The sequence below is a fragment of the Nocardia sp. NPDC050697 genome (assembly GCF_040654395.1).
GTDB lineage: Bacteria > Actinomycetota > Actinomycetes > Mycobacteriales > Mycobacteriaceae > Nocardia.
The window spans coordinates 56435-112245 of record NZ_JBFAHY010000008.1; the positions used below are offsets into that span (position 1 = coordinate 56435).

At 70.1% G+C, this 55811-nt stretch carries 55 protein-coding genes, 1 tRNA gene, 1 other RNA gene, 1 pseudogene and 1 CRISPR repeat array (1 of these 59 cut by a window edge); of the genes and pseudogenes, 26 read left to right on the forward strand and 32 right to left on the reverse strand.

Going from position 1 to position 55811, the window contains the following annotated elements; all coding sequences use genetic code 11:
* Together AB0H71_RS25470 and AB0H71_RS25475 are read right to left on the reverse strand one after the other, a co-directional pair.
* Positions 1 to 329 carry the 5' portion of a hypothetical protein gene (locus AB0H71_RS25470; RefSeq protein WP_357025735.1) on the reverse strand. The gene continues 22 nt to the left of window position 1, outside the view, so the window shows 329 of its 351 coding nt (coding positions 1-329); it begins with the start codon at positions 327 to 329; its stop codon lies beyond the left edge, outside the window.
* The gene (locus AB0H71_RS25475) at positions 326 to 1195 is read right to left on the reverse strand and encodes a hypothetical protein (protein ID WP_357025738.1); all 870 of its coding nucleotides are present in this window, start codon (positions 1193 to 1195) and stop codon (positions 326 to 328) included. The genes AB0H71_RS25470 and AB0H71_RS25475 overlap by 4 nt, the downstream gene beginning before the upstream one ends.
* Here AB0H71_RS25475 and AB0H71_RS25480 point away from each other — a divergent pair.
* The 7 genes from AB0H71_RS25480 to cas6 are packed head-to-tail and all read left to right on the forward strand — an operon-like array spanning position 1136 to position 9106.
* Entirely contained in the window at positions 1136 to 3460 is a 2325-nt protein-coding gene (locus AB0H71_RS25480) for a TIGR03986 family CRISPR-associated RAMP protein (protein WP_357025739.1), read from the forward strand. The two genes, AB0H71_RS25475 and AB0H71_RS25480, sit on opposite strands and share 60 nt — an antisense overlap.
* Positions 3457 to 4776, forward strand: a complete 1320-nt coding sequence (locus AB0H71_RS25485) for a hypothetical protein (RefSeq protein ID WP_357025742.1) — start codon at positions 3457 to 3459, stop codon at positions 4774 to 4776. Before AB0H71_RS25480 ends, AB0H71_RS25485 begins: the two co-directional genes overlap by 4 nt.
* On the forward strand, positions 4773 to 5312 hold the full coding sequence (locus AB0H71_RS25490; protein WP_357025745.1) for an RAMP superfamily CRISPR-associated protein: 540 nt from the start codon (positions 4773 to 4775) through the stop codon (positions 5310 to 5312). The genes AB0H71_RS25485 and AB0H71_RS25490 overlap by 4 nt, the downstream gene beginning before the upstream one ends.
* Positions 5309 to 6676, forward strand: a complete 1368-nt coding sequence (locus AB0H71_RS25495) for a type III-B CRISPR module-associated Cmr3 family protein (protein WP_357025748.1) — start codon at positions 5309 to 5311, stop codon at positions 6674 to 6676. Before AB0H71_RS25490 ends, AB0H71_RS25495 begins: the two co-directional genes overlap by 4 nt.
* A complete protein-coding gene (locus AB0H71_RS25500) occupies positions 6673 to 7956 on the forward strand; it encodes an RAMP superfamily CRISPR-associated protein (protein WP_357025751.1) in 1284 nt (427 codons plus the stop codon). The genes AB0H71_RS25495 and AB0H71_RS25500 overlap by 4 nt, the downstream gene beginning before the upstream one ends.
* On the forward strand, positions 7953 to 8396 hold the full coding sequence (locus AB0H71_RS25505) for a hypothetical protein (RefSeq protein ID WP_357025754.1): 444 nt from the start codon (positions 7953 to 7955) through the stop codon (positions 8394 to 8396). The genes AB0H71_RS25500 and AB0H71_RS25505 overlap by 4 nt, the downstream gene beginning before the upstream one ends.
* Entirely contained in the window at positions 8396 to 9106 is a 711-nt protein-coding gene (gene cas6, locus AB0H71_RS25510) for a CRISPR system precrRNA processing endoribonuclease RAMP protein Cas6 (RefSeq protein WP_357025757.1), read from the forward strand. Before AB0H71_RS25505 ends, cas6 begins: the two co-directional genes overlap by 1 nt.
* Positions 9107 to 9444: 338 nt before the next feature.
* A CRISPR array of direct repeats spans positions 9445 to 9695; the repeat unit is 37 nt; unit sequence CTCGCTACCGGCAGCCCGACCGACAGGGCATAGAGAC.
* A 508-nt stretch (positions 9696 to 10203) separates the two neighbouring features.
* On the opposite strand, the pseudogene AB0H71_RS25515 reads toward cas6, so the two are convergent.
* Positions 10204 to 11368 (reverse strand): annotated as a pseudogene (locus AB0H71_RS25515) (IS3 family transposase).
* A gap of 1132 nt (positions 11369 to 12500) precedes the next feature.
* On the opposite strand from AB0H71_RS25515, the gene AB0H71_RS25520 reads away from it, so the two are divergent.
* The 6 genes from AB0H71_RS25520 (at position 12501) to AB0H71_RS25545 (ending at position 23228) form a co-directional block, all read left to right on the forward strand.
* On the forward strand, positions 12501 to 12974 hold the full coding sequence (locus AB0H71_RS25520; protein WP_357025759.1) for a DUF6283 family protein: 474 nt from the start codon (positions 12501 to 12503) through the stop codon (positions 12972 to 12974).
* An 83-nt stretch (positions 12975 to 13057) separates the two neighbouring features.
* A complete protein-coding gene (locus tag AB0H71_RS25525) occupies positions 13058 to 13450 on the forward strand; it encodes a hypothetical protein (RefSeq protein ID WP_357025762.1) in 393 nt (130 codons plus the stop codon).
* A gap of 66 nt (positions 13451 to 13516) precedes the next feature.
* Complete coding sequence (locus tag AB0H71_RS25530) at positions 13517 to 14521, forward strand: hypothetical protein (protein WP_357025764.1); 1005 nt, start codon at positions 13517 to 13519, stop codon at positions 14519 to 14521.
* A gap of 574 nt (positions 14522 to 15095) precedes the next feature.
* A complete protein-coding gene (locus tag AB0H71_RS25535; RefSeq protein WP_357026322.1) occupies positions 15096 to 20009 on the forward strand; it encodes a tetratricopeptide repeat protein in 4914 nt (1637 codons plus the stop codon).
* Positions 19996 to 21360 carry a hypothetical protein gene (locus AB0H71_RS25540; protein WP_357025767.1) on the forward strand — a complete coding sequence of 455 codons (1365 nt, stop codon included), beginning with the start codon at positions 19996 to 19998 and terminating at the stop codon, positions 21358 to 21360. The genes AB0H71_RS25535 and AB0H71_RS25540 overlap by 14 nt, the downstream gene beginning before the upstream one ends.
* An 860-nt stretch (positions 21361 to 22220) precedes the next feature.
* Entirely contained in the window at positions 22221 to 23228 is a 1008-nt protein-coding gene (locus tag AB0H71_RS25545; RefSeq protein ID WP_357025770.1) for a hypothetical protein, read from the forward strand.
* Between the two features lie 155 nt (positions 23229 to 23383).
* Here the strand turns inward: AB0H71_RS25545 and AB0H71_RS25550 are convergent, their stop codons facing one another.
* Positions 23384 to 23797, reverse strand: a complete 414-nt coding sequence (locus tag AB0H71_RS25550; RefSeq protein WP_357025773.1) for a VOC family protein — start codon at positions 23795 to 23797, stop codon at positions 23384 to 23386.
* A gap of 264 nt (positions 23798 to 24061) precedes the next feature.
* On the opposite strand from AB0H71_RS25550, the gene AB0H71_RS25555 reads away from it, so the two are divergent.
* A complete protein-coding gene (locus AB0H71_RS25555) occupies positions 24062 to 24391 on the forward strand; it encodes a hypothetical protein (RefSeq protein ID WP_357025776.1) in 330 nt (109 codons plus the stop codon).
* Positions 24392 to 25074: 683 nt separating this feature from the next.
* On the opposite strand, the gene AB0H71_RS25560 is transcribed toward AB0H71_RS25555, so the two are convergent.
* From AB0H71_RS25560 to pgm, 4 genes are all read right to left on the reverse strand, one after another.
* Positions 25075 to 25147 (reverse strand) — tRNA-Ala (locus AB0H71_RS25560).
* 88 nt (positions 25148 to 25235) lie between these two features.
* Positions 25236 to 25976, reverse strand: a complete 741-nt coding sequence (locus AB0H71_RS25565) for a thioredoxin domain-containing protein (protein ID WP_357025779.1) — start codon at positions 25974 to 25976, stop codon at positions 25236 to 25238.
* Positions 25977 to 25991: 15 nt separating this feature from the next.
* Complete coding sequence (locus AB0H71_RS25570) at positions 25992 to 27299, reverse strand: MFS transporter (RefSeq protein WP_357025782.1); 1308 nt, start codon at positions 27297 to 27299, stop codon at positions 25992 to 25994.
* Positions 27292 to 28929 (reverse strand): phosphoglucomutase (alpha-D-glucose-1,6-bisphosphate-dependent), encoded by a 1638-nt coding sequence (gene pgm, locus AB0H71_RS25575; protein ID WP_357025785.1) that lies wholly within the window; start codon positions 28927 to 28929, stop codon positions 27292 to 27294. The genes AB0H71_RS25570 and pgm overlap by 8 nt, the downstream gene beginning before the upstream one ends.
* Before the next feature lie 448 nt (positions 28930 to 29377).
* On the opposite strand from pgm, the gene AB0H71_RS25580 reads away from it, so the two are divergent.
* On the forward strand, positions 29378 to 30646 hold the full coding sequence (locus tag AB0H71_RS25580; protein WP_357025787.1) for a lipase family protein: 1269 nt from the start codon (positions 29378 to 29380) through the stop codon (positions 30644 to 30646).
* Positions 30647 to 30695: 49 nt separating this feature from the next.
* Here AB0H71_RS25580 and AB0H71_RS25585 read toward each other — a convergent pair whose 3' ends face one another.
* Positions 30696 to 32189 (reverse strand): MFS transporter, encoded by a 1494-nt coding sequence (locus AB0H71_RS25585; protein ID WP_357025790.1) that lies wholly within the window; start codon positions 32187 to 32189, stop codon positions 30696 to 30698.
* A 124-nt stretch (positions 32190 to 32313) separates the two neighbouring features.
* On the opposite strand from AB0H71_RS25585, the gene AB0H71_RS25590 reads away from it, so the two are divergent.
* Both AB0H71_RS25590 and AB0H71_RS25595 read left to right on the forward strand, forming a co-directional pair.
* The gene (locus tag AB0H71_RS25590; RefSeq protein WP_357025792.1) at positions 32314 to 32997 is read left to right on the forward strand and encodes a TetR/AcrR family transcriptional regulator; all 684 of its coding nucleotides are present in this window, start codon (positions 32314 to 32316) and stop codon (positions 32995 to 32997) included.
* 60 nt (positions 32998 to 33057) lie between these two features.
* Positions 33058 to 34359 (forward strand): D-arabinono-1,4-lactone oxidase, encoded by a 1302-nt coding sequence (locus AB0H71_RS25595; protein WP_357025795.1) that lies wholly within the window; start codon positions 33058 to 33060, stop codon positions 34357 to 34359.
* On the opposite strand, the gene AB0H71_RS25600 is transcribed toward AB0H71_RS25595, so the two are convergent.
* Genes AB0H71_RS25600 through AB0H71_RS25645 form a run of 10 tightly spaced genes read right to left on the reverse strand, consistent with a single transcriptional unit; the run spans position 34352 to position 39166 of the window.
* A complete protein-coding gene (locus AB0H71_RS25600) occupies positions 34352 to 35080 on the reverse strand; it encodes a Sir2 family NAD-dependent protein deacetylase (RefSeq protein ID WP_357025798.1) in 729 nt (242 codons plus the stop codon). The genes AB0H71_RS25595 and AB0H71_RS25600 overlap by 8 nt on opposite strands.
* Before the next feature lie 10 nt (positions 35081 to 35090).
* Positions 35091 to 35660, reverse strand: a complete 570-nt coding sequence (locus tag AB0H71_RS25605; RefSeq protein ID WP_357025801.1) for an alkaline shock response membrane anchor protein AmaP — start codon at positions 35658 to 35660, stop codon at positions 35091 to 35093.
* Positions 35657 to 36196, reverse strand: coding sequence for a DUF6286 domain-containing protein (locus tag AB0H71_RS25610; protein WP_357025804.1), 540 nt, complete (start codon positions 36194 to 36196; stop codon positions 35657 to 35659). Before AB0H71_RS25610 ends, AB0H71_RS25605 begins: the two co-directional genes overlap by 4 nt.
* The gene (locus AB0H71_RS25615; RefSeq protein WP_357025807.1) at positions 36193 to 36552 is read right to left on the reverse strand and encodes an Asp23/Gls24 family envelope stress response protein; all 360 of its coding nucleotides are present in this window, start codon (positions 36550 to 36552) and stop codon (positions 36193 to 36195) included. The genes AB0H71_RS25610 and AB0H71_RS25615 overlap by 4 nt, the downstream gene beginning before the upstream one ends.
* Positions 36549 to 36737: a hypothetical protein gene (locus AB0H71_RS25620; RefSeq protein ID WP_357025810.1), complete on the reverse strand. Its 189-nt coding sequence runs from the start codon at positions 36735 to 36737 to the stop codon at positions 36549 to 36551. Before AB0H71_RS25620 ends, AB0H71_RS25615 begins: the two co-directional genes overlap by 4 nt.
* Positions 36738 to 36739: 2 nt before the next feature.
* Entirely contained in the window at positions 36740 to 37234 is a 495-nt protein-coding gene (locus AB0H71_RS25625) for an Asp23/Gls24 family envelope stress response protein (RefSeq protein ID WP_357025813.1), read from the reverse strand.
* Between the two features lie 54 nt (positions 37235 to 37288).
* On the reverse strand, positions 37289 to 37609 hold the full coding sequence (locus tag AB0H71_RS25630; RefSeq protein ID WP_357025816.1) for a hypothetical protein: 321 nt from the start codon (positions 37607 to 37609) through the stop codon (positions 37289 to 37291).
* The gene (locus AB0H71_RS25635; protein WP_357025820.1) at positions 37606 to 37974 is read right to left on the reverse strand and encodes an Asp23/Gls24 family envelope stress response protein; all 369 of its coding nucleotides are present in this window, start codon (positions 37972 to 37974) and stop codon (positions 37606 to 37608) included. Before AB0H71_RS25635 ends, AB0H71_RS25630 begins: the two co-directional genes overlap by 4 nt.
* A complete protein-coding gene (locus AB0H71_RS25640; protein ID WP_357025823.1) occupies positions 37971 to 38618 on the reverse strand; it encodes an Asp23/Gls24 family envelope stress response protein in 648 nt (215 codons plus the stop codon). Before AB0H71_RS25640 ends, AB0H71_RS25635 begins: the two co-directional genes overlap by 4 nt.
* Positions 38609 to 39166, reverse strand: a complete 558-nt coding sequence (locus AB0H71_RS25645) for a sigma-70 family RNA polymerase sigma factor (protein ID WP_357025826.1) — start codon at positions 39164 to 39166, stop codon at positions 38609 to 38611. The genes AB0H71_RS25640 and AB0H71_RS25645 overlap by 10 nt, the downstream gene beginning before the upstream one ends.
* Before the next feature lie 212 nt (positions 39167 to 39378).
* On the opposite strand from AB0H71_RS25645, the gene AB0H71_RS25650 reads away from it, so the two are divergent.
* From AB0H71_RS25650 to AB0H71_RS25660, 3 genes are all read left to right on the forward strand, one after another.
* Positions 39379 to 40290 (forward strand): oxygenase MpaB family protein, encoded by a 912-nt coding sequence (locus AB0H71_RS25650; RefSeq protein WP_357025829.1) that lies wholly within the window; start codon positions 39379 to 39381, stop codon positions 40288 to 40290.
* A 174-nt stretch (positions 40291 to 40464) separates the two neighbouring features.
* A complete protein-coding gene (locus tag AB0H71_RS25655; protein ID WP_357025832.1) occupies positions 40465 to 40878 on the forward strand; it encodes an arsenate reductase ArsC in 414 nt (137 codons plus the stop codon).
* Positions 40879 to 40928: 50 nt separating this feature from the next.
* On the forward strand, positions 40929 to 41324 hold the full coding sequence (locus AB0H71_RS25660) for a VOC family protein (RefSeq protein ID WP_357025834.1): 396 nt from the start codon (positions 40929 to 40931) through the stop codon (positions 41322 to 41324).
* A gap of 3 nt (positions 41325 to 41327) precedes the next feature.
* Here the strand turns inward: AB0H71_RS25660 and AB0H71_RS25665 are convergent, their stop codons facing one another.
* Positions 41328 to 42023 carry a helix-turn-helix transcriptional regulator gene (locus AB0H71_RS25665; RefSeq protein ID WP_357025837.1) on the reverse strand — a complete coding sequence of 232 codons (696 nt, stop codon included), beginning with the start codon at positions 42021 to 42023 and terminating at the stop codon, positions 41328 to 41330.
* Between the two features lie 19 nt (positions 42024 to 42042).
* Positions 42043 to 42549, reverse strand: a complete 507-nt coding sequence (locus AB0H71_RS25670; RefSeq protein ID WP_357025840.1) for a hypothetical protein — start codon at positions 42547 to 42549, stop codon at positions 42043 to 42045.
* 281 nt (positions 42550 to 42830) lie between these two features.
* Here AB0H71_RS25670 and AB0H71_RS25675 point away from each other — a divergent pair, with 281 nt between their 5' ends.
* Positions 42831 to 43244: a PRC-barrel domain-containing protein gene (locus AB0H71_RS25675; RefSeq protein ID WP_357025843.1), complete on the forward strand. Its 414-nt coding sequence runs from the start codon at positions 42831 to 42833 to the stop codon at positions 43242 to 43244.
* 3 nt (positions 43245 to 43247) lie between these two features.
* On the opposite strand, the gene AB0H71_RS25680 is transcribed toward AB0H71_RS25675, so the two are convergent.
* Positions 43248 to 43577, reverse strand: a complete 330-nt coding sequence (locus AB0H71_RS25680; protein ID WP_357025846.1) for a plasmid stabilization protein — start codon at positions 43575 to 43577, stop codon at positions 43248 to 43250.
* A gap of 104 nt (positions 43578 to 43681) precedes the next feature.
* Between AB0H71_RS25680 and AB0H71_RS25685 the strand changes: the two genes are divergently transcribed.
* The gene (locus AB0H71_RS25685; protein ID WP_357025849.1) at positions 43682 to 43882 is read left to right on the forward strand and encodes a hypothetical protein; all 201 of its coding nucleotides are present in this window, start codon (positions 43682 to 43684) and stop codon (positions 43880 to 43882) included.
* On the opposite strand, the gene AB0H71_RS25690 is transcribed toward AB0H71_RS25685, so the two are convergent.
* On the reverse strand, positions 43879 to 44274 hold the full coding sequence (locus tag AB0H71_RS25690; protein WP_357025852.1) for a DUF4254 domain-containing protein: 396 nt from the start codon (positions 44272 to 44274) through the stop codon (positions 43879 to 43881). The two genes, AB0H71_RS25685 and AB0H71_RS25690, sit on opposite strands and share 4 nt — an antisense overlap.
* Positions 44275 to 44472: 198 nt before the next feature.
* Positions 44473 to 45783: a glycosyltransferase 87 family protein gene (locus AB0H71_RS25695; protein WP_357025855.1), complete on the reverse strand. Its 1311-nt coding sequence runs from the start codon at positions 45781 to 45783 to the stop codon at positions 44473 to 44475.
* A 176-nt stretch (positions 45784 to 45959) separates the two neighbouring features.
* Here AB0H71_RS25695 and AB0H71_RS25700 point away from each other — a divergent pair, with 176 nt between their 5' ends.
* Entirely contained in the window at positions 45960 to 46511 is a 552-nt protein-coding gene (locus tag AB0H71_RS25700) for a TerD family protein (protein WP_357025858.1), read from the forward strand.
* Between the two features lie 4 nt (positions 46512 to 46515).
* Here AB0H71_RS25700 and AB0H71_RS25705 read toward each other — a convergent pair whose 3' ends face one another.
* A complete protein-coding gene (locus tag AB0H71_RS25705) occupies positions 46516 to 46782 on the reverse strand; it encodes a hypothetical protein (RefSeq protein ID WP_357025861.1) in 267 nt (88 codons plus the stop codon).
* Positions 46783 to 46928: 146 nt separating this feature from the next.
* Here AB0H71_RS25705 and AB0H71_RS25710 point away from each other — a divergent pair, with 146 nt between their 5' ends.
* Complete coding sequence (locus AB0H71_RS25710) at positions 46929 to 48560, forward strand: TerD family protein (protein WP_357025864.1); 1632 nt, start codon at positions 46929 to 46931, stop codon at positions 48558 to 48560.
* Positions 48561 to 48564: 4 nt separating this feature from the next.
* On the opposite strand, the gene AB0H71_RS25715 is transcribed toward AB0H71_RS25710, so the two are convergent.
* Positions 48565 to 49605: an alpha/beta fold hydrolase gene (locus tag AB0H71_RS25715; RefSeq protein ID WP_357025867.1), complete on the reverse strand. Its 1041-nt coding sequence runs from the start codon at positions 49603 to 49605 to the stop codon at positions 48565 to 48567.
* Positions 49606 to 49798: 193 nt separating this feature from the next.
* Between AB0H71_RS25715 and AB0H71_RS25720 the strand changes: the two genes are divergently transcribed.
* The gene (locus AB0H71_RS25720) at positions 49799 to 50749 is read left to right on the forward strand and encodes a hypothetical protein (RefSeq protein WP_357025870.1); all 951 of its coding nucleotides are present in this window, start codon (positions 49799 to 49801) and stop codon (positions 50747 to 50749) included.
* On the opposite strand, the gene AB0H71_RS25725 is transcribed toward AB0H71_RS25720, so the two are convergent.
* Positions 50746 to 51537: an SAM-dependent methyltransferase gene (locus AB0H71_RS25725; protein ID WP_357025872.1), complete on the reverse strand. Its 792-nt coding sequence runs from the start codon at positions 51535 to 51537 to the stop codon at positions 50746 to 50748. The two genes, AB0H71_RS25720 and AB0H71_RS25725, sit on opposite strands and share 4 nt — an antisense overlap.
* A gap of 206 nt (positions 51538 to 51743) precedes the next feature.
* Here AB0H71_RS25725 and AB0H71_RS25730 point away from each other — a divergent pair, with 206 nt between their 5' ends.
* Entirely contained in the window at positions 51744 to 52424 is a 681-nt protein-coding gene (locus AB0H71_RS25730) for a DUF899 family protein (RefSeq protein WP_357025875.1), read from the forward strand.
* Between the two features lie 2 nt (positions 52425 to 52426).
* Here the strand turns inward: AB0H71_RS25730 and AB0H71_RS25735 are convergent, their stop codons facing one another.
* From AB0H71_RS25735 to AB0H71_RS25755, 5 genes are all read right to left on the reverse strand, one after another.
* A complete protein-coding gene (locus AB0H71_RS25735) occupies positions 52427 to 53278 on the reverse strand; it encodes a hypothetical protein (protein WP_357025877.1) in 852 nt (283 codons plus the stop codon).
* Positions 53279 to 53356: 78 nt separating this feature from the next.
* Positions 53357 to 54436 (reverse strand): hypothetical protein, encoded by a 1080-nt coding sequence (locus tag AB0H71_RS25740; protein ID WP_357025880.1) that lies wholly within the window; start codon positions 54434 to 54436, stop codon positions 53357 to 53359.
* A 193-nt stretch (positions 54437 to 54629) separates the two neighbouring features.
* Positions 54630 to 54998, reverse strand: a transfer-messenger RNA (tmRNA) gene (ssrA, locus tag AB0H71_RS25745).
* A gap of 47 nt (positions 54999 to 55045) precedes the next feature.
* Complete coding sequence (smpB, locus tag AB0H71_RS25750; RefSeq protein ID WP_357025883.1) at positions 55046 to 55519, reverse strand: SsrA-binding protein SmpB; 474 nt, start codon at positions 55517 to 55519, stop codon at positions 55046 to 55048.
* A 48-nt stretch (positions 55520 to 55567) separates the two neighbouring features.
* On the reverse strand, positions 55568 to 55780 hold the full coding sequence (locus tag AB0H71_RS25755; RefSeq protein WP_357025886.1) for a hypothetical protein: 213 nt from the start codon (positions 55778 to 55780) through the stop codon (positions 55568 to 55570).
* Positions 55781 to 55811 lie beyond the last annotated feature (31 nt).

The window sequence follows — 55811 nt, forward strand, 5'->3', positions numbered from 1 at the left end:
AGGCCGCGGCAGCCGATGATGGTGCCGTGGGGGTCGCGGATTTCGTCGAGCGGGAAGACGAGGTCGTGGCGTTCGGGGTGGGCGGTGGCGAGGACGCGGGAGACGATGAGGGTGGTGTGGGGTTGGGGGGTGGGCAGGTTGGTGGTGGTGGCGCGGTAGGAGATCAGGGTGCGGGGTAGGTTTCGACCCTGGTGGGTGATGGGGGCGGCCGGTGTGCGGATTTCGTCGAGGCGGGCGGGGTGGGTGTGGGGTGGAAAGCGGGCGAGGATTCGGCCGTCGGGGGTGTAGAGGGTGACGGGGTGGGGGGTGTGGTTGGCGATGCGGGTCATGGGGCGGGGGGCAGTGTGGGCTGGGCGGGGTGCACGCGCATGGGGGTGAAGTCGCCGGTTGCGAAGTTGTAGTGCATGAGGTGGGTGCCGGTGAAGAAGCGGAGTTGTTTGCGGGCGAGTTCCCAGCCGAGGGCGAGGGCGACGGTCTTGGGCAGGTAGGCGATGATGGCGCGTTCGCCAGTGGCGCCGAGGGCGGCGAGGTGGGCGGCGATGGCGTGGGGCAGGGCGGCGAGCTGGGTGGCGGTCAGGGGTGGGGTGGTGTCAGTGGGCGGGCCGTCGGGGCCGGAGAGGATGTGCAGTTCGCCGACGCCGAGGCGGGCCATGTCGGTGTCGGTGAAGTGTGCGGCGTTGGGGGCGAAGGCGAGCACGATGCCGGTGCGGGTGGCGGTGGGATCGAGGCGGCGGGTGGTGTGGGTGAGGGTGATGGGGGTTTCGGTGCCCAGGCGCAGGGTGGTGGTGGGGGTGGGGCCGGTGTTGAGTTCGAGCAGGCGGGTGTGCAGGACGGGGGGCAGGTAGGTGCCCACGCGCACGGCGATGGGCCAGAACATGTTGGGGGCCAGGGTGTAGCCGGTGTCGGGGTTGTCGTTGTTGATCAGCGCTTCCAGGCTCGCGCCGATTTCGGTGCAGACGTGGTCGATGTCGATGACGCCGTGGTCGGTGGTGTGGTGGTCGAGGTCGATCCAGCGGCCCAGGGTGCGCAGGGACATGTGCTGGGCGGCGGCGGCGGTGAGGGCGCCGCGGCGCAGGTCGGTCATGCCTTCGGCGAGGGCTTGGACGTAGTAGAGGGTGCCGCCGCTGCGGTAGGAGTGGCCACGGAACCACAGGGCGAGCGCGAGCAGGATCAGCAGGACCGCGAACAGGGTCACTCGGCTTGGAACCACCAGAAACGAATCCCCCGGTTTGGGGAGTGCGTCTTCGATCAGCAGCCCACCGGCGCCGGTGGCGCCGGTGGCGGCGAAGATGACCAGGAAGTTGGCTGTTGCCAGACGTTTCCGGTCGGGTCGCCACCACCATTCACGCACGCGGACAGCGGCTCGGGTCGCGATTTCGGGCACGAAGTGTTCCCCTTTTGTGTCGGTCGTAACCCCGTCGGTCGGCGGTCAGGGTACGCTCGCGCCCGGTTGCTCGTCATCACCGTTCGGGAGGTCGTGATCGTCGCGCAGTTCGTAAATCCGTATACGTTCGTGCCGTTTTCGGGTGCGCCGCAGCGGTCGGCGCCGGGCGGGCACGAGGGGCGGTGTGGTAGCGAGTTGTTGTCGGGGCGGTTGCGGGTGCGGATCAGCGCGCGGACGCCGGTGCTGGTGCGCGGGTTCGGTGCGGTGTCGCGGAGTGACTCGCGGGAGGCGGCGCCGAGCCGGCCGGATCGAGACGGCGGCCGGGAGTTCATGGTGCCGGGCTCGGCGGTGCACGGGGCGGTGCGCTCGCTGCACGAGGCGATGACGAACAGTTGCCTGCGGGTCTTCGACGCCGATCTGGTGCCGCAGTACCGCCAGCAGGCCGATCCGTATCGGATCGGGCAGCTGCGGCTCGCGGTGGTCGAGACACCGGGTGAGGTCACCGAGGGCAAGCAGGGGCCGCCGGTGTTGCGGTTGTGCGAGGAAGGTGATCCGGTGCGGCACCGGCTGGATCAATGGAAGCTGGCGCAGCTGCACGCCGCGTCCCGGTTGCGGTCGGGGGATCGGTTGTTCATCGACTGCGACGGCGATGATCGCCCGGTCTCGGCGACACCGGCTCCGGATGGGGATTGGGTGGTGTTCCTCAGCGACGGGTCGGCCCGGGTGAAGAAGCGCCCCTACTATGCGCACGTGCGGCGGTTGACCGGACACCGGGTGCCGGTGGCCGAGGAGGCGTGGCGAGCCTATCTGGAGCTGGTCGAGGGCTCGGATGACCTGCGCACGGCGCGGGTGCGGAAGGTGCCCGAGACCGAGCGGTTCGCGCGGGTCACCTACCATTACAGACCGGCGAACGCAGCGGGTGAGAGCCTGGTTGTCGGGCAGCGGCATCTGGTGCGGCGCACCGTGATCGCGGGCCAGCCGCTGTGGGTGCGCGTGGCCGCGGATGGGCGCAGTGCCGATGTGGTGCAGCCCGCGCTGATCTGGCGGGGGTTCGGCGAAGGCAGTGCGGGCGAGCGGATTCCGGAGGGTTTCGAGCCGTGTTCGGATCCCGGGGATCTGTGCCCGTCGTGCCGGTTGTTCGGTTCGGCGGATGTGCGCGGGCGCGGTGAGCGTGAGCGCGCGTGGCAGCGCTCGTATCGGGGGCATGTGCGGTTCGGGGACGCGGTCGCGGTGGAACCGGAGTTGCTCGAGGTGAGCTTGCCGCCGCTGGGCGCGCCGCGTCCGGGCTCCGGGCAGCACTACCTCGAGACCGCGCAGTGGGCGGGTGACGGCGGGATTCCGCCGCTGCGCGAATGGGGTTCCGCGGCCGATGTTCCGCGGCGGCGGCTGTTGCGGGGCCGCAAGTTCTACTGGCACACCGGGGTCGCGAACGGGCGGCTGCCGAGCCGGGGCCAGGCCAGGGCCGGGCAGGACGGTGAGATGGTGAGCCACGCCCAGGTGTTCAAGATCAAGACGGTGTTCGAGGCGACGATCACCTTCACCGATCTCGACGAAACCGCCCTGGGTTCGCTGCTGGCGGCGCTGCAACCGCACCGGGTGCTCGGGGATTCGGCGCTGCTGCACATCGGGGGCGGCAAACCGCTCGGTTACGGGTCGTGCCGGATCGAGATCGATCACAGCCAGAGCTGGACGGCCACCGCCCGCGAGCGCTACACCGCCGTCGCGCCGCACCCGCTGAGCCAGGCCAGGGTCGAGGAGCTGGTGCGGGTATTCGCCAGCGACCAGCATGCCGCGCCGGTGCGCGAGCAGGTGTGGCCGTTGCTCGGCAAGGCGGTGGCGATGGGACAGGTGCCCGCGGGCAAGGTCTGGTATCCACCCGGAGCCGAGAACGTCGGCGACCGGAATTTCGCGCGCGGGTTCCCGTATTGGAAGCAGACCTCGGGCTGGGAGAGCGATCGCCGCGACAGGTTGCAGGGCTATCCGCTACAGCCGCTGCCCGATATCAGCGCTGCCAGCCAGGAGATCGACATCGTCACCGGCGAACAGCAGCAACGGCTGCGACGGCGGTCGCGGTGACCCGCTACCTCGACATCAGCGTGGTGCAGATCCAGCAGTGGCTGGCCCAGGCCCCCACTCTCAAGGGGCGGCGCGGGGCGTCGACGATGATCCGCGAGGCCACCGACCCGGACCGGATCGCGGAGTTGCTCACCGGGCATCCGGGCATCGAACCCAACCGCGAGCAGGGCCCGATCGATGGGGTGGTGTCGCTGGTCGCCGCCGAGGACGCCGACACCACGAGCGTGGGCAGCGCGGTGGTGACGCGGTTGCGGACCCGGCTGCCCACCGCGACCCTGCGGGTGGTGCATGCCAGCGGCCCCACCTACGGGCAGCGAGTGATCGACTCCAGCGTGGACTGGCCCGCCCCGGTCCCGGAGTGGCCGCTGGCCCGCCCGTGCGCGTGGTGCCGGTTGCTCCCGGCCACCGACGACAGCGGCCCCGAAGCCCTGTGCGCGGACTGCCGGGTGCGGCGCCCGCAGGCGGGCAGCGCGCTGTCGCCGCGCACGCCCCCGGGACCGGAACGCGACCTGCTGCACCGGCTCGGCACCCAGACCCGTCTTCTGCCCAATGATTTCGAGGACCTGGCCCGCCTCGGCCTCGGACCCGACCGCGACGACACCCACGTCGCGCTCGTCTACGCCGACGGCAACGCACTGGGCCGGTTCATCAAGACCATCGCCGAGGCCAACCCCGCGGTGCTCGCCCAGCTACCCGACACCATCCACAACGCGACCTGGGCGGCGGTGCTCGCCGGGCTGGCCGCCATCGACACCGGAGGACAGACGTTGCCGGTGATCGCGCACCTGGTCGGCGGCGACGACATCCTGCTCAGCGTGCCCGCGCACGGAGTGTGGGATTTCGTCGCCGCGATGAGCGCCGCCTTCGTCGCCACCATCACCGCCGAGCATCCGCAAACCCCCGATCCGCCCACGCTGTCGGCGGGCGTGGTGATCCATCACCGGTCGTTCCCGTTCAGCACAGTGGTCGAGCTCGCCAGCGAGCTGCTGCGGGCGGCCAAGGCCGCCGGGCCGGGACAAGCCATGCTCAGCTGGCAGAGCATCACCCACGACGGCGACCAGCAGACCGAGCGGCCCGCGCTCGCGACCGACGCACTCGGCGAGCGGGCCGCCGAGTTCACGAAGTTGGCCGCGGTGGCGCACTCGCAGCGCCAGCGCCTGGCCTGGCTGCTGCGCCCGGGCAACGCCACCGAGGCCGACCTGCACGCGCACGTGGATCGCCTCGACCTGGGCGCCACCGTCGGCCCATTCCTGGCCCCTGGCTGCGGGGTCGGACTGGCCGACGCGCTCGACATGGTGCGATGGTGGCGGCGATGACCGAGCTGCGTTTCCGGATCACCTTCACCGCGCCGGTCCGAGTCTCGAGCGGCCGCGCCCGCCCGGGCGTCGACGCCGCCATCGACATGACCGACCCGCTGCCCGCCACCAGCCTCAAAGGCGTCATGCGAGCGACCACGACCCGCCTGCTCGGTCCCGGCGACCCCCGCATCGACGCGGTCTTCGGCTCCCCGCGGCAACCGTGCCGGTGGGAGTGGAGCAACGCCACCCCCGACACCGAATGGGCTCCGGCCCAGCGCACGACCCGCATCCACGTGCGCGACCACGTCGCGACCGAGGACATGCTCGCCTTCACCGAACAAACCCACACCCCAGCCGCGAAATTCACTGTCCACACCGAGCACACCCTGCCCGAGGAGACCGCCCACATCGCCGTGCTCACCGTCGCCGCGGGCGCGACCCGCGCGCTGGGAGCGGGGCGGCGCCGCGGCCTCGGCTGGGTGCACATCACCTGCGAAAGCCATCCCCCCGGCCCGGAGCTGATCCGGACCTTCCTCACCGGAGGCCCTCCGTGACCCACCCCCGCGTTCTGGTGCGGGCCACCCTCACCCAAGCCACCTCCCCCGGGGCCGGATCGCGCGGCAGCTACCGCAACGACATCCACGACCACATCCCCGGCGCCGTGCTGCGCGGAGCGTGCGCGGCGGCCTGGATCCGCCGCCACGGCCCGCCCGCCGCCGACGACACGCGCTTCCTCGACATCTTCGAAGGCACCGGCACATTCGGACCCCTGGAAGCCGAAACCACGGTCCGGGTGCCGCTGTCGGTACGCCTCCACAAATACGCGCCGGGACCACACTGCCAGCGGTGGTGGGATCAGGCCCGCGGACAAACCGCGACCAGCTGCCCCGAGTGCGGACAGGACCTCACCGACAGCAAAGGCCAACGCACCCTCGCCGTGCCCCGGGTCGCCCGGATCCATGCCGCGCTCGACCCCGACGGGGTCGCGCTCGACGAAAAACTGTTCGAGACAACCGGATTGGCACCAGGACTCACGCTGTCGGGGTGGGTGAGCGGGCCCGCCGTCGCCGCCCTCTACCACCAAGGGGCCCCGCTGTCACGGCTCAAGCTCGGCGGCGGACGCAGCACCGGCGGCACCGCCACCCTCACCCTCGACCCCGACGCGCGCCCCGACCCGCTCGAAACCCACGACGACACCGTGATCCTGCGCCTGGCCGCCCCGGGGGTGTTCTTCGACGACTTCGGCTTCCCCGCCGAGCAACCCTCCTCTACCCAGTTGCGCGAGGCGTTCGGCTGTGCGGCCGAGATCACCGGCGCCTGGACCCGCTGGAGCAGAATCGGCGGCTGGCACGCCGCCAGCGGGCTGCCCAAACCCACCGAGCGCGCCGTCGCCGCGGGCTCCACCTACACCGTGCGATTACTCGGCACACCCGATCCCGGCGCGCTCGAGCGGCTACGCACCACCGGCATCGGCGCCCGCCGACGCGAAGGATTCGGCGCCCTCTACACCACCCCCACCCCCACCGTTCCCGCCTCCGACACCACCCCCACCGCCACCGTTCCTCCCTCCGACACCACCGCCGCCACCCGCGGTGACTCCGCGCCCGCCCCGGAGCGCGGCCCGGCCTCGCTCGATCCGGCCGGTCCGGTCCCGGCCGAGCCGCAGGCGCCGGGTTCGCTGGTCGATGACACCGCGCGAGCCCGCCCCATCACCGGATTCCCGGGCTGGCCCAAGATCGCCGGGCATCTGCACGCCAGGGCCGACCGGTGGCCGCCCGACACCGCCGCCGACGCCCGGCTGCTCACCGCGATCAGCAAAGCCGCCAGCACCGCACAGACCCAGGCGCTGGCCGCGCTGCTCGCACACCGCGATCGCGACCACTACCTGACGGTGCTCGACCGAATCGAGGCGCGATGAGATCGACACTGTTCACCGTCCGGTTGCGGCTGGCCACGGCGGGCGGGGTCAGCGCACCGGAGGATCTGCGCACCGAAACCCTCACCTCCCCCGACGGTGAGGTGCGGGTGCGTAACACCCGCCCGCTGCGCCGCGACCCCACCGGCGCCCCGCACCTGCCCGGAACCACCATCGCGGGCAGCCTGCGCGCCCACTGCACCACCATCCCCGCCCTGCGCGACGCGTTCGGCCCCGCCCCGGGCGCCGAAACCCGCACCGCCTCACCGATCCAGGTACTCGGCAGCATCACCCGCACCACCACCCCGCCGCAGCATCGCGGACGCACCGCCATCGACCGCCACCGCGCCGCAGCCCGCACCCACACCCTGCACTGGAACGAAACCCTGGTGGCCGGAACAGAATTCGACATCTTTCTGCGCTGGGACGACGCCACCGAGGAGCAGCTCACCGCCCTCGACGCCGCACTGGGCCACTGGAACCCCCGCCTCGGCGCGGGCGCTTCGCTCGGCGCGGGCCGCGCCCAGGTGATCGCACTCGGGCACCGCAGCTACGACCTGCGCTCCGAAGCCGGGCTCACCGACTGGCTCGCCATCACCGGGCCCGCCGACTACCCGGCACCGCACCCCCTCACCCCCGAGCCCCCACCGGCGCCGCTGCTGCAACGCACACTGCGCATCGTCGAGGCCCTGCACATCGGCACCGGCACCACCCGCCCCGCCGACGGCGGCGGGGACGGTGAGATCGCCGACATCGTCACCCGCAACGGCACGCCCATCGTGCCGGGCAGCACCCTCAAAGGCGTCCTGCGCTCCCGGGTCGAATACATCTGCCGGGTCCTGGGCGCCCCCGCCTGCGAGCACGCCGACTGCGGGCACTGCCGCCCCTGCCTGCTGTTCGGGCACGGCGCACCCGACGAAAACGGCACACCCGGGCGGGCCAGGATCGCCATCGGTGACGCCGAGATCCGCCACGCCCGCCGTGAGCAACGCCGCCACGTCGCCATCGACCGCTTCACCGGCGGCGCCCGCAACCAGCTCCTCTACACCCACGACGTCATCACCACAGGCGAGTTCGACCTCGTCATCGACCACCTCGGCGAGCACGAACCCGACCCCACCGACCTCGCGCTGCTCACCGCCGCCCTCGACGACCTGCACGACGGGCTCATCGGCCTCGGCGCCCGCACCACCGCCGGGTACGGCACCGTCGAACTCACCCACCCCGGCCCCTCGCCCGCCCGCACCGACCTGTCCGCCCTGCTGCCACCGGGAACCCCATGACCACCTGGACCCTGCACGCCACCGGCCGCCGCGACACCACCGACTGGCCCGACCTCGCCCGCCTCCCCCTGCACGCCGCCTGGGCCGACAACGACGGCTTCCACATCAGCGACCACCTGCCCGCCACCACACCCCGCACCACCCACCTGTGGGCCTGGACCCGCCAGCAGTGGCTCCGCATCCGCATCGACCACCCCCACTGGTGGGGCGCCGCCCTCACCACCGACACCACGGCACCCAGCCAACTGTTCACCACGGCAACCGAACCCGTCGAACACCTCACCATCGAAGCGATCCTGCACTGGCCCCCCAGCGCGGGCGAGATCGCCCAGCGCACCGTTCACCCCGGTGACGCGCTCACCGGCTACCGCATGATCTCCCTGTCGCCCACCCGCGCCCGCACCGCCACCTTCTACGGCACCCAGGACACCACCCGCTGATGCCCGCCCTCATCCGCCTGCGCCTGCAACACCCACCCCGCCTGCAGGTCTACCCCGCCCGCCTGCACGGCGCCGCCTGCACTCTGCTCGAACGCCCCGACGCCGACCACACCGCCCAACTCAAACCCTTCGCCACCACCCCCCTGCACACCGACACCCCCGGCACCGCCATCTGGCAACTCGGCTGGCTCCCCGACCACACCCCACCCACCCCACCAACCGCAGTCCACTTCGGCGACACCACCTGCCCCGTCCTCGACCACCACCACACCCACCACACCTACCTCCAACTCGCCACCACCGCACCCGTGCGCACCGTCGAACTCACCATCACCAGCCCGATGTACTTCTCCCGCAACGGCCGCGACCACCCCCTGCCCGACCCCGTCCTCATCACCCGCAACCTCATCACCCGCTGGAACTACCACGCACCCCCACCCGCCCACATCACCGACCAACACACCCGCGACCTCATCGGCCACATCTACCTCACTCATCTCGACGGCCACACCGTCCGCGCCCGCACCACCTACGCCAGCTACCAAACCGGCTACCTCGGCACCGTCACCCTCGCCCTCCCCACCACTGCCCCACCCCACACCCACCACACCCTCGCCGCACTCGCCCACTACGCACCCATCGCCGGAATCGGAGCCCAAACCACCCACGGCTACGGAAGCTGCCACCTCACCCACACCACCCCAGCTTGACCACTGCACCCCCACCCCCGACAGCAGAAGCAGCACCAACCGTCCAAACAGGCCCCGCCCCCGCAAGGACGAACCAACCCCTCCCACAACACATAGACCTGCCAGCCTCCCGAACTGCCGGGCAATAACCCGAAGCCCGAACACTCCGATCCCACCCGTACAAGCAGCCCAGCTACAACCCCGAAATTGCACCGGTGCTCGCAGCACCATCGATGCAGGTCAGAGTAGGCGGGAACCGTTCAGACGCACCATACAAGATCAGGAACGTGTTCCAGAATGACCAGGTGCTCGCAAAGCGCGACATTCGCGCACATCACCAGCACCGAAAATCGACTACTCTCGCTACCGGCAGCCCGACCGACAGGGCATAGAGACCGCAGTTCGCGAACCCACTCGTCGTCGGCAACCCACTCGCTACCGGCAGCCCGACCGACAGGGCATAGAGACTGAACCACGCACCCGGTGTTCTCGAACCGGACACTCGCTACCGGCAGCCCGACCAACAGGGCATAGAGACAGCGCTCCCCAGAAGCTCACTCGCAGGGTGCCACCCTCGCTACCGGCAGCCCCACCGACAGGACATAGACACTCGGCATCCCAGCCGCAGGTCATCAGGTCTCCCGATGTTTCGCTATCGGCGGCTCAAGCAACGAGGCACTGGAACGAGCGAACTCAACTCGACGACGATGGCGCCAACGCCCTGCTGTCGAGAGCAGGGATCAAAGTTGAGACTGGGCTTCGACTACGAGTTGCGCAGGGGAGTAGCGAGTTTGTCCCGTTCACATACTCGACGTGCCCCGCCGGAGGCACGTCGAACATGAAAACAGCAACCAGTCCGCGCCGATCGACCGGCATCATCTCAAGGAGTAGGAACCACGGATGACCAGGCATTCTCCGGGTGCCCATGTTCTGTGGGTCCTGGCTAGGACGCGAACCTGCGACGGTCGTTCCGACCTGCCGTTTCCGGGCCGACACTCGCGTAGGCTTTCCTCGGCCCGCCGTCGCGCACGACGACGGCGGGCCTTCGATGCGGCAGTCAGCCACCGGTCGAAACTCCAACTTCACTATGGGGCTGGTGCACGAACAGGTGACGGTGGTTAGGCGGCCTGTCGGGCTGCCGGGGTCATGATTGCTTCGTACTCGATCGGGGTCAACCGGCCGAGCCGGTCTTGGCGCCGACGCCGGTGGTAGGTGCGCTCGATCCAGACAACGATCGCGATCCGGAGTTGTTCGCGGGTCTCCCAGCTGCGCCGATCCAGGACGTTGCGTTGCAGCAGGCTGAAGAAACTCTCCATCGCCGCGTTGTCACCGGCGGCGCCGACCCGGCCCATCGAGCCCACCATGTGAAACCTGTTCAGCGTGTGCACGAAGCGGCGGGCGCGAAATTTCGATCCTCGGTCGGTGTGGACAACGCAGCCAGCCACCTCACCGCGGCGAGCCACCGCGTTGCGCAGAGCGGTCACCGCCAACCGCGAAGTCATCCGCGAATGGATCGAATAGCCCACGATCCGACCCGAGAACACGTCCTTGACTGCACAGATGTAGAGCTTTCCTTTACTGGTCCAATGTTCGCTGATGTCGCTGAGCCACAACTGATTCGGGCCATCGGCAGTGAATCGCGGCGCACCCTGTCGTCGTGGACCGGCGGCCCCGGCCGCTTGCCCGAACCGCGGCGGGGTTTGCCGAGCGCACTCCACCACCGGTTCGCCGAGCAGATCCACCACGCCGTCCGACCGGCCATCGGCTCACCGGCCGCGCCGGCCTCATCAGGCAGGAACCGGTACCCGAACTCCGGATCGTCGCGGTGCGCGTCGAACAAGGCATTCGCCCGGTAGGCCTCCGCGAGCTCAGTCGCAGTGATCGGGTCGGCCAACTAGCGGTAGTAGGGCTGGCGGGCGAGCTTGAGGACCCGGCACGTCACCACGACAGGTATCCCGTCGTCGGCGAGCTCTTTCACGAGCGGGTAGACCGTTTTCCCGGCAGCTGAGCCTGGGACAGATACGCCGCGGCCCGCCGCAGGACCTCGTTCTCCTGCTCGAGCAGCCGGTTACGGCGCCGCAGCTCCCGCAACTCCGCCGACTCCGTGGTCGTTGCTCCCGGCTTCACGCCCTCGTCGACATCGGCCTGGCGGATCCATTTCGACAACGTCATCGGATGGATCCCGAAGTCGGCGGCGATCTGGTCCAGGGTCACCCCTTCATCGCGGTTGCGAGCGACGCGAACGACATCGTCACGGAACTCACGGGGATAGGGCTTGGGCACGATGACATCCTCCCAGGCTCACCTCTCGGCAAGCCAGATCGATGACACCCATCCATGCAGCAGCCCCCACCACGCAGGTGTACGGAAATGCCGCGACCGAGCACCGGTGACGAGTTCGCCCTGGACGCAACGACGCGCCCGGCATCGATGATCACCGGCTGGTGCGTGTCCGGTCTGTCATAGGTCGGGACGCGCCCCACACTGCGCAGGCCGGGCGGTGGTCGCGGGCGCGGCGCGGCAGCTGCTCGGGCCGCGCATCGCTGCAGTGCCGCGACCCAGGCAGCCGCGGCGGCGTCGAGTTCTTGCGGGCGCCAACCGGGGAGAGCTTCCGGACCCGCGCAGGGGCGGTGGTGAGCACGTCAAGCACGGCTTCACCGGCGGCCGACTAGCGCCAGCGGCTAAGGTGGCGGCCGAGCCATCGGCGTTCTCGATCGCCCCACCGCCGTTGCGGCCAGCGTTTGCCCAGGCGATCCCGCGCCGGTATGCGGCGAGTGGCCTCGCCCCGGACCGATTTGAGGTCGGCGTCGGTGACAGGGTCGACCGCGGTCGGTGTGTGGCTGCTGCTCTTGTGAGGATCGACGCTGGTGCCGACCATGGGCAGGTGCTCCGCTCTGATGGGTCCAGCAGGGGAGCCGCGGTGGATGATCTCGATTTCGATAACCGAGTCGTGCTCGTGGTCATGCACTCCTTCGGTAACACCGTGCACGCGAGGCAGGTGGCCGACACCGAGTTACGGGACTGCATCAGGTTTCGCCTGCACAGCCAGCACTTGGCAGAATCCCGTCCAAGTGGAGGCGCCACCATGAGCGAATCCCGGCCCGGCCCGATAAGGTCGATCCCGCCGTGACTGCCATCCTGGACAGCTACGCCTTGACCGGACCCCGCGATGGCGACTGCATCGAGGTCGCCCCGCTGGTCACAACCACGCTGCGCGCCGAAGGCTTCCGCGCCGACACCGTCGCGGTCACCGACTGGGTCACCCCCGCCAGTTCGAGCCTGCCCTACTCGCCAGCTGGATCCTGCACGTCGAGGACTACCTACGCGAACTTGCCCACCGCGACCCCGGAATCAGCCACGCCACCATCGACCCGATCGACCCCACCTCTCCACACCCCGACGCGGAAGCACGGCGATGACCAGTACTCCCCCAGCCCCCGGAACGCCGGCGCCACGGCCCAACGCCAATCTGGTCGGGCCGCCCGCGCCCAAACCGTGCACCAGCTGCCCTTACCGGCGTGATGTGCCCAGCGGGATCTGGCACCGCTCCGAGTACGACAAGCTCTCCGCCTACGACCGGCCCCTGGACGAGCAACCTCAGCGGCTGTTCCTGTGTCATCAGAACGACGCCGACAGCGCCCGATCCCGGATGTGCGCTGGTTGGGTCGGCTGCCACGGCCCCGACATCCTCGGCCTGGCCATCGCGCTGATCAGCAACGACATCAGCCACACCACCTACCACGCCGCCCGCGACTACACCTCGCCGGTCTCGCTGTTCGGCTCCGGCGCCGAAGCCGCCGCACACGGCCGCACCGACCTCGAATGTCCTGGCCCCGCCGCCCAGCGAGCCATCACGAAAATCACCACCCGCCGCACCGACCTACAGTGACCCGACCGCCCATTCGGCGCGGTGACACGTCCCTACCCGAATCAGCCGACGCCCTCACCTCGATCAGCGCCTGGAGGACAGCGATGACCGACAACCACGGAACCTCGGTAGCAGCCGACGGTCAGATCCGCGTGTGCCGACGCCGCTGCAGCACCTGCATCTTCGAGCCCAGCAACCTCAAAGACCTCCGTCCCGGCCGCGTCGCCGAGCTGGTCCGCGAGACCCTGGCCAGTGAAGGCCACATTGTCTGCCACAACACCCTCGACTCTCACGGCGCGATCTGCCGCGGTTTCGCCGACAACCCCCTGGCCCACAACCGCAGCCTTGCCCTGCGAACCGCCCGTGCACTCGACGTACTCACCGAGATCGACCCACCCGATCGCGACAAACACCCCCCACACGGACCTCGGCGATCTCACAGTCCCGGTGCGGGCGTAGGCGGGTTTGACGACTTGCCAACCGACGTGGGGAACTAGACTGTCCGACATCGCGTGCCTGGTTGAGCCCCTCGTGGTGTCGGACAGTGCCGCGACAATGAGGTGATGATGGACTGGCAGTCCTTTTCGGAGAGGCTCGCACCTCCTCTCGTTCCGCACAGAATTACCGTCTCGGTACGGACCGTACGGGCAGCGATCGAATCGGTACTCATGGGGTTCACCCGCGTAGAGCTGCAAGTCGTGCTGGCGGATGAGCTGAAGTTGCCGTGGACACAGGAGGACTCACCTTCAGACCCCTCCTACTCAAAACGCGCCCTCATCCATGCCTACACCGATGATTGGACGCTCCCTCAGCTGATCGCCCTGGCCCGCAGGATCGTGGCGGACGGCTACACGGGCACCGAGGTGCTGCCTGCACTGCTGGCCGAATACGACCGAGGTAGCGGAGTAGGGGCGCCGGTCAAGAACCTCATCTTCGCGGCGAACGGCCCCAAGCCGGAACTCGTACTACGCGATGCAGTCAACAACGACATCCAGATCATCAAGAACGCCGAGTACTGCCTCGTCTACGACCAGCCCCTTCCCGCGGAGGGGCTGACCTTCCGGCATCTGATCGAATGGTGGAGAGCCCGAGAAGGTCTCGGAGATCAGGACGACCGGACGGCGGGACACTCTCTGCACCGCCGACTGGGTGCAAGCCTGCACGGAAACGACGCCGAGCGACTGATCTTCGCCACCTACGGTGAGCGGTACGCGAAGCTCGGGTTCGACATTCCAGCATTGATCCCGCAGGTCTACCTCCACTACGACCCCTACACGCTGCGCCAAAGAGGTACTGAAACCGGCCCCCTGGCCCGGCAACGAATGGACTTTTTGCTGCTGTTCAGCGATCGTCACCGGGTTGTCATCGAGCTCGATGGCCGCCAGCACTACGCAGATGACCGCGGCATAGCTGACCCATCCCGCTACGCAACGATGATGATCGAAGATCGTCGGCTCAGACTCGCCGGCTACGAGGTCTACCGCTTCGGCGGGCAGGAGCTCGCTCGAAGTGGCGCAAAAGCGACAGTGGCCGCTTTCTTCGATGCACTTCAGGAACGCATGAAATGAACGGGCTTGATTCAGCCGCTGCGAGTGTCACCGGCGGATGCCTGCGATTGTCGCTTCGAGCGCTCAAGGGATGATGTCGATCGACACGGCGGGCTCGTCACAGTGTCTTGGAATCCGAACGACATCGTGCCAAGGCACGGGGGCACCCGCATGGCCGGTTGAGGTTCCCCCGCTTTGTTGAAGCCGTGATGACCAGGCGTTTTCCAGCTGCCCATGTTCTGTGTGTCCTGCCGAGGGCACCAGCGGGACATCTGGAATGGTTCCAACCAGGTCACAATTGCGAGCACACATACGCCAGCCGCCGTTGCCGCAGGTCAGGGAGAGTGAACTCTTTTACTCGCCTTGAGAGAGCCGTCAAGACGGCTGGAATTGCCTTCCTCGACAACGAAGTGTGGACTGGCCTGTCTCCCGCTCACTGTCGAGTTCCAGTCGCGGTAGCTACCGATAGCGGTGATTGGAGCGTCTTAGGGCCCGGACCGGGGACGAAGTCTGTTTCGGTCCAACCGGTTTCGCGGTGGAGTTGCCGCTATCCTCGCGAGGGTTGTAGTGCTGGAAGGGGAGGGCCACAAGCGTGATGGGCGAGGGAGCCAACAGGTTCATCGGCGTCGGAATCGACCGCTACGCCGACCACGACGACCTGTCTTATCCGGTAGCCGAGGTACGCGCGGTCGCCCAGCATCTAACCGGGATCTTCGACGGTGAGCCGCTGTACGACCCGGACGAGACCACCGTACGCAATATGCTCAAGGCGGTCGCCGGCCAGCACACCGAGTCAATGATCGTGCTCTGGAGTGGACACGGCACCGTTCGCCCGAGCAATCGCCTCGCCCTGCCTGTGTCGGATAGGGGGGGCTGGGTGAGCGCGGCGGATGTGGTGGACTTCTGCGCGGAAGCGGGCGCCTCGCAACTGTTGTGCATCATCGACGCCTGCTATGCGGACACGACGGTCAGCGAGGCGATGGCTATCGCGGCGGCATGGGCCGACCATTTCCCTGCCGAGGGCAATCAGGCGTGGTTCGGGCTACTGGTCTCGGCCGGTATTGGGCAGACGGCCCGTGACGGCGAGTTTGGCACGGTGCTGCGACGGTTGTTGACCGAGGGGCCGAGGTCGGCGGACATGCGACGGCGCTGGTCGATATACGGCCGCATGATTTCGGGTGAGAACCTTGGCCAGGCACTGCTGGATGACGCGGAGTGGGATAACGACGACCAGCGCCCGAAGTTCACTCGTAGCGGATTCGGATTCGAGACAATCCCGAACCCGCTGTGGACACCGAGGGCACCCGCCCATGTGGTGGAACACCTGTTGCGAGCCGCGCGGGGCGGGGCGGTGGAAGGCGAGGGCTCGTGGTTCACCGGTCGCCGCGGTGAGGTCGACGAGGTCGTGTCCTGGGTGCGAAGCGGTAGTCCCGGCGTGCGTGTGGTGACCGGATCGGCTGGTACTGGTAAGTCGGCGATCGTGGGACGTGTGGTGTCAGTGTCGGAGCCGCACGAGCGCGCTTGCCTTGGTGAACCCACAGGGTGGGGCCATGCGGATCCGGGACAGGATTCGGTGCACGCGAACGTCCACGCGCGCGGGCTAACCGTTGACGGGTTGGCGGCCGGTCTGGACGACGGTCTTGTCCAGACCGGGGTATTGGGAGCTGGGGATGCGGGATCGCGTAATGCCGCAGAGTTGGTGGGTGCGCTGCAACGTCTCACCGAGTCCTCGGATCCGGTGGTGGCGGTGCTGATTGTGGATGGGTTGGACGAGGCTCGTGGGGAAGCGTTCACCATCGCAGCCGACCTGCTGTGCCGCATAGCGGCGTTCGCGACCGTGATCGTCTCCACCCGCGACCTTCCAGCAGCTGACGCGACGACATTGGTAGGTCTGCTTTCGCCTACGCACACAGTAGATCTGGACGACCCGGCAGGGCGGCAGTCCCAGCAGGCGGCGATCAAGGACTACCTGCGGCACCGGCTCAGCGATGTGTCGGCGGTGATGGACCCCGAGATGATAGCGGCACGAGTGGTTGCCTCCGGAGAGGTGCAGACACCGTTTCTGCTGGCACGGATCATCGCCGACCAATTGTGTGCGCACCCGATCGACACTCGGGTCCAGAGGTGGGAGTCGGGGTTGGTGCACTCGCTGGGCCAAGCGTTCGACATCGACTTGCACCGCATCGACCCCGTACCCAGTGGGGCGATCGGTGCGGATCCAGTCGGAGTGGCTCGGGGTGTGTTGACGGCATTGACATGGGGACTGGGAGCCGGGTTGCCTGAGCCGGAATGGGCCTGTGTGGCGACCGCGGTAACCGGGGCGGAAATCGCAGCGACCGAGATCAGTCTAGTACTCAGCGATTTGGGCCGCTATGTAGTCCAAGACGGTGAAGACGGTGTAGCGGTGTATCGGTTGGCCCACCAAAGCCTCGCCGACCACCTGCGCCCACCCTTCCAGCCCAGCCATGACACCGTGTTCGACCCCGCCGCCGCACCGGTCACCGCAGGGCTGCTGCAACGCTATCGCGCGCTCTTGACCGATGGGCACTGCTTCGACGCTTCAAAGTATCTGTGGCGCTACGCTTATCGGCACGCCGCTGCCGCCGGGCCGACAGGGGTGGACATTTTTCGTGAGCTGACCGGCTCAGCCCCGCAGCTGTACCCAGACCTGGCAGCCGCGGACCTCACCATCGCTGGCGCTGCGGCGAGGTGGGGCCACCGCCACGACGCGGTACCCCCGACCGAGGAAGCCGTCACCCTCTACCGCGAATTGGCCGCTGATAACTCTGCCTACCTCCCCGATCTCGCCTCCTCCCTCAGCAACCTCGGCAGCCACTACAGCGACGTCGGACGCCACGCCGACGCCATCCCACCCACCGAAGAAGCCGTCACCCTCTACCGCGCACAAGCAGTGGATAACCCCGCCTACCTCCTCGGCCTCGCCGCAGCCCTGAACAACCTCGGCAGCCACTACAGCGACGTCGGACGCCACGCCGACGCCATCCCACCCACCGAAGAAGCCGTCACCCTCTACCGCGCACAGGCAGTGGGTAACCCCGCCTACCTCCTCGGCCTCACCGCAGCCCTGAACAACCTCGGCGGCCGATATAGCGCAGTCGGACGTCACGCCGACGCCATCCCACCCGCGGAGGGGGCGGTCGTCCTGCGCCGCGCACAAGCAGCCAACAACCCCGCCTACCTCCTCGGCCTCGCCGCAGCCCTGAACAACCTCGGCAATCACACCAGCCAATTAGGACGCGACGCCGACGCCATCCCACCCACCGAAGAAGCCGTCACCCTCTACCGCGCACAAGCAGACCACAACCCCGCCTACCTCCCTGACCTGGCCGCAGCCCTGAACAACCTTGGTATCCGCTTTAGCGCAGCCGGACGCCACACCGACGCCATCCCACCCACCGAAGAAGCCGTCACCCTCTACCGCGCACAAGCAGACCACAACCCCGCCTACGTACCGGGCCTCGCCGCAGCCCTGATCAACCTCGGCGACCACTACAACCAAGTAAGACGCCACACCGACGCCATCCCACCCACTGAAGAAGCCGTCACCCTCTACCGCGCACAGGCAGTGGATAACCCAGCCCACATCCCCAACCTCGCCTCGGCCCTTAACCACCTCGGCAGCCACTACGGCGAGGTAGGACGCCATGCCGATGCCATCCCACCCACTGAAGAAGCCATCACCCTCTACCGCACACAAACAGCCGACAACCCTGCCTATCTTCTGCACCTCGCCGCAGCCCTGAACAACCTCGGCAATCACACCAGCCAATTAGGACGCGACGTTGACGCCATCCCACCCACCGAAGAAGCCGTCACCCTCTACCACACACAAATAGCCGACAACCCAGCCCATATCCCCAACTTCGCCGCAGCTCTAATCAACCTTAGCGGTCAGTACAGCCAGGTCGGACGCCACGCCGACGCTATCCACCTAGTCGAGAAAGCCATAACCCTCTACCGCGCCCAAACAGCCGACAACCCAGCCCACATCCCGACCCTCGCTATAGCCCTGAACAACCTCGGTCTCCGATACAGAGAAGTCGGACGCCTCGCCGACGCCATTACACCAACCGAAGAAGCCGTTGCCCTTTACCGCGCACAAGCAGCCAACAATCCTGCTTACCTCCCTGAGCTCGCCGCAGCTCTGAACAATCTCGGCGGCCATTACAGCCAAGTGGGACGCCACGCCGACGCCATCCCACCCACAGAGGAGGCCGTCGCTCTGCGCCGCACACAAACAGCCAACATCGCCGGCCTCGCCGCGGCCCTGAACAACCTTGGCATTTATTACAGCCAAGTTGGACGCCATACCGATGCCATCCCACCTACCGAAGAAGCCGCCACCCTCTACCGCGCACAAGCAGCCGACGACCCCGCCTACCTCTCCAACCTTGCTAACACTGTGACTGCCCTGACAGATCGGTTGGTAAATCTGGGTCGTAGTAACGATGCAGATGTGGTGTGGCAGGAAGTGATCGAATCCCAGACCGAATTCGGGCGCGGGTACCTCTTGTGGTCGCGTGCGTGTTCCGTATCTGACGGGGATCTCAGGACGGCGGAATGGCTGATGCGAGCGGAGGTCGAGGGTGCGACAAACCTGGCTTTGGTTTCTGCGGTCCACGAGTGTGCGCGAACGCACCGCGACGCCAACCCCAAAACCTGGGACGAGCATTGGAACCATGTAACCGGCGCTCCGCCCCCGGCGTGGTTGACCGTTGAACCTCAACTCCTCGCGCTTGCCCGCGGATGGATCTACGCCGACACTTTCGACGACGAGTTCGCCTACCTGCTGGAACATCCTTGCCTGCTCCAGCCGAACTCCGATGTGGCAATCACCGAAGCCCTTTTAGACTCTGTCGACGCCGCCACCTACATCGCGCTCCGCAATACTGCGCGAGAACAGGGCATCCCCGCCGCTTACGAACCGCTGTTCCGCACCCAAACTCTGCATCAATTTCTTACCGCGAGTCCGCAACAGCAGTACCAACTACTCAAAGAGCACCTTGACCGCCTAGTCCGTGGCGCTACCGAGCAACTGAGCGCAATCATCGATGCTCACCCCGAAGATCCCAGACCTCGCCGTGCGGCGGCGTTGATTGCTATCGCCGCTGATGAAGGTGACACCACACTTCTGCACGACAGCATCAACGCCCTCGACAACCCCACACTTTTCCCCGCATTGCTGCACATCGCTGCCCACTCCGCCGACACCATCTCTTTGCTCCGACCGGTGGCGAATCTTGCCTTGCTTTCGGCATCCACCCCCGAGGAAGCCTCCGACGCATTCCTCTACCTGGCGTGCGCTGCCGCGATCCCACCCGACCCCAACCTGGACGCGGCCACCAAACTACTTCAGCAATCCAAATTGCTGGCACCGCAACGGAGTGCGCACGGGATCGGTCTGCTCGCCGAGCTGGCCGCCACCCACCCCGCAGTACTGCCACTCATCCCGATCCTGGCCAAGGAGCCCACCGATGGCGAAAACTGACCTGGTCGTCGTGCTGCCCGGAATCATGGGCTCCACCCTCGCCCACCACAACGACCTCGTCTGGGCGCCCTCGGCCGGCTCGGTCCTGCGAGCCCTGGGGACGTTCGGCCGTTCCCTCACCCAGCTACAACTGCCCGACGGCATCGGGGACGAACACCCCGACGACGGAGTCACCCCCGTCGCGCTGATGCCCGACCTCCACGCCATCCCCGGACTGTGGACACCCATCCACGGCTACACCCGGCTGCTCAAGCACCTGCACAAACTCACCGCAACCGGCGGGATCGGGAATGTCGTCGCCTTCCCCTACGACTGGCGGCTATCCAACCGCTACAACGCTTCTCGCCTCGCCGACGTCGTCACCGACGAACTCGGAGCCTGGCGCGACAGCCACCCCGAACGCGCCGAGGCCCAAGTCTCATTCGTCTGCCACTCCATGGGTGGACTCATCGCCCGCTGGTACATCGAACACCACGATGGCCACGAACACACCAAAGCGCTGATCACCATCGGCACCCCCTACCGAGGCGCAGCCAAAACCGTCGACCAACTCGTCAACGGCGTCCGCAAAGGCATAGGCCCCCTCAGCGTCGACCTCACCGCCTTCGCCCGCAGCCTCCCCTCCACCCACCAACTCCTGCCCGACTACGCCTGCATCCACCACAACGGCACCCTGCACCGACTCGACGAAATCACCCTCCCCGCCCTCGACACCCGCATGCTCACCGACGGCCTCACCTTCCACCACCAACTCACCACCGCCGAAACCGCCCGCCCCGCCAGCCTCGACACCACCCACGCCATCATCGGCATCCGCCAAACCACCCCCACCACCCTCCGATACGACCAACAACGCCTCGAACCCCTCGACACCATCGACGGCGACAACGACTACGGCGACGCCACCGTCCCCCTCGCAGGCGCCCTCCGCCACGACCTGGCACCCGACACCAACCGCGTCCGCCGCATCGTCGAAACCCACGGCGCACTCCAACGCCACCCCGGCGTCCTCGATGAGATCGAATCCATCCTCACCGCACCCGTCCGCCGCCGCGCCACTGACACCATCCCCATCCGCGTCACCGCACCCGAACTCCTGCTCGCCGGAGAACCCCTCACCGCCACCATCGACATCGAACCCGGCGACCACCGCACCCCCGCCGTTCAAGCCCACCTCATCTCCGAAAACGGCACCCCCACACACCCCGCCCAACGACCACGCATCCGCAACAATCAAGCCCACCTCACCTACCCACCCCCACCACCAGGAGCCCACACTCTCCACATCACCGGCATCACCACACCCAGCCCCGTCACGCCGGTCACCCACACCCTCCTGGTCTGGCAATAACACGAACGAAGCCCCGCTGATCGCCCACATAAAACGGGTAGTCAGCTTCGACCACCAACCGGCCCAACCGACATGCGCGGGTGATCAGCGCTCCGGTGTACCGTGGCCCCGCCGTGGGATAAATCGAAGCAGTGACCGGGAACCGGTCGATACCGCTGGAACCTTCAGCGTCAAATCGAATACGACCCAGCGATGACCAGGCGTTTCCCGGTTGCCCATGTTCTGCGTGCCCTGCCGAGGGCACGAACCTGCGACAGCATTTCCCCAGGTCAACCGCTTTCGCCTCGCAATGCTGGCATGTCCCATCCCAAGAGCCCGGATCACCCGCGTGCCAGTGTGTTCCGAGTAGGGCACATCGAACATGGGAACGGCGCCGACGAACGAACGCGCACGCAGGAGCAACGCGCATCCGGCGTGTGGTGTGTGGTGTGTGGTGTGTGGTGTGTGGTGTGTGGTGTGTGGTGTGTGGTGTGTGACGCACGTTGCGCTTCGAGGGACGCTGTTCGCACCCTCACCGAATCTAACCGCCGATAAGCACGTCGGACCGGCTTTCAGGGCAGAACTACCGAGCGAGGCGTCGGTAGTTCGACCGACATGAGCGGCGTAAAATCGGTTTGATGGCAGACTATAACGGGTGACAGGAATAGAAACCGCAGTGTTTCGCGGGGCTGCAGCAGCGGCCCGCACCAGCAGAGAAGGCCTTGTGGCCGGGTGTGAGCACGGTCCGACCAAGTAGCATCGGAACGGCTGGCTGCGACAGCGAAATGCACTGCCGCGCCGCCGATCAGAGTCACTATCCGAGACCCACACGATATACTGCTTCGGCTCGCGCTCGATTCATCTCCGTCCGAGGGGAAACGGTGGACGACCAGCGAAGACCTATGCAGATTGCGTTCGGGATGATCATGCTCGGCGCTGGCGCCATCTTCACCAACTACGCGACTTCCGACAAACCCGGCTGGGTCAGCGCCATCGGACCGCTGATCTGGTTGGTGGTGGCGGCGACAATTCTGCTCGCCATTGCGGCGCAACCCGGCTTTCTGCGACGGCGTACGCGCCTCGCGCTGCCCGTCGACCGCCCCGTATCGATACCGACGCCGACCCAGCGAGCAAAGTACGTTCTCCCGGGCGAAGTAATCGATCGGTTACCCGTGCGCACCTCGATCCGGATCGATCGGGTCGAGTACGGGGTCGGAGCACGGAAGATCCGGATCGACGTCACTGAATCCGAAACGCTCTCTCTTCCACACGCTTTCACGGCGATCGGCACCAAGATGAGGCATTCGACGATTGCCCTCATCCTCATCAGCGACCGCGCATACCTGGCAGGCGTGAGCGCCTACTGGACCACGAAATTCGAGATCGACGCCTTCGCCGGGCGGGGCGGCATCGAGCCCTACCTTGATGTCGCTCGGCTCGACGCGAGTGGCGAAATCTGGGTGATCACCGATACCGGCGCCCCCGGCCGCATCGTGGCGGTCGAGTTCCGCTCTGGAGTCCCGACCGCCCGCAGCAACTACGCGGACTTCGTCCGTCGAGGAATCCGCTACCCGGATGACGTCTGGCGTTCGACCGTCACTGGACAGCCCATCATGCAGGAAAAGCGCCAGCGCGTCGCCTTCGTGTCGCATCAACCGCACGGCACCAGCAGCGACGTCTTCGCCTGCAACGTCGACGGTTCCGATATGGTCAACCTCACCGAAGAAAAGAAGGACAGTTACAACGGATTCCACCAGGGCACCGTCGAGGTCGCGAAGTGGGTCGACGAGAACAACCTCAAGATCGCTTCCATGCACTCCCTGGGCAACTTCAGGCGGCGGATCGTGAGAGATCCGCCGCACGACAGAGCAGGTGCCGATCAGCGTTGACGGGACTGCCGCACGAGTTGGTGACATATCGATCTGCCCCACCTGACCTGTCACCTACCCATGCAGCGGACCCTCGGCTGTTCGAACCACCGAGGGGAAGAAGGCGAGCGGATGCGCCACCAGATCGGCCGAACCGACTGACCGTCCTCCTGCTATCAGCCGACGAGCAGGCAGAACGGGTGACCGGCCGAATCCAGCAGCACCCGCCACCGGTCGCCACCCGGCTGGTGGTCCGGCCTCACCGCGCCGGATCCCAGCGCCGCCTTCTCCGCCGCGTCGAGGTCGGCGACCTCGAGGTCCAGGTGCAACTGCTGCGGCACGTCCTGACCGGGCCACCGCGGGGCCCGGTACCCGTCGACCCGTTGGAAGCCCAGGTCGCGACCCGAACCGTCGGTCAGGGCGACGAACTCGTCGGAGGCGTAACCGAGCTGCATGTCTGTCAGCTCTTGGTAGAACCGGGCCAGGGGGCCGGGATCGGTACAGTCCACAGTCACGCCTCGCAGTGTGGCGATCGGCATCGTCGGCTCCATCCATGTTTGCGGGGCCGCGTAGCGGCCTTCGGTAGTCATCCAACCGCGCTGTCGTAGCCGGGCTCCACCCGTTTTTCGGCGGCGGGCAGCGCTCACCTCGTACTCGGCCCCCGGTCACAACCAGGCCGACGCGCAGCGCAACGCGGGCGCCGACGCGAACTCCGGAGTGGTTGCTACGGCGTCCGGTCGTGGCAGAACGGTCGCGGGCCGGGGGGCGGCTGGTGGTCCTGCGGGGCAACTCGGGGTCGGGGAAGTCGACGGTGGCGCGCCAGGTCCAGGAGCACCTGCCGCGCGACCTGTGCGGTGATCGCACAGGACTACCTGCGCCGGATCGTGCTGCGCGAACCCGATCAGCCGGGTGCCTTCAACGTCACCTTGATCGAGACCGTCGCCGGAGCCTGTCTGGAGCGCGGCCTGGTCGTCATCGTGGAGGGCATCCTCGACGCCCGCCGCTACGGCGCGGTCCTGGCACGGCTCGCGGGCCGGGTCGAGCACCCGCTGTTCTACGCCTGGAACCTGTCGTTCGAGGAAACGACACGGCGGCACGCCATGCGCTCCCAGTCGAGCGAGTTCACCGCCACTCAGATGAGCACCTGGTACCACGGCTGGCAGCCCCTGGACTTCACCAGCTAGTTCCGGATCGACGCGCAGTGGCCAGGCACGAGCTGTCACCGACCGGATAGTCGCCGACCTCGACGCTATCCGCAGCGCTCCCCACTGCCCGCCGAGTGACCCGGGCCCGTAGCCGTCCCGGCTCACCGTGCGGGCGCGGTGGTGCGGCGCCCGCACGGTGAGCCGGTGCCGTTGCGGCTGCAGGGGGATGTCCCGTTCGTGTGAGCGACACGGGTCGCCGCAAACGGCATCGGCCGGTACTCCGATCGACGCAGCCGAAGCTTCCCGTCTCGGCCGTGCCTCTGGGCGAGCCTATCGGCGCGGCAGTGCCCGATCCGGGGGAGGACAACGAGATGTCACCCGATGCCCGGCACCGCCGAGCGGGCTGGCGCGGAGGTACTCGTAGTCGTAACCGTCGAACCCGGACTGCGCGGTGGCCGAATCCGCGTTCGCGGTCGGCGGCGCCCCATGCGGTCAGCGGCTCCGCGGCCAGTAATCGCCTGACGACGACCAACGCATCTTGGCCCCCGTGTTCTGCACGCCATGTCGGGGCATCGGCCTACGACAGGGACGGTGGTCACCGCAGGTACACGACTCTCAGTCCCGCCGAACAAATCCAGGGCCAAAACGGGGGGTAAACGGGGGGCTAGATACAGAAAGCAGGTCAGGCCCGATCTAAGATCGGGCCTGACCTGCTATTTTTGTGGAGCTAAGGGGACTCGAACCCCTGACCCCCACACTGCCAGTGTGGTGCGCTACCAGCTGCGCCATAGCCCCGAACGGTGTGCCTCCGAGCTTCCCCGGCTGCCTGAACGAAGTTACACCACCCCCGCCACCGTGACCAAATCGCCCCCTGACCTGCGCCTCAGCGCGTCAGTTCCACCACCCATTCCGCGTTGTTCACGTCGACATCGTTCCCGTTGGCGATCACCGTCGGGGTGCCGACTTTGTCGGAGATGGCGCGCAGCGCCTCGAGGTTGGCGGTGGCGGCAGCGCGGGCGGCGTCGGTCTGGGCGCCGGTGGCGATGCATTGAACAGAACTCTCCGGGGCGCCGGAGGTGCGGGCGATGGCGGCGAGCTCGTCGGCGGTGTGATCGCTGTCGGCGCTCTCCTCGGGCTGCTCGGCGAGGAACAGGGCGTCGTGGAAGCGGGCGTAGACCACGGCCTGGCCGTCCTGGGCGACGCAGCGCAGGGCGCCGGCGGCGCGGGAGGAGTAGTCGCCGGAGGAGCTGCGCGAGTCGAGGAAGTTCACCAGGTGGTAGCGGACGGCGAGCGCGCCCTCGTCGACGCGCTGCGCGATCTCCTGGCCGTAGATGCGCTCGAGGACGCCGCAGGCGGGGCAGATGGGGTCTTCGTAGATGTCGACGGTGGCGCGGGCGTCGGGCTTGCCGAGGCGGATGGCGTTGCCGTCGATCGCCACCTGCACGGTGGTGTCGCGCACGGAGCCGTAGCCGTCGTTGCGGGTGACGGCGTCCTCTCCGCTGGAGGACCAGCGGTAGGCGGCGAAGACGATGAGGCCGATGATCACGACGGCGAGCGCGCCGAGCGCGTAGGTGGTGTTGCTGGACATCGGGCGCGGGGTGTAGCCGGCGGACGGTTTGCTCACCCCGTCCACTCTGCCCTACCGGGCGCCGCGACCTCCGAGCTCCTCGGATTCCGCGCTGGGCGGAAGTGGTGCGGTGCCGGGTTCGCCGCTCACCGCGCTCGCGTCGGCCGCGGTGCGACCGGGGTACTCCTGATCCGCGGCACCGATGCGGTGCATGGGCTCCGGAACGAGGAGCCAGAAGACGGCGGCGAGGGCGAGCAGCCCGCCGGTCACGCCGAGCCCGATTCCGTAGGACAGCTGCTGCGCGAGGAACCCGACCAGGATCGGCCCGAGCACGGTCCCGAGATCGGCGGACATCTGGAACCCGGCCAGCACCGGCCCGCCGCGCGCCCTCGGCCCGATGATGTCGGCGACCGCGGCCTGCTGCGCGGGGCTGAACATGCCGGAGCCGAGACCGGCCACGAAGCTGGTGATCAGCAGCAGCGGCACGGTGTCGGCCAGCCCGAGCCCGCCGGTGCCGACGGCGCAGATGAGCGAGCCGAGCACCAGGAACGGCTTCCGGCCGAGCCGGTCGGAGAGCCTGCCGCTGGCGAAGAGCACCACGGCATTGCCCGCGGCGAAGACGGTGAGGGTGATCCCGGCCATGGCGGGTTCCTGGCCGAGCACCTCGACCACGAGCAGCGGCACCAGCGCCATCCGGACGCCGAACACGGCGGCGCCATTGCTGAAGTTCGAGAACAGCACGGCCCGGTACTCGGGGCGGCGCCACCCGTCGGCGAAGCTCATGGTGCGCTGCGGCCCGGTGTCCACGGGGTTGATCAGGGTGGAGTTGCGCAGCGCGAACCACACGACAAAAACGGTGATGAGCAGCGCCACCATGTAGAGCACGAAGGGCGCGCGCAGGCCGAATCCGGCGAGGAGCCCGCCGATCAGCGGGCCGCCGAGCGAGCCGACCAGGAAGCTCGTCGAGTACAGCCCGGAGACCCGCCCGCGGGCGCCGGGCGGCGACATCCGGATCACCAGGGCCAGCGACGAGACGGTGAACATGGTGGAGCCGATCCCGCCGAGCGAGCGCAGCACCAGCAGCTGCCAGTAACTCTGCGCGAGCGCGGAGCCACCGGTGGAGAGCGCGACCACGAGCAGCCCGCTCAGATACACGGGCCGCTCGCCGAGCCGCTGCACCAGCCGCCCGCTCATGGGCGCGAAGAGCAGCCGCATGAGGGCGAAGGCGCTGATGATGGCCGACGCCGCGGCCACCCCGACGCCGAAGCCGCGGGCGAACTGCGGCAGCACCGGGGCGACCAGCCCGAAGCCGACGGCGATCACGAACGAGCCCGCGATCAGCACCCAGATCTCGACGGGGAGCCGCTCCGCCCTACGCACCGGAGAGTGCGCGGCCGACCATCTCCTCGGCCGCGGCCTGGACCTGCGCCAGGTGCTCGGCACCGTGGAAGGACTCGGCGTAGATCTTGTACTTGTCCTCGGTGCCGGAGGGGCGCGCGGCGAACCACGCGTTCTCGGTGCTCACCTTGACGCCGCCGAGCGCGGCGCCGTTGCCCCTGGCGCTGGTCAGCACCTCGGTGACGGGCTCGCCGGCGATTTCTCGCTCCGTGATCATGTCCGGTGTCAACTTCTTCAACCGGGCTTTCTGTTCCGCACCGGCCGCGGCGTCGATCCTGGCGTAGGCGGGGGCGCCGTAGCGCTTCTCCAGCTCGCCGTAGCGGGCCGACGGGGTCTGGCCGGTGACGGCGGCGATCTCGGCGGCGAGCAGCGCGAGGATGATGCCGTCCTTGTCGGTGGTCCAGACGGTGCCGTCCATGCGCAGGAAGGAGGCGCCCGCGCTCTCCTCGCCGCCGAAGGCGAGGCTGCCGCTGAACAACCCCGGCACGAACCACTTGAAGCCGACCGGCACCTCGTAGATGTCGCGGCCGAGCACCCCGACCACCCGGTCGATCATGGACGAGCTCACCGCGGTCTTGCCGATCTTGGAGAGCGCGTCCCAGCCCCGCCGGTTCGCCACCAGGTACTCGATGGCGACGGCGAGGAAGTGGTTCGGGTTCAGCAGCCCGCCGTCGGGGGTGACGATGCCGTGCCGGTCGGCGTCGGCGTCGTTGCCGGTGGAGATGTCGTAGTCATCCTTGATGGAGACCAGGTTCGCCATGGCGTAGCGGGAGGACGGGTCCATCCGGATCTTGCCGTCGCTGTCCAGCGGCATGAAGCGCCAGGTCGGGTCGACCAGCGGGTTCACCACCTCGAGCTCGAGGTCGTAGCGCTGGCCGATCTCCTCCCAGTAATCCACGCTGGCGCCGCCCATGGGGTCGGCGCCGAGCCGGATGCCCGCGCCGCGGATGGCGTCCAGGTTGGAGACCGAGGGCAGGTCGGAGACGTAGTGGTCGAGGTAGTCGTAGCGCTCGGCCGCGCGCAGCGCCTGCGGGAAGGGGGCGCGGCGGACGCCGGTGAGGCCGGTGCGGAGCAGCTCGTTGGCGCGCTCGGCGATGGCGTCGGTGGCGGTGGTGTCGGCGGGGCCGCCGTGCGGGGGGTTGTACTTGAAGCCGCCGTCGCGGGGCGGGTTGTGCGAGGGGGTCACCACGATGCCGTCGGCCTGATGCTTGGGGTTGCCGCGGTTGTGCCGGAGCACGGCGTGGCTCAGCGCGGGGGTGGGGGTGTAGCGGTCGCGGGCGTCGATCGCCACCGCGATGTCGTTGCCGGCCAGCACCTCGAGCGCGGTGGTCCAGGCGGGCTCGGAGAGCGCGTGCGTGTCGCGGGCCAGGTAGACCGGGCCGGTGATGCCGCGGGTGGCGCGGTACTCGACGATGGCCTGGGTGACGGCGAGGATGTGCGCCTCGTTGAAGGCGGTGTCCAGGCTGGAACCGCGGTGCCCGGAGGTGCCGAAGACGACCTGCTGGGCCGGCTCCGCCGGGTCCGGGACCAGGCTGTAGTAGGCCGTCACCAGGTGCGGGATGTCTTCCAGGTCGCTCACCCTGGCCGGGCGGCCTGCTCGATCGTGGGCCATGGTCGGGGCTCCCTTCCGTGTCGGCTGCGCCAGGCTCGTCATCGGGATCACGAGCGCACCCGGCTGCGTGTGGCCGCGTTCGCGGAGGTCATACCCGCGCTCCCTTCCCCGTACCGCCCCCTCGTGTGCGGGCGGCTCCCGATCCGAGCAGTCTACGAAGCGCGGGCGCGCAGCGGGAAAACCGCGCGCGGGCCGGGCTGCCGGAGGCGCCGCGGACACACCCGGATCGGGCGGCGGGGTGACGTCGGGAAGGCACCGCCGGATGCTATCGCCCGGGTCCGACAGGACCCCGCCCCGAGAACCGCGCGGTCGGTTCTACCAGGGAAAACAAGCCTGTCGACCGCTCGATCCCCCGTGTTGACAATCCCCCCGGCGCCCCCGTACGAATGCCTGGAGTCCGGCCGAGAAGTTCACGTCTATTCCGTTCTATCCCGAGTCTGGAGAAACGATGGCGGTACAGCGGGCAGTCTTCCGAGCGCGGCGCGCGGTGGCGCGCTTCGGCACCCGGCGGCGCGGTCCCGACGGAAGGCGCGGTAGCCGAGCGGGACTCGTCGGCATCGCCGCGCTCCTGCTCGCGGCGGGCACCGGGCTCGGCGCCGGTCCGGCCGCGGCGGGGCCGATCTACCCCGCGCCCGATCCCGACGCCTTCTACGCCGCGCCCGCCGACGTCGCCCGCTTCGACCTCGGCGACGTCATGCGCAGCAGGCAGGTGCCGGCGCCGAACTACCCCGGCGCCACCGCGTGGCAGCTGCTCTTCCGCACCACCGACTCGATGGGCGGGCCGATCGGCGCGGTGACGACGGTGCTGGTCCCGCCCGGCGGCGGCGCGAACCGGCCGGTGGTCTCGTACCAGCCGTTCGTGAACGCGCTCGGATTGCGCTGCGCCCCTTCGCACGCGCTCTTCGACGGCGGGCTGCGCGAGGGGCCGGTGCTGAACCTGCTGCTCGGCCGGGGCTGGGCGGTCGCGGTGCCGGATCACCTCGGCCCGAACAGCGCGTACGGCGCGGCCCGGCTCGGCGGCCGGATCACCCTGGACGGGCTGCGCGCGGTGCAGCGCTTCGCCCCGGCCGGGCTCGGCGGCAGCCCGATGGGGCTGGCGGGGTACTCCGGCGGCGGCATGGCGACCGGCTTCGCGGCGGCGCTCGCCCCGGAGTACGCGCCGGAGCTGCCGCTGGTCGGGGTGGCCGAGGGCGGGGTGCCGATGAATATCGGCAAGCTGGCGCTCGACCTCGGCATGCAGCCGAATCCGCTGTTCGGGCTCGGATTCGCGGCGGCCATGGGGCTGGAGCGCGAGTACCCGGGGCAGCTCCCGATGGAGCCCATCCTGAAGCCGGCCGGCGCCGACCTGCGCAACCGGATCGCCAACGGCTGCACCGACGAGATCATCGCGGCGGGCGCGAACCGCAGCCTGCCCGACGTCTTCTCCGGCCCGCTCGACGCCGACCCGGACACCGTGCGCATCCTGCACGAGAACAGCCTGGAGACCTTCGCCGGCGTGCCGCGCATCCCCACCTACGTGTGGCACGGCACCAACGACGCCGTCTCGCCGCAGCTGGTGCGCGAGGTCGTCGGCCGCTACTGCGGCTCCGGCGCCAGGGTGCAGCTGGACATGCTGCCCGGCACCGACCACGGCACCGCCATCCCGGAGGGCAGCGCGCGCGCCTTCGACTACCTGGCCGACCGCTTCGCCGGAGCCCCCGCGCCCGGCAACTGCTGACGAAACGCCGAATGGCCCGGACCGTCCGGTCCGGGCCATTCGCGTGAACTCAGTGCGCGAGAACGGGTTCGCCCTCGGCGGGTGCGGGGACGGTGTTCGGCATGAGGAAGCCGACGATCACCGCGCCCGCCGCGAAGATCGCGGTGGCCCACCAGAAGCTGGTGGTGTAGCTCTCGATCGCGGACTGCGCCACCACCTCCGGGCTCATCGTGCGTCCGGCCAGGTAGTCCGTCGCCGCCGAGGCCGCGATGGTGCTGAGCAGCGCGGTGCCGATCGAGCCGCCGACCTGCTGGCTGGTGTTGATGGTCGCCGAGGCCACCCCGGCGTCGGCGTGCCCGACGCCCGAGGTCGCGCCCTGGAAGGCGACCGACATGGCGCCACCGAGGCCGAGCCCCATGATCACCAGCGCGGGCAGGATGTCCGTGGGGTAGCTGGAGTCCAGCCCGATCCGGGTGAGCAGCAGCATGCCGAGCGCGGCGATCACGAAGCCGCCGCTCACCACGACCTTGGGCCCGACCCGCGGCATCAGCACCGAGGGCGCGGTGGTCGAGGAGATCACCATGCCCGCGACCATCGGCAGGAAGGCGAGGCCGGTGGTGATCGGGGTGTAGCCGAGCGTCAGCTGCAGGTAGTAGGTGAGGAAGAGGAAGATCGCGAACATCCCGATCCCCATCACGAAGACCGTGAGGTAGGAGGCGCCGCGGGTGCGGTCGAGCACGATCCGCAGCGGCAGCAGCGGGTGCGCGACCCGGGTCTGCAGCCAGACGAAGAGCGCGAGCAGCGCCGCGCCGCCGGCCAGGAAGGCCAGGGTCAGCGGGTCGGACCAGCCCTCGGACTCGGCGTGCGAGAAGCCGTAGACGATGGCGAAGAGCGCGGCGGTGACGCTCAGCGTGCCGGGCAGGTCCAGCCGCGGGCGCTCGGTGGTGACGTGCCTGGCGAGCAGCAGCACCGCGCCGACCAGCGCGACGGCGGCGAAGCCGAGGTTGACGAACATCACCCAGCGCCACGAGGCCCACTCGGTGAGCGCGCCGCCGAGCAGCAGCCCGATGGCGCCGCCGGTGCCGGCCACCGCGCCGAAGATGCCGAAGGCGCGGGCCCGCTCGCCGGGCTCGGTGAAGGTGACGGTGAGCAGCGAGAGCGCGGCGGGGGCGAGCAGCGCGCCGAAGACACCCTGGCCGACGCGGGCGGCGACCAGCATCTCGAAGCTGGTGGCGGCGCCGCCGATGGCGGAGGCGACGGCGAAGCCGACGAGCCCGGTGATGAAGGCGGTGCGCCTGCCGAAGAGGTCGCTGAGCCGGCCGCCGAGCAGCAGCAGGCTGCCGAAGGCGAGCGCGTAGCCGGTGATCACCCACTGCCGATCGCCGTCGCCGAAGCCGAGGTCGGCCTGCGCCGCGGGCAGCGCGATGTTCACGACGGTGGCGTCGAGCACCACCATCAGCTGGGCGATGCCGATGACGGCGAGCACCCACCAGCGGACGGCGGCGGAGCCGCGCCTGCCGGTCGCCGCGGCGGCCGGGGCCGCGGTCTCGATCGTGGTAGTCATTCTTCTCCCCTGGGGATCGGAGTGGAGCCGAGAATGCGGAGGCATGGCCTCCACTTATTCGGAGACTATCACCATAACGGAGAGACCGCCTCCACTTAATCCCCGGCGTTGGTAGACTGGGGCTGTGAGCCCCACCACGTCGACCTCCCCCAGCCATGCCCCCCGACGCCTGCGCGCCGATGCCGCGCGCAATCAGGAGCGCATCGTCGCCGCCGCGCGCGAGCTGTTCGGGGAGCGCGGGCTGGAGATCTCGCTGGACGACGTGGCCGAGCGCGCCGGCGTCGGGGTCGGCACGGTGTACCGCCGCTTCGCGAGCAAGAAGGAGCTCATCGTCCAGGTCTTCGCCCAGCAGATGGACGAGTTCGTGGCCGCGGCGGAGACCGCGGCGCGCAACCCCGACCCCTGGGCGGCGCTGGTCGAGTTCTTCGAGTACGCCTGCGAGCACCTCGCGGGCAGCCGCGGGCTCAGCGAGGTCATCCTGGAGCTGGACGACCAGATCGAGCGCTTCCAGGCCATGCGCGAGCGGATGCAGCCGCCGCTGAACCGGCTCGTCGAACGCGCCCGCGCCTCCGGCGACCTGCACCAGGACGTGCAGCCCACCGACCTCTTCGCGCTGGTGCACATGATCGACGGCTTCGCCGAGTTCTGCCGCCCGGTGGCGCCGGAGACCTGGCGCCGCTACATGGCGGTGGCGCTGAACGGCGTGCGCGGCGACGGCACGGCACGGCTCCCGCTCTGTGAATCGGCGCTCACCGAAGAGCAGGTCGAACAGGCCAAGGGCAAGCTCTGCCCGCCGCGCCGCCGATAACTTCGGACTATCCTGCGAATTTCTGGCGACCGCGCAGCCGCATCCCCTACAGTTGGACACATGACCAACTCACCGTGGGTGAACTGGGCCGGCGATCAGCGCTGCCACCCCGCCGTCGTCGCGCACCCCCGGGACACCGCCGAGGTCGCCGCGCTGGTCACCGCCGCGGCGGCGCGCGGCCGGAATGTCCGGGTGGCCGGGGCCGGCCACTCCTTCACCGACGCGGTGCTCACCGACGGTGTGCTGCTCGACCTTTCGCGGATGAACCGGGTGCTGCACGTGGATCGCGCGGCCGGGCTGGCCCGGGTGCAGGCCGGTATCACGCTGCACGAGGCCAGCGCCGCGCTGCACGCGCACGGCCTCGCCTTCCCCAACCTCGGCGATATCGACGTGCAGACGGTCGCGGGCGCCACCGCCACCGGGACGCACGGCACCGGCTCGCGGCTGCGGAACATCTCCGACGCGCTGCACTCGATCGAGCTGGTGACCGCGGACGGCAGCGTGCTGGAGCTGAACGCGGAGACCGACCCGGACGGCTGGCGCGCGGCCAGGGTGAGCATCGGCGCGCTCGGCGTCGTCACCGCGGTGACGCTGCGGCTGGTCCCCTCCTTCGTGCTGGCCGGGGTGGAGCGCCCGATCCCGCTGGAAGACGTGCTGGCCGAGCTGGATTCGCACGTGGACGGCAACGAGCATTTCGAGTTCTACATGTTCGGCCACAGCCCGCTGACCATGACCAAGCGCAACAACCGGACCGCGGCGCCGGAGCGCCCGCGCTCCGCCGCGGTCGGCTGGCTGGACGGAATCCTGCTCTCCAACCATGTCTTCGACGCGCTCTGCCGGCTCGGCAGGCGGCGGCCGGAGCTGGTCCCGCTCATCCAGCGGACCGCGGCGCGAGCCGGCGGCAACCGGCAGAAGGTGGACCGCTCGTACCGAGTCTTCGCCACGCCGCGGCTGGTGCGCTTCACCGAGATGGAGTACGCGCTGCCGCGCGAGCACGGCGCCGCCGCGATCCGGGAGATCAGGGAGATCGCACGGCGCTTCGACACCCCGATGCCGATCGAGGTGCGCTGGGTGGCGCCGGACGACGCCTTCCTCTCCCCGGCCGGCGGCAGGGAGACCTGCTACATCGCCGTGCACCAGTACCGGGACATGGAGTGGCAACCCTACTTCCGCGCCTGCGAGGCGGTCTTCGCGGAGTACCGGGGGCGGCCGCACTGGGGTAAGCGGCACTTCCGCACCGCGGAGACGCTGCGCCCGCGCTACCCGGAGTGGGAGCGGTTCGCGGCGGTGCGCCGGAAGCTGGACCCGGAGGGGCTCTTCCGCAACGACTACCTGGACCGGGTGCTCGGGCCGGTCAGCTGAGCAGGGTCCGGACCAGCGCCGGGACCGCGGTGCCGATGGGTTCGCGGATCACCTCGGCGGCGATCCCGTCGTAGGGCGTCGGCTCGGCATTGACGATCACCAGCTCGGCGCCGGCGTCCACCGCGACCGCGCAGAGCGACGCCGCCGGCTCCACCTGCAGCGAGGAGCCGATGGCGAGGAAGAGCTCGCTGCGCTCGGCGATGGCGAGCGCGGCGGCGACCGTGCGCCGGTTCAGCTGCTGGCCGAACATGATGGTCGCGGCCTTGAGCACGCCGCCGCAGCGCGGGCAGGGCGGATCCGGCTCGCCGGCGGCGACCCGCTCCAGCGCCGCCGCCATGGTGGCGGTGTACGGGCACTCGACGCACTCGACGCCGAACATGGTGCCGTGGATCTCCACCACCCGCTCCGGCGCGGAGCCCGCCTTCTGGTGCAGCCCGTCCACGTTCTGCGTGACGATGCCGATCTCCCGGCCCGCGTGCTCCAGCTCGGCGAGCGCGCGGTGCGCGGCATTGGGTTCGGCGTGCCAGGCGGGGTTCTCCCGGCGGGCCTGCCAGGAGCGCACCCGGACCTCGGGGTCGCCGAGGTAGGCGTCGTAGGTGGTGAGCAGCTCGGCGCTGGGGTTCGTGGTCCAGATCCCCCGCGGGCCGCGGAAGTCGGGAATCCCCGAGTCGGTGGAGATGCCGGCCCCGGTGAGGGCGCCGATCCGGCGCGCCGCGCTCATGGTCTCCAGCCTATTGCAGCGTCCGCTGCTCGTCGGCGAAGCGCAGCTCCAGGGTGACCGGGATGATCTCGATCTCCAGCGCGGTGCGCAGCCGGGTGACGGCGTGGCCGAGGATGCGGCGGCGCAGCCCGGCGACGTCGGCGGCGGGCGCGGCGGTGACCAGCAGGTGCAGCTGCGGGGTGTCCGGGCCGCCGGAGAGCCAGGCCTGCGCGCTCCGCACGCCCGGGTAGCCCTCGATATCGGCGGCCACCGGCACGGCGGCGGTGCCGGAGCGCAGCACGGTGCGCCCGGTGTCGCGGTCGCCGCCGACCTGCCAGCCCACCGATTTCGGCTTCCGGAAGGGCTGGGCGAGCAGCCAGCGCAGGCACAGCAGCCCGAGCAGCGCGGCGCCCGCGATCACCGCGACGAAGACCCAGGTGGGCGGTGCCCCGGTGCCGGGGACCAGCGGGGTGCCGGTGTCCACCCAGCTCAGCCGGTTGTCGTGCGCGGCGAGGGCGTAGCCGCCCGCGGCGAGCAGGGCGAGCCCGGCGAGCCCGATCAGCGATCGGTTGACCGCCGCGGGCCGATTCATCCGATTCATGCGCCACCTCCGGTCTCCGGCGTCTGCAGCGAGGTGCGCACGCGGCGCACCGAGCGGGTTCCGATCTCCCGCAGGCGGTTCGAGACCCGGTCGGCCACCGCCTCCGCGGTGCCCGCCGACTCCACCCGGTCGGTGGCGGCCTTGACCCGCACCGAGCGCCGGCGCACCCGCACCCCGCGGGCGGTCACCCCGTCCACCGTCTCGGCGCTCTCCCGGACGGCGGCGCGCAGCCCGCGCCGGGAGACCCCGGCGCGCAGCCCCTCCTCGTCGACCAGCGGCACCAGCAGCGTGCGCCCCGGCCAGAGCGCCGCGATCAGCAGCAGCGCCCCGAGCGCCGCCGCGATCACGCCGGCGACCAGCACCGGCGTCTCGCCCCAGGTGATCGCGTGCAGCTCGGCCGCGACCCGGTCGTAGGAGACGAGCTCGCGGGCGCCGGTGAGCCGCTGCACCAGCGAGACGATCACCACCACCGCCGCGGCCAGCAGCACCAGGGCGAGCAGCACCGCGGGCACGACCCGGCGGGGCCGCCTGGTCACGACACCCGCCCGGGGTCGGGCGCGCCCACGGTGAGCACCGGGACCAGGATCTCGACCCGGGACACCCGCAGCCCGGTGAGTTCACCCACCCGCGCCGTCAGGTGCGCCCGGCAGGCGTCGGTGACCCGGCGGATCGGCTCGGGGTACCGCACCGGCACCTCCGCCGAGAGCCGGGTCCAGTCGCCGCGCACGACGGCCTGCACCCGGACCGGGGCGGCAACGCCGGGCACCTCGCCCGCAGCGAGCTCCGCGATCCGCCGCACCGCGCGCGGCGCCACCGTGGTGGCCCCGCGCAGCTCCGCCGGGACGGCCCCGGTCCCGGCCGCCGCCCGCGCGGCCGGGACCGCGGCAGTCATCGCCCGCTCCGCCGCTGCGCGGAGCGGACCAGCTCGGCCACGTCGAGCTCGCCGTCCAACCAGCGCCCGACCAGCAGCCCGACCGCGCCGAAGAGCAACACCACCACGAAGGCGCCGAAGCCGCCGAAGGCGCCGGCGAAGCCGAGCGCGAGCCCGGCGAGCAGCCCGAGTGTCGTCGCGTTCATCGCTACTGCACCCGGCTCGGCGGGGCGGGCGCGTCCTCGTCGTCACCGGGGACGAAGACGTCGTTGACATTGATATTGACCTCGACGACCTCGAGCCCGGTCATCTGCTCGATGGCGGTGATGATGTTGCGCCGCACCGCCCTGGCGATCTCGGCGATGGCGACCCCGTACTCCACCACGATCTCCACGTCGACCGCGGCCTGCGTCTCGCCGACCTCGACGGAGACGCCCTGGCCGACGCTGGCCGACGCGCCGGGGATGCGGTCGCGGAGCGCGGCGAAGGCCCGGCTGGAGCCGGCGCCGAGCGCGTGCACCCCGCGCACCTCGCGCGCGGCCAGCCCGGCGATCTTCTGCACCACCAGGTCGGCGATGGTGGTGGTGCCCTGGTCGGACACCAGGGCATTGGCCTTGCGGACCGGATCCTTCTGGACGGTCTCCCCGTTGGCGGGCTTGGCCGCGTCGGCGTGGCTCTTCGGGTCGGTGATCGGTGCGGACATCGTTCCTCCTCTGGTGTGCTTCTGTCGGGTTCGACCCGCGGTGGTGCGGGTTCGTCATGGGGGTGTGATGGGCGTCACTTTCGTGAAGGCGGCGGCGTCCAGCCCGCAGACCACCAGCCGCAGCGCGGCGCCCTCGAGGGCGGTTCCGGCCAGCGCCGCGCGAATGCCGCGCTCCGCCGCGGTGAGCAGCGGCGGCAGCGGCAGCGCGCGGGCGACCACGCGCACGGTGACCAGGCCCGGCGTGAGCTCGACGCCGTCGGAGCCGGGCCGCGGGAGCCAGGAGGGGCCCGCCGGGCCGATCGACTGCGCCGGGCGCAGCCCCGGCACCGCCGTGACCGCCGCGGCGACCGCACGGACGAGGCCGCTCTCGGTCACCCCGGGACCTCGATATCCAGGATGCCGACGGTCACCGCGGCCACCCGCTGACCGGTGGCCTCGGCCAGCACCCTGGCGATCTCGCGCTGCACGGCGATCCCGGCCGCAGCGGCCGGGCGCTCGGTGGAGAGCACCACGTCGACCTCGACGGTGATCCGGCCGTCGGCGTGGCTGCGCACCCTGACGCCGTCGGCGAGCGCGGGGTCGCCGCCGCCGAGGCGCTGCCTGCCGGTGCGCACCCAGGTCGAGACCAGGCCGCGCATGCCGGGCTCCAGCCGCAGCACGCCGGGCACCGCGAGCGCGGCGCGCGCCGCGACGGCCGCGAGCACCGCGGGCTCGACCACGAATTCGGTCACCGGGGTCACGGCCTGCCCTCCGCTTCGTCGTCGGCCGGCTCGGCGCCCCGGCCGGGCCGCGGCGGGGAATCGTCCACGAAAAGGTCGACCACAAGGACGTCCAGCCGCCGCACCGAGACCCCGATTCCGCTGTTCAGCGCCGCGCTCACCCGTTCCCGGACGACCGGGAGCACCCCGGCCACCGGCGTCCCGGCGGCGAGCGCGAAGGCCAGCTCGACCTCGACCGCGGCCCGGCCGTCGGGCTCGGCGCCGACCGGCTTGACCCGGCAGCGCCTGGTCCGCACCCCCGGCACCGCATCGGCGGCGAAGCGCAGCACCGCCGCGACCGCGCGCTCGGAGACCTCGACCCCGCCGGGCTCCGGCGTGGCCAGCGGCATGGTCCGGCCGCGCCGCACCTCGGCCCGGACCGCGGACATGATGCGGGCGGTGAGGTCGGGCGGGGCGGGCTCCGGCTCGGCGATCAGCTCCGCGGTGGCGGCGCGCAGCGCGCGCAGGCTCGCGCGCGCGGTGGCGCAGTGCGGGCAGTGCGTCTCGTGCTCGTCGCCGAGCCCGGCCTCGACCGCGTCCAGCCGGTCCCAGACCTGCTCCAGATCGCGGCCGCAGGGCAGCCGGTACCCGGTCGCCTCGTGGTCTGCTGCGGAGTTCACCGCCATGGCTCCATCACCTCGGACAATTGCGCTCGGGCGCGGGCGATCCGGCCGCGCACCGCCGCGGGGCCCGCGCCCACCGCGTCGGCGATCTCCTCGTACGACAGCCCGTCCACCTCGCGCAGCAGCCAGCAGGCGCGCTGCTCGGGGGTGAGCGTCTCCAGCGCCGCGGTCAGGGCGCCGAGCTGGCTGCTCACCTGGACGGCGTGCTCCGGCCAGGTGTCGGTGTGCGGGGACGCGGCGGTCTCCGGGTCCAGCTCGGCCCGCGGCCGCCTGGCCCGGATGACGTTCAGGCACCGGTTGGTGGTCATCCGGTAGAGCCAGCCGACGAACGCGGCCTCGTCCTCCAGCTGGTCCAGGCGGCGCCAGGCCGTCAGGAAGACCTCCTGGATCACGTCCTCGGCATCCGCCCGGTCGGCGAGCACCCGCACCGCGAGCCGGTACATCCGCGCCTGGTAGCGCAGCACCAGCTCCTCGTAGGCCCGGATGTCGCCATCCTTCGCTCTGCCGACCAGCGTCGCCTCGTCCGGCGCGGCGGTTTGCGCACTCGTCACGAAACCCTCCTGTGTCGTACGACCGACACGCCGTCGCGGCAATGCGTCACGGAGGTTCCGCTGTGTTCTGTGTCACACAAAGCTGCGGCGCGGTATTCGGCAAGTGTCCACCGGCGCCCGTTCCAAACCTGAGCGACTCGCGCGTAGACATTGAGAGTGTTAGGCACTTATCATCTCATCTATACGCATTCGGCAGATCAAAGGAGATCGCAATGACCGCCTCCGTCGCCGTCGACGACACCGACAAGCGCGTCCTTCCCCCGCGCCGGGCCATCGAGCCGGGGACCCGCATGTGGGACGAGACCGGGCTGGTCACCTTCTCGCTGACCGCGGGCTCGGCGTTCCTGCTGCAGACCATGGAGCCGACCATCTCCGCCGTGGTCGACGAGCACTCCACCTTCCGCACCGACCCCATGGGCCGTGCGCTGCGCAGCGTCTCCTCGGTGATGATGTGGGTCTACGGCGGTGACGAGGCGCTGGCCGAGGCCGACCGGCTGCGCGCCATGCACGCCTCGCTGAACACCACCGACGCCAGCGGCAGGCAGCACAAGGCGCTCTCCAGCGGCCCGTGGGCCTGGGTGCTGCACACCGGCACCTACGCCTTCTGCGCGAACTCGAAGTACTTCGCCCGCACGCCGCTGCGGGACGAGGACAAGGAGGCGTACTACCAGGAGGCGTTGCAGCTGTTGCGCAACTTCACGGTGGCGCCCAAGGAGATCCCGGCGACCTTCGCCGAGTTCGAGGAGTTCTTCGCCGCCGCCGTCGAGAACAACCTGGAGGCCACCCAGACCGCGCGCGACTACCTGCAGACGATTCGTAAGGTGGCGCCCCCGAAGGAGCTGCCGCGGCCGCTGCACCCGCTGTGGCACGCGCTCTTCGCGCCGATCGGCAAGCTGCAGTACTTCTGCACCGTCGGCACCACCCCGGAGCCGGCCCGGCGCAAGCTCGGCCTCACCTGGACCGCCGCCGACGAGCGCAAGCTGAAGCTGATCGGCTGGGTCATCTCGCGCGGCACCCCGCTGCTGCCGGAGCGGGTGCGCTACTTCCCGATCGCCTACGAGGCGCGCAAGCTGGAGCGCGACCGGCAGCGGCTGCGCAAGGTGATCAACCTGCGGCCGATCTGATTCGGATCGCGCATCACACTCCGCCCGGCGGCCGGAACTCCGGCCGCCGGGCGTTCACGTGTCCGGGTATCCCTTACGCTACGACAGCGTTTCGGTATCGACCCGACAGCCGGACGTGGCACGGACCCCACGGCGATCGGACCCGATCGGCCCGAACCCCGGAAAGGCGTTTCCATGGCCCACAGGCCCACAGTGCTGTTCGTCTGCGTGCACAACGCGGGACGGTCGCAGATGGCGGCGGGATTCCTCAGCGCGCTGGCGGGTGATCGGATCGAGGCGCGCTCCGCGGGCAGCGAACCGGCCGAGGCACTGAACCCGGCGGCGGTCGCCGCGATGGCCGAGGTCGGGATCGATATCGCCGACCGCACCCCGGCCCAGCTCACCGAGGAGGCCGTCGGCCTCTCCGACGTGGTGGTGACCATGGGCTGCGGCGACGCCTGCCCGTTCTTCCCCGGCATCAGCTACCGGGACTGGGTGCTCCCCGACCCCGCCGGGCAGCCCATCGAGGCGGTCCGGCCGATCCGCGACCACCTGCGCATCCTGGTGGAGAACCTGATCGCGGAGCTGGTGCCCGCGCACACCCGCTGACGTCCGATTCGTTCAAGCCGCACGAGGCCCCCGCTTCGTAGGGTTGCGGCATGACTCTTCGACTCGATGCCATCGGCCTGGTGGTGGCCGACATGACCGCCTCGCTCGCCTTCTACCGCGGGCTCGGCCTGGAGTTCCCCGACGGCGCCGAGCGGGCGCCGCACGCCGAGGCCGATCTCGGCGGCGGATTCCGGCTCATGCTGGACACCGAGGAGACGGTGCGCTCCTTCCAGCCCGGCTGGCAGCCGCCCGCCGATGCGGGCCGGATCGGGCTCGCCGTCCGCTGCCCCGACCCGGCGACCGTGGACAGCACCTACGCCGCGCTCGTCGCGGCGGGGGCACACGGTGAGCTGAAGCCGTTCGACGCCCCGTGGGGGCAGCGGTACGCCTCCATCCAGGACCCGGACGGAAACGGGATCGACCTCTACGCCGCGCTCGACAGCTGAGGCTCAGCGCGGCCCGCGGAGCAGGGCTCCGGGCGTGAGCCCGGTCAGCTCGCGGACCTCGCGGGTGAAGTGCGCCTGATCGGCGTAGCCCGCACCGGCCGCGCTCTCGGCCAGCGGCACCCCGGCGCGGGCCCGCGCCAGCCCGCGCTGCAACCGCAGCACCCTGGCCAGCGTCTTGGGGCCATAGCCGAAGGCGGCGAGCGAGCGACGGTGCAGGGTGCGCGCGGTCCACCCCGCGTGCTCGGCGACGTAGCGCACCGGGTGCCCGGCATCCAGCGCCGCCACCACCCGGCCGAGCGCCGGGTCCGGCGCGGGCCGCCCGGCGGCGCGGCGCAGCACGACGGCCTCCAGCGCGGCGGCCCGATCCGGGGCCGCGCCCACCTCGTCGGCCAGCGCCCTGACCGTCTTCGCGGGCCACAGCGCGGCCAGCTCGACCCGCCGATCCCGCACCTCGGCGGCGGGCACCCCGAGCACGGCGGGCGCGGTGCCCGGCGCGAACCGGAACCCCGCGAACTCGGCGCCGCCGAGCTCGGGGTGGTGCGCGACGGTGTCCGGCCCGGCCACCACCAGCCCGCCCGCGCTCCAGATCAGATCCATGCAGCCGTCCGGCAGCACCGGCGGCTCGTGCGCCGCCACGCCGGTGCGCGCCCAGAGGACGGCTCCGGCCAGCCGCGCCGGCCGCTCCCGATATCCGGCCATGGCTGCGAGGGTACGCCCGCTACCTGGCGGCGGGCGGTGCCGAGGAGCGCGGGACCACCCGCACGAACGGCTGCCCCTCCGGCGGCACCCGGTGCTCCGGGTCGGCGCAGCCGATGGTGAACTCGGTCTCCGGCGCGGCGGAGAAGGTCCACAGCGTCATCCACTCCTGGCCGCCGGCCTCCTCCCGCTTCTTCACCTCCGACGAGTGCAGATCCTCGTTCCGCCCGCTGCCGTCGACGACCGTGCAGCGCAGCGCGTCGGCGGCGTCCCCCCAGGCCGCGGGGACCCGGATCTCCAGTACCGAGCCGGACGGCATGGTGGCGGTGCCGGTCTCGTCGATCGGAATCCGCACCGCGCCCGCCGGCTCGACGATCGGCACCGTCGTGCTCGGCGCGGCGGCGCTGCCGGTCCCGCTGGACTCGGTGCCGCCCGTCGCCTCGCCGTCCCTGACCTCGTCCGAGCAGGCGGCGAGCAGCGCCGCCGCGAGCACGGGCACCAGGAACCGGGTCACGCGGAACTTCCTCACGGGTCGACCTCCCTGCAGCGTTTCCCACCCTTTCCGCCTCACCCTGCCGCAGAAACCGGCAATTACCGAGCGAATCGCCGGACATCATGCGAAAATCCTTGTGCCGGGATTGATTAGCCGAGCAGGCATCCTTCCGGCGAACCCTCCGCAGCCTCGTAGCGAGTCGTCCGGGGTGGCGCCGCCCGATTCGAGAAATGTTTGCCAGAATATTGCCGAGGTAGTGAGGCAGTAGCTGATCAGCGTTTTTCCGACCGGACCGCCCGGACACCGAGGAGAAAATCGTGAGCGAAGCGACGCTGGAGGCCCTCATCGGGCACACCGTGTACGACCGCGACGGCGAGAAGATCGGCAAAGTCCGCCGCCTGTACCTGGACAATGCCACCGGCGCCCCCACCTGGATGGCGGTCTCCGCCGGGCTCTTCGCCGGCGACGCGCTCATCCCGCTGATCGGCGCCAGGCACCAGGAGGCCAGCTCCTCGATCCGGGTGAGCGTGGTCAAGGGCGCCGTGCGCACCGCCCCGTACCTGGACGAGGACGGCCACATCAGCGGCGAGGCCGAGCGCGAGCTGCTCGTGCACTACGGCCTGGAGGAGGGCGGCCCCGCCCCGGCGGAGTACCGCCCGCGGCACGCCATGCCTGAGGAGCCCGCCATCGCCCCCGGCGACGACGAGCCCCTCACCTACGGCGAGAACTGAGCCTCAGGACTTTCCGAGCGCCTTCTGCAGCTGACCCTTGGTCATCGTCGACCGGCCCTCGATGTTCTTCTTCCGCGCCTCGGCGTAGAGCTGGTCGCGGGTGAGCCCCTTGGGCCGGTCGGTGCCGGAGCGCTGCCCGCCGCGCTGCTGCGGCGACTTGTCGCGCACCGACGAGCGGGTGGCGGTCTTGGTCTCCCCGGCCTGCGCCCGGTTCTTGTTCACCGTGCGCGCCGCGACCTCCTTCGCCCGCTTGGTGCTCGCCCCGCGGTCCTTCGCGGAGTCCTTGACGTGCTCGTACTGCCGTTCCTGCTCGGCGGTCCATTCCTTCGGCATGTCACACCTCCTGACGTCGCGGTACCCGGCGGGCGCGCGGTGAATCCGGCCCCGCCGGGTCCCGAAAAGGTTTCGGAAAATCGCCGTTCGGGTACCTGAAACCCATGACAGCGATCCGCAACCCCACCCGAATCCTGGGGCTGGAAAGCGGAACCGCGGTGCTCGCCTTCGTGACCTGCTCCACCTTCGCGTGCGGTACTGCAGCTCTGACCCAGTCCGTTCTCACCGGCCTGATCGCGGCGTCCGGCCTGCTGGCCGCGCTCGTGCTCACCCTCGGTGCCCTGCCGGGCGAGATCTCCCGCTAGGACCACTGCTGGTAGGTCGTCGGCACCCGGCGCACGCCGCGGCCCACCTCCGTGATGAGGTCGTCGTAGGCGTCGGCCAGGTCGGTGACCAGCATGGCCAGTTCGTAGCGCTCGTCCTCCGACCCGCCGTTCGCCGCGTACGCCTGTGCGCAGTAGGCGGCCAGCCGGTCGACCACCTCGCCCACCGTCTCGGTGTGCCGCGCGGCGCCGCCGTGCGGCACCGGGACGACCCGGGCGATCCAGCGATCGATCGCCATCACCAGGCGGCCGCGGTGGCCGTCGATCTCGCCGATGCCGCCCGCGCCGAGCCCGGCCTCGTGCAGCGCGGCGAGCTCACCGGCCGCCTCCAGCATGGGATGGTCCCGGTGCGGAAATCCGCGGAGCGCGGCCACGAGCGAATCCTTGTCCGGCAGGGCGTGATTCACCACCACCCCCGGCCCGCACGCCGACCGCTACGCTCGTCCGTTCTGCCGGGGACACGCACCCGGGACAACCACACCACGACACAGACGTATACCGGACCCGCGGACCCGGCGCCGGTCCCGAGCCGGACACTGCAACCAACTCGTAGCGAAACGCCCGATCTGCCGCTACGCTCCCGCGGCCGATCCGACCGCCGGGTCGGCGACCGCGGGCGCGGGCGCCACCGGCTGCTCGGGCGCGGCCGCGGGCACCGGCGCGCGCCGCCCGGTCGCCAGGAAGAGCAGCACCAGCGCGACGCCGAGCCAGACGTAGGTGTCGCCGACGAGGTGCTGCACCGGGGTCCAGTCGTACTCCCGGTCCTCGCCGCCGGGCAGCCAGTTCTGCGGGCCGTAGACGAAGACCGCCGCCGTCACCGCGGTCACCGCGAACCAGCCGAGCGCGCGGCGCCGGGGCAGCGTGCTCGCGTAGCAGGCCATGCCGAAGAGCGCGGGCGCGATCCACACCCAGTGGTGCGACCAGGAGATCGGCGAGACCAGCAGCGTGAAGACCGCGTTGATGGCCAGCGCCAGCGCCGGGATGTGCGCGGCGCGGCGCATGGCGACCACCACCAGCGCGAGCAGCGCCGCGGCGCAGGCCAGCCAGACCACGGTGAAGAGCGGCTCCGGTACCCGCAGCCGGGAGAGCACGCCCTGGATGGACTGGTTGGTGTGGAACGCCGAGCCGCTCAGCCCGTCGACATTGCCCATCCCGCCGAACCAGTACTCGAACGACTCCGCGGGCAGCACCGCGAACCCGATCAGCGTCGCCACCGCGCCGGAGATCGCCGCGGTGATCGCCGCCTTGTAGTCGCGGCGGACCAGGAAGTAGAGCACGAAGGCGGCCGGGGTCAGCTTGATCGCGGCCGCGATGCCGACCAGCATGCCGCGCCGCCAGCGCGGCTTCGCGGTCAGGCAGTCGGCGGCGACCAGCACCATGAGCAGCAGGTTCACCTGGCCGAAGTCGAGCGTGGAGCGGGTCGGCTCCAGCAGCATGGCCAGCGGGGTCGCGGTGGCGGTGGCCAGCAGCGCCAGCTCCAGGGTGCTGCGCTCCGGCCAGAAGCGGCGGGCGACCAGGTAGAGCGTGAGCGCCAGCGCGGCGGTCGAGGTGACGAAGAAGGCGAAGGCCGCCGCGGACCAGGGCAGCAGCGCGAACGGCGCCAGCACCAGCGCCGCGAACGGCGGGTAGATGAAGGGCAGGCTGATGCCGAGCGTGGTCTGCGGCAGCTCGCCGTACATCTCGCCGCCGCCGCGCAGCGCCTCCACCCCGAGCCGGTAGACCTGCAGGTCGATGAAGCCCCGGGAGATCTCCTCGATCGGCCAGATCGGCTGGGTCAGACAGAGCACGGCCAGCACGGTCGTCAGCACCGGCGCGAGCCAGGCGACGCGCCACAAACGGGGGCGCGGCCTCGGCACGGCACGGTCGGCGGCGGAACTAGTCATCCGCGGCGACTATACCGACCGGGCTCCGGCCGCCCGACGGGTACCGAGCGGCGCACGCCCGAATCGTCCCTTTTGCTTCCCGCCCTGGTCAATACCGTTCCGACCGGGCGCTTTTCACCCCGCCGAACGGTGGCCCGGCTTGTAGAGTGACGGCGGTACACAGCGAGGAGGGGCGCATGGCGCCGGCGGCGTACGACTCGGAGCAGGAACCCCTGCGCTTCGTCACCATGGGGCTGGGCTGGGATCCCGTCCGGGGCGGCAGGTTGTCCGGCGGCAGCAGGCCCGAGATCGACCTCAACGCCGCCGCCGCGCTCTACGCGGACGCGCAGCTCACCGAGGTCGTCTACCACGAGCACATGCTCTCCCGGGACGGCACGGTGCGGCTGCTCGGCGACAACCTCACCGGCCACGGCGAGGGCGACGACGAGGTCATCACCATCGACCTCAGCCTCATCCCACCGTCGATCACCGGCGTGATCCTGCTGGTCACCTCGTACTCCGGTCAGGCCTTCGACGTCATCGAGAACGGCTTCTGCCGCCTGGTCGACGGGCTGACCCGCCGCGAGATCTCCCGCTTCGCCCTGCCCGCCGGGCCGGACCACACCGGTTTCGTGCTCGGCAGGCTGCACCACGACGACGGACCCTGGCAGTTCCACGTCATCGGCGTGGCCATCCCGGCCCGGCATCCGGTGGAGGCCATCCCGCACCTGCCGCAGTTCCTGCTCTGACGGGTCAGTGCTCCTCGAGCTGCTCCGCGATCGTCTCCAGCCTGGCCTCGGCATTGCTGCCGTCCAGCTGACCGGCGAACGCCGCCCGCGCCGCCGCGATCAGCGCGCCGTCCACCTCCGGGTACGCCTCCGCGATCCGGATCAGCGCCGCGCTCGTCTGCACGTCCAGCGCGGAGCCGGCGTGCAGGCCGCCGCCGGTCGTCACCGACGCCAGTTCGCGTTCGAAATCGGCCCGCAGTTCGTCTGCCCCGGGATGGGTCACCTCGGTCATCGTTACCTCCTCGTCGCTGCTCTCAGGAGTGTCCCGAATGCGGTGTCTCATGCGTCCGGACTGCGCCGAACGGTCGCACCCCACGAACCGACCGCCCCGCTTTTCCGCTGTGTTACAGGTCACCTCGGCGGCGCGACGGGTAGCTCGTGAAACTCAGCAGGGGCGGTAACGCGCCCGTTCCGACCGATACCGTCGTCGTCGCCCTCGGCTGGCGCGACGGCGAGGTCGACCCGCAAGCGTTGCTCGTGGATGCGAGCGGCCGAATCCGGACCGACGACGACTTCATCTTCTACAACGCGCCGAAGCATCCGTCCGGCGCGGTGACATTGCGCGAGGCGACCGGCAACGCTGCCGCGCTGGAGGTGGTGCTGCCGAAGGTCGAGCCGTCGGTGCAGCGGATCGTGATCACCGGGTCGGTGGATACCGGCAGCTTTCGCGACATCGCCGGGCTGACGGTCGAGGTCAGGGCGACCGGCGCGGCCTTCGATCTGGATCTCGATCAGGGCGAGAGCGTGAGCGCGGTGATCTTCGGGGAGTTCTATCGGCGCGGCGGCGGGTGGAAGTTCCGCAACGTGACCCAGGGGTGGGACAGCGGGCTGCGCGGGCTCGCCGAGGAGTTCGGGGTCGGTATCGATGACGACCCCGTACCAGTTGCCGCACCCGCTCTCGGGAACGCGCCCACACCGGTGCACGGTGCGCCCACCCTGGACCCCGACTGGTACACGGACGCCCAGGACCCGTCGCGGGTGCGCTGGTGGGACGGCGCCCACTGGGCCGACGAGACCCGTCCACTGATCCCCGTCGCCCCCGGGGTGTGTGGCCGCTGCGGGCGCGCCACCCGAGTGCCCCGCTTCGGTACTCCCCCACCGTGCCGCTGGTGCGAGAACGACGTCTCCGGCTTCCTCGGGCTGTGGCGCGGCCAGGCGTGGCAGGTGCTCTCCAGCACCGGTCCGCAGGGCCCGGCCTGGGACGCCCTGTGGGTCGCGCTCCGCTTCCAGCGCATCGACGCCGCGACCGGGAGCGCGGCGCTGCGCCCGCTCGCCGTCGCGCATCTGGAGCGCGTCGTCACCTTCGCCTTCGCCGACGACGAGATCGAGGAGCACGAGATGCTCGGCTTCGATGCCGAGGTCACCGCGCTGCGGGCCTGCTGCGACCTCGGACCCGCCGCACCGCACATCGAGCAGCTGCGGCAGCGCATGCTGCGCGGCCGCAGCCTCACCCAGGTCAGGGCGGGCGAACTCCCCCGCATCCAGCGCCAGGGGCTGCACCTCTCGGCGGACGAGATCGTCCATGTCGACGTCGCGGCGACCCAGGTGCGCTACCTGGCGAGCGGCCCGCGCCAGCAGTCGGGACGGCTGATCGCCAGCAACCGCAAGCTCCGCTTCGTCGGCACCGGGCCGGGCACCGAGACGCCGTGGGAGAAGATCGTGTCGGTCGGCCACGAGTACGGCAGCGTCGTGATCGCGGCGACCACCGCACGCGGCGGCGGCACCTACCGCGTGCCCGACCCCGACTACGTGGCCGCCGTCCTGGAGGGCGCGCTCCGGATCGCGAAACGCCTGGTCCTCGCCCCGGGCCGCCGCGACACCCGCGCGATCCCGCAGCACGTGAAGAGCGAGGTCTGGCAGCGTGACGGCGGCCGCTGCGTGGAGTGCGGCGCCGAGCACTACCTGGAGTTCGACCACGTCATCCCGCTCAGCCGGGGCGGCGCCACCAGCGTGAGCAACCTCCAGATCCTCTGCCGCGGCTGCAATCTCGCCAAAGGCGCGCGGATCTGAGGACTCAGCGAATCTCGGTGTCCAGCCAATTCACGACAGCTCCCTGATACGCGACCGTATTCGTCGCCAGATTCACCGAGTGCCCGCTCCCGGGCAGCACGAACGCCCGCAACCGAGCCGCGGGCTCGAAGAACGGCGCCTCGGAGGCGAGCAACGTGGCGGTATCCGTGCAGGCCACGAACCCCGGCCCGCAGGAGAGCCGATCGAGCGACCCGTTGACCACCATGACCGGCACGTCGATGCCATTGGACATGGGCGGCAAGGTCGAGCTGAGCCCGTCCGGGTACTCGGTGAGCGAGAAGACCTCCTTGGTCCGCTCGTCCTCGGCGAGCACCGCCGGGTCGGTGGTGTCCGGCCCGTAGAAGGCGGCGGCGCGGGTGCCCGGCCGGGTGGTGAGGTACCCGTCGTCGTAGCTGCGGCCGACGAAGGCCGGGTCGCCCGCGGCCGGGTGGTACGAGGAGATCACGCCCATGACCTGCGACACCTCGAGCGTGTGCGAGTAGCCGGTGAGCAGTACCCCGTCCACGTCGTGGTGCTGCGTCGCCTCCAGCACGGCGATCCCGGAGCTCAGCGAGTGCCCGGCGGTGACGACCTTCGCGAACGGCTCGGCGCCGTCCAGCCCGCGCCGCGCCCCCTGCACGATGTCGTGCAGCGCGTTCGCGCTGGCGGTGGCGGAGAGCGTGCTGCTCGGCGGTTTGCTGCTGGTGCCGTTGCCGAGCCGGTCCACGATCAGCGTCGCGTAGCCCGCGCGGTTCAGCGCCTGCCGGAAGTTGTAGGTCTCCGGGCGGTAGCCGAAATCCCAGTAGCGGTGGTTGTAGTTGGAGCCCGCCATCATCACCACGACGGTCTCGGCGCCGGCCGGGCGGCAGAGCGTCGCCCCGAGCTGGCCCTGCGGCACCGCGAAGGAGAGCGCGCCACACGCCGGATCGGGCTGCGCCTGCGCGGTGTTCGGTACGAGCGCCGGCGCCAGCGCGGCCACCGCGAGCAGTGCTCGCGCGGCCCACCTCCGCCCGGAAATGCTTGCGGTACTGCTGTTCCCCGTCATCACGGCCGACGCTAGCCCCGCGCGGGGCACCGCGCAAGGGCGGCAATGATGCTGCAACCCATCATGTTCCACGCTGCTATGACATAGCCTGATCCGCGAACGGAAGGATCGGGTGATGCAGAACGAGGCCATCAGGGCCGTACATTTCGTCGGGAGCTTTCCGGCAGCGACACCGGAAGAGGCAATGCGCGCAATGCTTTCCGCCGAGCCGCTGCACACCCTCCCCACCGGCGAGACGCACCGCTACGAGTTCTACATCCAGCCCGTGATCGAGGAGCTGGTGCGCCAGGGCGCGCTGGAGGTCAAGCGTCAAGGCACCTGGCAGTCCAGCAGGCAGCGAACCCTGCACCGCCCGGCCCGCGGCACCCGGCTCACCGCCGACCGGATGGACCTCGGCTACCTCCGCGAGACCGAGTCGGTGCTGCCGCTCTTCCACCGGCTCCGCGGTGACCGGAGATTCGCCCTGCAGATCGGCATGCCCACCGATTTCACCCTGGCCTTCATCGCCGTCGGCCCCGGCGGGCTGCGCGCGAACCGCGCCGCCTTCACCGCCGCCACCGTGCGCGAGATCACCGCCATCCGCGAGCTCGCCGGTGACGACGTGGTGATCCAGCTGGAGGCGACCGCCGAGCTGGTGCTCGCGGCCCGGTTGCAACCGGCGCACCGCTGGGCCGACGCGGCGCTCGGGCTGAGCCGCGGCATCGCCGCGCTGGCCGCCGCGGCACCGGAGGGCACCCGCTTCGGCGTCCACCTGTGCCTCGGCAGCCTGCACAACCGGGCGCGGGCGCGGCTGCGCGACACCGGCCCGCTGGTCGACCTGGCCAATGCCGTGGCGCGGCAGTGGCCGAAGGGCAGGCCGCTGGAGTTCGTGCACGGCCCGCTCGCCGCCGGCGAAGTGCCGCCGCCCGCCGACCCGGCCTTCTACGCCCCGCTGCGCGACCTCGCGCTCGGCACCCGCTTCTACGCGGGCCTGGTGCACGACACCCCGTCCGCGGCCGAGCAGGAGGAGACGCTGCGCACGGTCGAGCGCGCGCTCGGCCGCCGGGTCGACGGCGTCGCCTCGGCCTGCGGGCTCGGCCGGGTGCCGCGCGACATGGCGGATCGGCTCGTGACCAGGGCGAACGCGCTGGCGAGTACGCCCTAGCGGAGCTCGGCGATACCGCCGAGCAGCACCAGCTTGGTCTCCGGCAGGTCGTCGCCGAGCCACTCCTGGATCGGCACCACCCCGGGCTCGAGCAGCTCGTACCCGTCGAAGAGTTCGCGCACCTGCTCCACCGAGCGGTAGGCGACCTGCGCCGGGCTGCCCTCGGTGTCGTTCTCCGAGCGCTCGATGAACTCGCGGTTGCTCTCCGCCGCGCCGTGCGTGAACACCACGAAGCTGCCCGGCGCGAGCACGGCCCGCAGCCGGCGCAGGATCTCCGCCGGGTGCTCGTCGTCCATCACGAAGTGCAGCACCCCGACCAGCAGCACCCCGATCGGCCGGTCGAAGTCGAGCAGCCGCTGCGCGCGCACCCGCTCGACGATGTCGTCCACGTCGCGGACGTCGCCGAGCAGGGCGGTCACGCCGGTGACCCCGGTCAAAATGGCATTGCTGTGCACCAGCACGACCGGGTCGTTGTCGACCGCGACCACCGGGATCGCCGCGTCGTACGCGCGCGCCGTCTCGTGCACGTTCGGCGAGGTCGGCAGCCCGGAGCCGAGATCGAGGAACTGCCGCACCCCGGCCTCCGCCGCGTGTCGCACCCCGCCGAGCAGGAACTGCCTGCTGAACCAGGCCAGCGTGCGGGTGTCCGGCGCGACCGCGAGCATGCGGTGCGCCACCCGCTGATCGACCTCGTAGTTGTCCTTGCCGCCGAGCAGGTAGTCGAAGACACGCGCCGAATTCGGCCGCGAAGGATCGACTCCGGCCGGTGTCCGCTCGTGCTCCGCCATCGCGCAGCCCCTTTCCTGTTTCGGGCCGATGGTAACAACTCGGGCTTTTCCCGTGGTGCGGGGCGACGAAGTTGTCCCGCAATGGTTTTCGGTGCAAACGCTGCGGTTTGTCGTCCGCAAGGGCAGCTGCACGTGCACCGATGAATTCGCCGCGCCCGTCCCGTCTCGATTCCCAGGACCGTTTTTCACCGACCAGTGAGGACACCATGAGCACGAACGCACTCCCGCCTGTCGTCGACACCGCGACCTGGCAGCGCGAACTCGCCGAGCTCCGGACCAGGGAAAAGGCCGCGACCAGGGAACTCGACGCGATCGCCGCGCAGCGCAGGCGGCTGCCGATGGTCGAGCTGCCGGAGTACACGCTGGAGGGCGCCGACGGGCCGATCACGCTGGCCGACGTCTTCGAGGGCAAACCCCAGCTCATCGTCTACAGCCACATGTGGTTCCCCGGCAAGGAGTGGCAGTGCCCCGGCTGCACCGGGTTCACCTCGCAGTACACCCGGCTCGAATTCCTGGACAACTACGACGCGCGCTTCGTGATCGTCACCCAGGGCCCGATCGACGAGGCGCTCGCCTACAAACGCAAGGTCGGCAATAAAATGACCTGGTACTCCACCGCGAACAGCCCCTTCGGCAGCGATATCGGCGCCCCGCCGGACGCCGGTTTCGCGGTCAATGTCTTCCTGCGCGACGGCGACACCGTCTACCGCACCTGGCACACCGACGGCCGCGGCACCGAGCAGCTCAGCCACACCTTCCCGCTCATCGACCTGTTGCCCTACGGGCGCCAGGAGGAGTGGCAGGACTCGCCGGAGGGGTGGCCGCAGTCGCCCACCTACTCGCGGTGGAGCGATTCCAAGACGATCGCGGCGGCCTACGGGGACTGATCTCAGCGGGGCTGGACAGCGCCCGACGTGAACCACTGGACCAACGTCACCGCGAGGGTAACGGCCATGCACGCCGATTCCGCCGTGATCGGTAGCGCGGCAGTCACCCCCTCGTGTCGATCGGTGTGCCCCTCCCACAGCAGACGGATCATCTGGACAACGGCGGTTGTGGGTGCCGAGACGCCGGACCGGTCGCAAATCGCGACGCGGTAGAGCTGCCCCTGCCGATCGAGTTGGCCGAGAACGTGCCCGAGCGTGGCACCCGCCTGCCGCGGGACCACGACCGGGATCGCCGCGGCCTCGACCGCAAGCACCGCCTCTCGGTAGGCGACCGACGGGTCCGGGTGGAATCGGAACGCCGCGTCCCACGCCGTGCGCAGGCGGGCCGCCGCGGCGCTCCGCCCCGCGGCGTCGGCGGCGGCCCCGGCTTGCCGCACCGCGTCGGTGACGACCTGGTCATGCCGTCGCTCGAGGGCGTTCCCACCGCTACTCACCCGCCACACCGAGCGTGCGCCCTCGAGAACCGCATCGACCTCGCTGATCGCCATCGGAGTCAGCGAATCGAACAAGCTTTCCCCGCGGCTGATGACATCCAGGGTCGCGTCCACCCATTCGAGCAGCGCCACGGTGGGCAAACTTCGCGCGCGCCAGTACCGCGATCCACGCTCCGGCACATAGCGAAGCCGGGCGGCCACCTGTCGACGCGTTCCCTCGTCGACGAATTGCGAGTCGAGCCATTCCCGAAGGGGGTGTTCGAGCCACTCCGGAACGCCCTCGTGCCAGCGCGCATCGGCCGGTCGTCCGGCATTGCGATCGGAGAACGGCTGCCAGCTCGCAGAATCGTTTCTGGTCACGACCGGCAGAGTAGCCCCTGAAAGCCCTCCGCGCGAACAGCTTTCGAACTCAGACCGCAGTCCTCGAAACGGCGTCCTTCAGAGCAGCGGCGTGCTCTGCTTGTCGCCCTCGGCCCGCACCGCCTCCTCGAACCCGGACTCGTGCTCCTCGCGGTAGAGCAGCCAGCAGCCGCGGATCCCGTCGAGCAGGTCTTCGAGCAGGTCGACGGCGGGGCGGGACGGGTCGAGGCGGCAGATCCGGAACTCGTCGGTGAGCGCGGTGAGCCCCTCCTCGTCGAGTTCGTCGCCGCGCATCCGCCGCTCGATCGCCTCCGCGGCCTCGACGATGCGGGCCGGGTTGCGCACCCGGCCCTCGGCGGCGGCGAGCGCGTCGGCGATCAGGTCGACCACCACCTCGGTGGGACTCTCGCCCGCGCAGAGCCGCTCCAGCACCAGCGTCGGCGTCTCCACCTGCAGCGCCTCCAGATTGTCGGCCTCGGCGACCACGTGCACCGGGTGCACACTCGCCGCCTCGGCGGTGACCTGCGCGGCCAGGTGCAGCCAGCGCGCCGCCGCCACCGCCGCTGCCGCCGGGTCGATATCGGTGAACAGGTCGATCGAGCCGAGCGGGTCGGCGTGCAGCAGCGCGTCCGCCGCGAACACCTGCACCGGCGAGATATCCGCCCTGGACAGCTCCACCGCCTGCCGCGCCCGCCCCGACAGATCCCCAAGCTCCGCCGCCTCGATCGCCGCCTGCTCGGTCCGCACCTCGGCCGCGAGCAGCTCGATCAGCTCCGCGTCCCCGATCAGATGCGCCACCCGCCCGATCCGATGCGCCGCCTCCTCCACCACGCTGTACGAGACCGCCATCAGCCCGTCGTCATCCGGCAGATTCGGCCCCCGCACGGCCCCCTCGACCTCCGCGAACCGATTCCGCTCCTCGGCCCGGTGCCACGCCACACTGTTCGGCACCTCGGAATCGCCCGCCGCCGACGCCGGGTGGGTATAGGTGCGCCACTGGTACTCGGACAGTTTGGTCAGCGCCGCCGCCAGGACCAGCGCCACCTCGGGCTCCACCGTTTTCGGCAGGGTGGCGATGGTCTCGGCGATGTCGCCCCTGCCGGTCCCCCAGGTCGCTACCAGTGTGCCCGACTTCGGCTCGTATGCGTACCGCGTCACGATGTCATTCTTACCCGTGCGGCGGGGGAAGGGCGAAGGCACGGCTCGGCGCATGTCTTCGCGCCGGTAGCCGGTGCATGGTCGCCAGCACCCCGCCCCGGCGGATGCCGGGTGAGGATGTGCCCGATCGGTGCCCGGCAGCCGACCGGATATCGAGAAAGGCCCCTCACCTGCGATCAGGTGAGGGGCCCTGCTGTGGAGCTGCCGGGAATCGAACCCGGGTCCTCCGTCGTGTCTTCAGGACTTCTCCGTGTGCAGTCCGCTGTATCTCTACTCGGATCTCCCGGTCACGCGGACCAGCCGGGATGACGATCCCAGTCGCTGTTTGCTCTCCCGTACGACTCCGCGACCGAGCCGGACGGTAAGCCCTCTAGCTGATGCCGGCACCGGAGCCGAGGGCATGCCCTGGGCCGACAGAGACGCTATCGCTTAGGCAGCGAGGGCGTACTCGCGCTGATGAGAATCGGCGCTTAATTGGTTGCAGCGACGCTTACGGTGGTCTCTTGCCTGCACCGACACGCTTCCCCTGAATCAACGTACGCAGTCGAAACCGTTCAGCCCCGTACGCGCCCGCGCTCTGCGGGCTAGTCATCTTAACACTTCACGCGGTCAGCGCATTCCCTTTATCCGGCGGCCGAGGATGCGGGTGACCTCGCGCTCGGCGTCGCGTTTGGCCAGGTCCTGGCGTTTGTCGTAGTCCTGCTTGCCGCGGGCCAGGGCCAGCTCGACCTTCACCTTGCCGTCGGAGAAGTACATGGAGAGCGGGACCAGGGTCTGGTTGCCCTCGCGGGACTTGCCGACGAGGCGCTCGATCTCCTTCTTGTGCAGCAGCAGCTTGCGCACGCGGCGCGGGGAGTGGTTGGTCCAGGTGCCGTGGCTGAACTCCGGGATGTGCAGCCCGCGCAGCCACACCTCGCCGTTGTCGACCGTGGCGAAGGCGTCGACCAGCGAGGCCTTGCCCTCGCGCAGGCTCTTGACCTCGGTGCCGACCAGCGCGATCCCGGCCTCGTAGACATCGAGGATCGAGTAGTTGTGCCGCGCCTTGCGGTTGGTCGCGATGACCTTGCGCCCCTGTTCCTTCATGACGTCAACCTTAAAGCCGCGGCGCAACGGTTTTGTTCCCGCCCGAGCTCAGCGCAGCATGATGTACAGGGTCAGCAGGGCCGCGAAGGCGAGCACGAGCAGCACGGTGGAGAGCCGCGGCCTGCCGACCCGGGGCGGCGGGGGGCGCCTGGTGCCGAGCCACACCGTCTCGACCGGGTCGTGCGTGCGCGGGGTGCGTGGCCCCGCGTCCTCGCCGCCGCCGGCGGCGCCGGCGATCTCCGGCGCGTCATCATCCGCCATGCGAGCACGGTAACCGGCGCGGGCCCGCCGC

Excerpts from the sequence above, each read along its gene's own strand:
- AB0H71_RS25490 (WP_357025745.1), top strand. The coding sequence starts at position 4,773 with ATGACCGAGCTGCGTTTCCGGATCACCTTCACCGCGCCGGTCCGAGTC.
- AB0H71_RS25500 (WP_357025751.1), top strand. The coding sequence starts at position 6,673 with ATGAGATCGACACTGTTCACCGTCCGGTTGCGGCTGGCCACGGCGGGC.
- AB0H71_RS25505 (WP_357025754.1), top strand. The coding sequence starts at position 7,953 with ATGACCACCTGGACCCTGCACGCCACCGGCCGCCGCGACACCACCGAC.
- cas6 (WP_357025757.1), top strand. The coding sequence starts at position 8,396 with ATGCCCGCCCTCATCCGCCTGCGCCTGCAACACCCACCCCGCCTGCAG.
- AB0H71_RS25520 (WP_357025759.1), top strand. The coding sequence starts at position 12,501 with ATGACCAGTACTCCCCCAGCCCCCGGAACGCCGGCGCCACGGCCCAAC.
- AB0H71_RS25525 (WP_357025762.1), top strand. The coding sequence starts at position 13,058 with ATGACCGACAACCACGGAACCTCGGTAGCAGCCGACGGTCAGATCCGC.
- AB0H71_RS25530 (WP_357025764.1), top strand. The coding sequence starts at position 13,517 with ATGATGGACTGGCAGTCCTTTTCGGAGAGGCTCGCACCTCCTCTCGTT.
- AB0H71_RS25535 (WP_357026322.1), top strand. The coding sequence starts at position 15,096 with ATGGGCGAGGGAGCCAACAGGTTCATCGGCGTCGGAATCGACCGCTAC.
- AB0H71_RS25540 (WP_357025767.1), top strand. The coding sequence starts at position 19,996 with ATGGCGAAAACTGACCTGGTCGTCGTGCTGCCCGGAATCATGGGCTCC.
- AB0H71_RS25550 (WP_357025773.1), bottom strand. The coding sequence starts at position 23,797 with ATGACTACCGAAGGCCGCTACGCGGCCCCGCAAACATGGATGGAGCCG.
- pgm (WP_357025785.1), bottom strand. The coding sequence starts at position 28,929 with ATGGCCCACGATCGAGCAGGCCGCCCGGCCAGGGTGAGCGACCTGGAA.
- AB0H71_RS25580 (WP_357025787.1), top strand. The coding sequence starts at position 29,378 with ATGGCGGTACAGCGGGCAGTCTTCCGAGCGCGGCGCGCGGTGGCGCGC.
- AB0H71_RS25585 (WP_357025790.1), bottom strand. The coding sequence starts at position 32,189 with ATGACTACCACGATCGAGACCGCGGCCCCGGCCGCCGCGGCGACCGGC.
- AB0H71_RS25595 (WP_357025795.1), top strand. The coding sequence starts at position 33,058 with ATGACCAACTCACCGTGGGTGAACTGGGCCGGCGATCAGCGCTGCCAC.
- AB0H71_RS25600 (WP_357025798.1), bottom strand. The coding sequence starts at position 35,080 with ATGAGCGCGGCGCGCCGGATCGGCGCCCTCACCGGGGCCGGCATCTCC.
- AB0H71_RS25605 (WP_357025801.1), bottom strand. The coding sequence starts at position 35,660 with ATGAATCGGATGAATCGGCCCGCGGCGGTCAACCGATCGCTGATCGGG.
- AB0H71_RS25615 (WP_357025807.1), bottom strand. The coding sequence starts at position 36,552 with ATGACTGCCGCGGTCCCGGCCGCGCGGGCGGCGGCCGGGACCGGGGCC.
- AB0H71_RS25620 (WP_357025810.1), bottom strand. The coding sequence starts at position 36,737 with ATGAACGCGACGACACTCGGGCTGCTCGCCGGGCTCGCGCTCGGCTTC.
- AB0H71_RS25625 (WP_357025813.1), bottom strand. The coding sequence starts at position 37,234 with ATGTCCGCACCGATCACCGACCCGAAGAGCCACGCCGACGCGGCCAAG.
- AB0H71_RS25640 (WP_357025823.1), bottom strand. The coding sequence starts at position 38,618 with ATGGCGGTGAACTCCGCAGCAGACCACGAGGCGACCGGGTACCGGCTG.
- AB0H71_RS25650 (WP_357025829.1), top strand. The coding sequence starts at position 39,379 with ATGACCGCCTCCGTCGCCGTCGACGACACCGACAAGCGCGTCCTTCCC.
- AB0H71_RS25655 (WP_357025832.1), top strand. The coding sequence starts at position 40,465 with ATGGCCCACAGGCCCACAGTGCTGTTCGTCTGCGTGCACAACGCGGGA.
- AB0H71_RS25660 (WP_357025834.1), top strand. The coding sequence starts at position 40,929 with ATGACTCTTCGACTCGATGCCATCGGCCTGGTGGTGGCCGACATGACC.
- AB0H71_RS25665 (WP_357025837.1), bottom strand. The coding sequence starts at position 42,023 with ATGGCCGGATATCGGGAGCGGCCGGCGCGGCTGGCCGGAGCCGTCCTC.
- AB0H71_RS25680 (WP_357025846.1), bottom strand. The coding sequence starts at position 43,577 with ATGCCGAAGGAATGGACCGCCGAGCAGGAACGGCAGTACGAGCACGTC.
- AB0H71_RS25685 (WP_357025849.1), top strand. The coding sequence starts at position 43,682 with ATGACAGCGATCCGCAACCCCACCCGAATCCTGGGGCTGGAAAGCGGA.
- AB0H71_RS25695 (WP_357025855.1), bottom strand. The coding sequence starts at position 45,783 with ATGACTAGTTCCGCCGCCGACCGTGCCGTGCCGAGGCCGCGCCCCCGT.
- AB0H71_RS25700 (WP_357025858.1), top strand. The coding sequence starts at position 45,960 with ATGGCGCCGGCGGCGTACGACTCGGAGCAGGAACCCCTGCGCTTCGTC.
- AB0H71_RS25705 (WP_357025861.1), bottom strand. The coding sequence starts at position 46,782 with ATGACCGAGGTGACCCATCCCGGGGCAGACGAACTGCGGGCCGATTTC.
- AB0H71_RS25715 (WP_357025867.1), bottom strand. The coding sequence starts at position 49,605 with ATGACGGGGAACAGCAGTACCGCAAGCATTTCCGGGCGGAGGTGGGCC.
- AB0H71_RS25720 (WP_357025870.1), top strand. The coding sequence starts at position 49,799 with ATGCTTTCCGCCGAGCCGCTGCACACCCTCCCCACCGGCGAGACGCAC.
- AB0H71_RS25725 (WP_357025872.1), bottom strand. The coding sequence starts at position 51,537 with ATGGCGGAGCACGAGCGGACACCGGCCGGAGTCGATCCTTCGCGGCCG.
- AB0H71_RS25730 (WP_357025875.1), top strand. The coding sequence starts at position 51,744 with ATGAGCACGAACGCACTCCCGCCTGTCGTCGACACCGCGACCTGGCAG.
- smpB (WP_357025883.1), bottom strand. The coding sequence starts at position 55,519 with ATGAAGGAACAGGGGCGCAAGGTCATCGCGACCAACCGCAAGGCGCGG.
- AB0H71_RS25755 (WP_357025886.1), bottom strand. The coding sequence starts at position 55,780 with ATGGCGGATGATGACGCGCCGGAGATCGCCGGCGCCGCCGGCGGCGGC.